Source organism: Mannheimia granulomatis, from assembly GCF_011455695.1.
Lineage (GTDB): Bacteria > Pseudomonadota > Gammaproteobacteria > Enterobacterales > Pasteurellaceae > Mannheimia > Mannheimia granulomatis_A.
In genome coordinates, this window is record NZ_CP015030.1 from 1,499,458 (window position 1) to 1,557,128 (window position 57,671).

51 protein-coding genes, 8 tRNA genes, 1 other RNA gene and 1 pseudogene (2 of these 61 only partly in view) are annotated in these 57,671 nt (G+C 39.9%); 22 read left to right on the forward strand and 39 right to left on the reverse strand.

From position 1 onward, the window contains the following. The 7 genes from A4G16_RS07150 to A4G16_RS07180 all read right to left on the reverse strand — a co-directional run. Positions 1–219, reverse strand: partial view of a cytochrome-c peroxidase gene (locus A4G16_RS07150; RefSeq protein WP_165889310.1) — the 5' end (the start) only. It extends 1,188 nt beyond the left edge of the window; the window shows 219 of its 1,407 coding nt (coding positions 1–219); it begins with the start codon at positions 217–219; the stop codon falls past the left edge of the window. 186 nt (positions 220–405) lie between these two features. After that, a complete protein-coding gene (locus A4G16_RS07155; RefSeq protein WP_165889311.1) occupies positions 406–1,563 on the reverse strand; it encodes an MFS transporter in 1,158 nt (385 codons plus the stop codon). 73 nt (positions 1,564–1,636) lie between these two features. Then, positions 1,637–3,151: a sodium/proline symporter PutP gene (gene putP / locus A4G16_RS07160; protein WP_165889312.1), complete on the reverse strand. Its 1,515-nt coding sequence runs from the start codon at positions 3,149–3,151 to the stop codon at positions 1,637–1,639. Between the two features lie 126 nt (positions 3,152–3,277). Next, positions 3,278–4,066: an IclR family transcriptional regulator gene (locus tag A4G16_RS07165; protein ID WP_165889313.1), complete on the reverse strand. Its 789-nt coding sequence runs from the start codon at positions 4,064–4,066 to the stop codon at positions 3,278–3,280. After that, positions 4,063–4,641, reverse strand: coding sequence for a 5-formyltetrahydrofolate cyclo-ligase (locus A4G16_RS07170; RefSeq protein ID WP_165889314.1), 579 nt, complete (start codon positions 4,639–4,641; stop codon positions 4,063–4,065). Before A4G16_RS07170 ends, A4G16_RS07165 begins: the two co-directional genes overlap by 4 nt. 1 nt (position 4,642) lies before the next feature. Further along, positions 4,643–4,837: non-coding RNA, 6S RNA (gene ssrS / locus A4G16_RS07175), on the reverse strand. Between the two features lie 104 nt (positions 4,838–4,941). Beyond that, entirely contained in the window at positions 4,942–5,232 is a 291-nt protein-coding gene (locus A4G16_RS07180) for a cell division protein ZapA (protein ID WP_027074047.1), read from the reverse strand. Between the two features lie 79 nt (positions 5,233–5,311). On the opposite strand from A4G16_RS07180, the gene A4G16_RS07185 reads away from it, so the two are divergent. The 4 genes from A4G16_RS07185 to A4G16_RS07200 all read left to right on the forward strand — a co-directional run bounded on the left by A4G16_RS07185 (position 5,312) and on the right by A4G16_RS07200 (position 8,124). Next, on the forward strand, positions 5,312–5,869 hold the full coding sequence (locus tag A4G16_RS07185) for a UPF0149 family protein (RefSeq protein WP_165889315.1): 558 nt from the start codon (positions 5,312–5,314) through the stop codon (positions 5,867–5,869). Positions 5,870–5,974: 105 nt separating this feature from the next. Then, a complete protein-coding gene (hemE, locus tag A4G16_RS07190; protein WP_165889316.1) occupies positions 5,975–7,039 on the forward strand; it encodes a uroporphyrinogen decarboxylase in 1,065 nt (354 codons plus the stop codon). Between the two features lie 85 nt (positions 7,040–7,124). Beyond that, complete coding sequence (locus A4G16_RS07195; RefSeq protein ID WP_165889317.1) at positions 7,125–7,715, forward strand: YjaG family protein; 591 nt, start codon at positions 7,125–7,127, stop codon at positions 7,713–7,715. Between the two features lie 118 nt (positions 7,716–7,833). Beyond that, positions 7,834–8,124 (forward strand): HU family DNA-binding protein, encoded by a 291-nt coding sequence (locus A4G16_RS07200; RefSeq protein WP_226318009.1) that lies wholly within the window; start codon positions 7,834–7,836, stop codon positions 8,122–8,124. 60 nt (positions 8,125–8,184) lie between these two features. Here the strand turns inward: A4G16_RS07200 and A4G16_RS07205 are convergent, their stop codons facing one another. Next, the gene (locus A4G16_RS07205; RefSeq protein ID WP_165889318.1) at positions 8,185–9,036 is read right to left on the reverse strand and encodes a thymidylate synthase; all 852 of its coding nucleotides are present in this window, start codon (positions 9,034–9,036) and stop codon (positions 8,185–8,187) included. Between the two features lie 91 nt (positions 9,037–9,127). Here A4G16_RS07205 and A4G16_RS07210 point away from each other — a divergent pair, with 91 nt between their 5' ends. The 5 genes from A4G16_RS07210 to mltF all read left to right on the forward strand — a co-directional run bounded on the left by A4G16_RS07210 (position 9,128) and on the right by mltF (position 11,829). Further along, complete coding sequence (locus tag A4G16_RS07210) at positions 9,128–9,676, forward strand: hypothetical protein (RefSeq protein ID WP_165889919.1); 549 nt, start codon at positions 9,128–9,130, stop codon at positions 9,674–9,676. A gap of 210 nt (positions 9,677–9,886) precedes the next feature. Next, positions 9,887–9,981: transfer RNA gene (locus tag A4G16_RS07215), tRNA-Ser, on the forward strand. Positions 9,982–9,994: 13 nt separating this feature from the next. Continuing rightward, positions 9,995–10,071: transfer RNA gene (locus tag A4G16_RS07220), tRNA-Arg, on the forward strand. Positions 10,072–10,136: 65 nt separating this feature from the next. Continuing rightward, a tRNA-Arg gene (locus tag A4G16_RS07225) sits at positions 10,137–10,213 on the forward strand. A gap of 119 nt (positions 10,214–10,332) precedes the next feature. After that, positions 10,333–11,829, forward strand: coding sequence for a membrane-bound lytic murein transglycosylase MltF (gene mltF, locus A4G16_RS07230; RefSeq protein WP_165889319.1), 1,497 nt, complete (start codon positions 10,333–10,335; stop codon positions 11,827–11,829). Positions 11,830–11,967: 138 nt separating this feature from the next. On the opposite strand, the gene A4G16_RS07235 is transcribed toward mltF, so the two are convergent. The 4 genes from A4G16_RS07235 to A4G16_RS07250 form a co-directional block, all read right to left on the reverse strand. After that, positions 11,968–12,043 (reverse strand) — tRNA-Val (locus A4G16_RS07235). 49 nt (positions 12,044–12,092) lie between these two features. Then, positions 12,093–12,168, reverse strand: a tRNA-Val gene (locus A4G16_RS07240). 50 nt (positions 12,169–12,218) lie between these two features. Next, a tRNA-Val gene (locus A4G16_RS07245) sits at positions 12,219–12,294 on the reverse strand. 53 nt (positions 12,295–12,347) lie between these two features. Further along, positions 12,348–12,423 (reverse strand) — tRNA-Val (locus A4G16_RS07250). Between the two features lie 174 nt (positions 12,424–12,597). On the opposite strand from A4G16_RS07250, the gene gltX reads away from it, so the two are divergent. Both gltX and A4G16_RS07260 read left to right on the forward strand, forming a co-directional pair. After that, complete coding sequence (gltX, locus tag A4G16_RS07255) at positions 12,598–14,037, forward strand: glutamate--tRNA ligase (protein WP_165889320.1); 1,440 nt, start codon at positions 12,598–12,600, stop codon at positions 14,035–14,037. Positions 14,038–14,116: 79 nt separating this feature from the next. After that, positions 14,117–14,192: transfer RNA gene (locus tag A4G16_RS07260), tRNA-Ala, on the forward strand. 52 nt (positions 14,193–14,244) lie between these two features. Here the strand turns inward: A4G16_RS07260 and recN are convergent. The 19 genes from recN to rnr form a co-directional block, all read right to left on the reverse strand. Next, on the reverse strand, positions 14,245–15,924 hold the full coding sequence (recN, locus tag A4G16_RS07265) for a DNA repair protein RecN (RefSeq protein WP_165889321.1): 1,680 nt from the start codon (positions 15,922–15,924) through the stop codon (positions 14,245–14,247). 160 nt (positions 15,925–16,084) lie between these two features. After that, positions 16,085–17,005, reverse strand: coding sequence for a UDP-3-O-acyl-N-acetylglucosamine deacetylase (lpxC, locus tag A4G16_RS07270; RefSeq protein ID WP_042801520.1), 921 nt, complete (start codon positions 17,003–17,005; stop codon positions 16,085–16,087). A 31-nt stretch (positions 17,006–17,036) separates the two neighbouring features. Continuing rightward, positions 17,037–18,269: a cell division protein FtsZ gene (gene ftsZ, locus A4G16_RS07275; protein WP_165889322.1), complete on the reverse strand. Its 1,233-nt coding sequence runs from the start codon at positions 18,267–18,269 to the stop codon at positions 17,037–17,039. 30 nt (positions 18,270–18,299) lie between these two features. Continuing rightward, positions 18,300–19,571: a cell division protein FtsA gene (gene ftsA, locus A4G16_RS07280; RefSeq protein ID WP_165889323.1), complete on the reverse strand. Its 1,272-nt coding sequence runs from the start codon at positions 19,569–19,571 to the stop codon at positions 18,300–18,302. A 21-nt stretch (positions 19,572–19,592) separates the two neighbouring features. Continuing rightward, positions 19,593–20,384, reverse strand: coding sequence for a cell division protein FtsQ/DivIB (locus tag A4G16_RS07285; protein ID WP_165889324.1), 792 nt, complete (start codon positions 20,382–20,384; stop codon positions 19,593–19,595). Further along, entirely contained in the window at positions 20,384–21,295 is a 912-nt protein-coding gene (locus A4G16_RS07290; protein ID WP_165889325.1) for a D-alanine--D-alanine ligase, read from the reverse strand. Before A4G16_RS07290 ends, A4G16_RS07285 begins: the two co-directional genes overlap by 1 nt. 14 nt (positions 21,296–21,309) lie before the next feature. Then, positions 21,310–22,737, reverse strand: coding sequence for a UDP-N-acetylmuramate--L-alanine ligase (gene murC / locus A4G16_RS07295; RefSeq protein ID WP_165889326.1), 1,428 nt, complete (start codon positions 22,735–22,737; stop codon positions 21,310–21,312). 82 nt (positions 22,738–22,819) lie between these two features. Continuing rightward, the gene (murG, locus tag A4G16_RS07300) at positions 22,820–23,875 is read right to left on the reverse strand and encodes an undecaprenyldiphospho-muramoylpentapeptide beta-N-acetylglucosaminyltransferase (RefSeq protein ID WP_165889327.1); all 1,056 of its coding nucleotides are present in this window, start codon (positions 23,873–23,875) and stop codon (positions 22,820–22,822) included. 124 nt (positions 23,876–23,999) lie between these two features. Beyond that, positions 24,000–25,178 carry a putative lipid II flippase FtsW gene (gene ftsW / locus A4G16_RS07305; protein ID WP_027074031.1) on the reverse strand — a complete coding sequence of 393 codons (1,179 nt, stop codon included), beginning with the start codon at positions 25,176–25,178 and terminating at the stop codon, positions 24,000–24,002. A gap of 8 nt (positions 25,179–25,186) precedes the next feature. After that, positions 25,187–26,494, reverse strand: coding sequence for a UDP-N-acetylmuramoyl-L-alanine--D-glutamate ligase (gene murD / locus A4G16_RS07310; RefSeq protein WP_165889328.1), 1,308 nt, complete (start codon positions 26,492–26,494; stop codon positions 25,187–25,189). Between the two features lie 63 nt (positions 26,495–26,557). Further along, on the reverse strand, positions 26,558–27,640 hold the full coding sequence (gene mraY / locus A4G16_RS07315; RefSeq protein ID WP_165889329.1) for a phospho-N-acetylmuramoyl-pentapeptide-transferase: 1,083 nt from the start codon (positions 27,638–27,640) through the stop codon (positions 26,558–26,560). A 22-nt stretch (positions 27,641–27,662) separates the two neighbouring features. Further along, entirely contained in the window at positions 27,663–29,057 is a 1,395-nt protein-coding gene (gene murF / locus A4G16_RS07320) for a UDP-N-acetylmuramoyl-tripeptide--D-alanyl-D-alanine ligase (protein WP_165889330.1), read from the reverse strand. Between the two features lie 84 nt (positions 29,058–29,141). After that, complete coding sequence (murE, locus tag A4G16_RS07325) at positions 29,142–30,638, reverse strand: UDP-N-acetylmuramoyl-L-alanyl-D-glutamate--2,6-diaminopimelate ligase (protein ID WP_165889331.1); 1,497 nt, start codon at positions 30,636–30,638, stop codon at positions 29,142–29,144. 8 nt (positions 30,639–30,646) lie between these two features. Next, the gene (locus A4G16_RS07330; RefSeq protein ID WP_165889332.1) at positions 30,647–32,707 is read right to left on the reverse strand and encodes a penicillin-binding transpeptidase domain-containing protein; all 2,061 of its coding nucleotides are present in this window, start codon (positions 32,705–32,707) and stop codon (positions 30,647–30,649) included. A 2-nt stretch (positions 32,708–32,709) separates the two neighbouring features. Then, complete coding sequence (gene ftsL / locus A4G16_RS07335) at positions 32,710–33,021, reverse strand: cell division protein FtsL (RefSeq protein WP_027074025.1); 312 nt, start codon at positions 33,019–33,021, stop codon at positions 32,710–32,712. A gap of 15 nt (positions 33,022–33,036) precedes the next feature. Continuing rightward, complete coding sequence (gene rsmH / locus A4G16_RS07340; protein ID WP_165889333.1) at positions 33,037–33,975, reverse strand: 16S rRNA (cytosine(1402)-N(4))-methyltransferase RsmH; 939 nt, start codon at positions 33,973–33,975, stop codon at positions 33,037–33,039. A 19-nt stretch (positions 33,976–33,994) separates the two neighbouring features. Beyond that, positions 33,995–34,453 (reverse strand): division/cell wall cluster transcriptional repressor MraZ, encoded by a 459-nt coding sequence (mraZ, locus tag A4G16_RS07345; RefSeq protein ID WP_165889334.1) that lies wholly within the window; start codon positions 34,451–34,453, stop codon positions 33,995–33,997. Positions 34,454–34,700: 247 nt separating this feature from the next. Beyond that, on the reverse strand, positions 34,701–34,970 hold the full coding sequence (locus A4G16_RS07350; protein ID WP_165889335.1) for a hypothetical protein: 270 nt from the start codon (positions 34,968–34,970) through the stop codon (positions 34,701–34,703). Beyond that, a complete protein-coding gene (rnr, locus tag A4G16_RS07355) occupies positions 34,971–37,370 on the reverse strand; it encodes a ribonuclease R (RefSeq protein WP_165889336.1) in 2,400 nt (799 codons plus the stop codon). A gap of 143 nt (positions 37,371–37,513) precedes the next feature. Here rnr and A4G16_RS07360 point away from each other — a divergent pair, with 143 nt between their 5' ends. After that, on the forward strand, positions 37,514–37,834 hold the full coding sequence (locus tag A4G16_RS07360; protein ID WP_165889337.1) for a zinc ribbon domain-containing protein YjdM: 321 nt from the start codon (positions 37,514–37,516) through the stop codon (positions 37,832–37,834). 67 nt (positions 37,835–37,901) lie between these two features. After that, on the forward strand, positions 37,902–38,402 hold the full coding sequence (locus tag A4G16_RS07365) for a hypothetical protein (protein WP_165889338.1): 501 nt from the start codon (positions 37,902–37,904) through the stop codon (positions 38,400–38,402). A 65-nt stretch (positions 38,403–38,467) separates the two neighbouring features. Here A4G16_RS07365 and znuA read toward each other — a convergent pair whose 3' ends face one another. Then, positions 38,468–39,427, reverse strand: a complete 960-nt coding sequence (znuA, locus tag A4G16_RS07370) for a zinc ABC transporter substrate-binding protein ZnuA (RefSeq protein ID WP_165889339.1) — start codon at positions 39,425–39,427, stop codon at positions 38,468–38,470. A 154-nt stretch (positions 39,428–39,581) separates the two neighbouring features. Between znuA and ubiD the strand changes: the two genes are divergently transcribed. The 5 genes from ubiD to A4G16_RS07395 all read left to right on the forward strand — a co-directional run bounded on the left by ubiD (position 39,582) and on the right by A4G16_RS07395 (position 46,156). Beyond that, positions 39,582–41,045 carry a 4-hydroxy-3-polyprenylbenzoate decarboxylase gene (gene ubiD / locus A4G16_RS07375; RefSeq protein ID WP_165889340.1) on the forward strand — a complete coding sequence of 488 codons (1,464 nt, stop codon included), beginning with the start codon at positions 39,582–39,584 and terminating at the stop codon, positions 41,043–41,045. Positions 41,046–41,182: 137 nt separating this feature from the next. Then, positions 41,183–41,707, forward strand: a complete 525-nt coding sequence (locus A4G16_RS07380; protein ID WP_165889341.1) for an isoprenylcysteine carboxyl methyltransferase family protein — start codon at positions 41,183–41,185, stop codon at positions 41,705–41,707. A gap of 554 nt (positions 41,708–42,261) precedes the next feature. Then, on the forward strand, positions 42,262–45,204 hold the full coding sequence (rne, locus tag A4G16_RS07385) for a ribonuclease E (RefSeq protein ID WP_207951335.1): 2,943 nt from the start codon (positions 42,262–42,264) through the stop codon (positions 45,202–45,204). 146 nt (positions 45,205–45,350) lie between these two features. Next, positions 45,351–45,686: a hypothetical protein gene (locus A4G16_RS07390; RefSeq protein WP_165889342.1), complete on the forward strand. Its 336-nt coding sequence runs from the start codon at positions 45,351–45,353 to the stop codon at positions 45,684–45,686. A gap of 128 nt (positions 45,687–45,814) precedes the next feature. Then, positions 45,815–46,156 carry a hypothetical protein gene (locus A4G16_RS07395; RefSeq protein ID WP_165889343.1) on the forward strand — a complete coding sequence of 114 codons (342 nt, stop codon included), beginning with the start codon at positions 45,815–45,817 and terminating at the stop codon, positions 46,154–46,156. Between the two features lie 108 nt (positions 46,157–46,264). On the opposite strand, the gene lysM is transcribed toward A4G16_RS07395, so the two are convergent. Continuing rightward, positions 46,265–46,708: a peptidoglycan-binding protein LysM gene (lysM, locus tag A4G16_RS07400; protein WP_042801548.1), complete on the reverse strand. Its 444-nt coding sequence runs from the start codon at positions 46,706–46,708 to the stop codon at positions 46,265–46,267. Between the two features lie 244 nt (positions 46,709–46,952). Between lysM and A4G16_RS07405 the strand changes: the two genes are divergently transcribed. From A4G16_RS07405 to A4G16_RS07420, 4 genes are all read left to right on the forward strand, one after another. Further along, positions 46,953–47,390 (forward strand): DNA polymerase III subunit chi, encoded by a 438-nt coding sequence (locus A4G16_RS07405; RefSeq protein ID WP_165889344.1) that lies wholly within the window; start codon positions 46,953–46,955, stop codon positions 47,388–47,390. Beyond that, positions 47,384–47,830: a GNAT family N-acetyltransferase gene (locus tag A4G16_RS07410; RefSeq protein ID WP_165889345.1), complete on the forward strand. Its 447-nt coding sequence runs from the start codon at positions 47,384–47,386 to the stop codon at positions 47,828–47,830. Before A4G16_RS07405 ends, A4G16_RS07410 begins: the two co-directional genes overlap by 7 nt. A gap of 257 nt (positions 47,831–48,087) precedes the next feature. Beyond that, positions 48,088–48,660 (forward strand): hypothetical protein, encoded by a 573-nt coding sequence (locus A4G16_RS07415; protein WP_165889346.1) that lies wholly within the window; start codon positions 48,088–48,090, stop codon positions 48,658–48,660. 84 nt (positions 48,661–48,744) lie between these two features. Further along, positions 48,745–51,609, forward strand: coding sequence for a valine--tRNA ligase (locus A4G16_RS07420; protein ID WP_165889347.1), 2,865 nt, complete (start codon positions 48,745–48,747; stop codon positions 51,607–51,609). 169 nt (positions 51,610–51,778) lie between these two features. Here the strand turns inward: A4G16_RS07420 and gnd are convergent, their stop codons facing one another. From gnd to nudE, 6 genes and pseudogenes are all read right to left on the reverse strand, one after another. After that, complete coding sequence (gnd, locus tag A4G16_RS07425) at positions 51,779–53,233, reverse strand: decarboxylating NADP(+)-dependent phosphogluconate dehydrogenase (protein WP_165889348.1); 1,455 nt, start codon at positions 53,231–53,233, stop codon at positions 51,779–51,781. A 91-nt stretch (positions 53,234–53,324) separates the two neighbouring features. Beyond that, positions 53,325–54,014 (reverse strand): annotated as a pseudogene (locus A4G16_RS07430) (aspartate/glutamate racemase family protein). A 14-nt stretch (positions 54,015–54,028) separates the two neighbouring features. Continuing rightward, entirely contained in the window at positions 54,029–54,727 is a 699-nt protein-coding gene (gene pgl / locus A4G16_RS07435) for a 6-phosphogluconolactonase (protein WP_165889349.1), read from the reverse strand. A gap of 79 nt (positions 54,728–54,806) precedes the next feature. Next, positions 54,807–56,294: a glucose-6-phosphate dehydrogenase gene (gene zwf / locus A4G16_RS07440; protein WP_165889350.1), complete on the reverse strand. Its 1,488-nt coding sequence runs from the start codon at positions 56,292–56,294 to the stop codon at positions 54,807–54,809. A 76-nt stretch (positions 56,295–56,370) separates the two neighbouring features. Continuing rightward, complete coding sequence (gene cysQ, locus A4G16_RS07445; RefSeq protein WP_165889351.1) at positions 56,371–57,174, reverse strand: 3'(2'),5'-bisphosphate nucleotidase CysQ; 804 nt, start codon at positions 57,172–57,174, stop codon at positions 56,371–56,373. A 23-nt stretch (positions 57,175–57,197) separates the two neighbouring features. Beyond that, positions 57,198–57,671, reverse strand: the 3' portion of a protein-coding gene (gene nudE / locus A4G16_RS07450; RefSeq protein ID WP_165889352.1) for an ADP compounds hydrolase NudE. 66 nt of this gene lie beyond the right edge of the window; the window shows 474 of its 540 coding nt (coding positions 67–540); its start codon lies beyond the right edge, outside the window — the gene reads right to left on this strand; the stop codon is at positions 57,198–57,200.

A 57,671-nucleotide genomic window follows, 5' to 3' on the forward strand; every position in this document is an offset into this window, starting at 1 on the left:
AGGCAATTTAGCATAAGCCGGCAATTCTGCATTTGGTGTATGACAGTACTGACAACCGTTTTTATACATTACCTGCATAACTGCTTTATGTGATTCCGGCAGTTCCGTTGCAGCTAAAAGCTTTTCTGAATTGGATTTATCAAAGTAAGCAGCATACCCCACTAAAGAAAAATAGCCGATTGCTGCAACCGCAATGCTTGAAAGAAGGAGTTTTTTCATAATAACCACCCTTAATAATTAAAACTAGGTATAAGGGTGTTCATTATTAACAAAAAGTGAATATGATAGTTTGAGCAAGATCAATAGATCTGATTTATTTAAACTATGATAATAAGAGGTAAAACTTAGCTTAAAATATAAATAAAGGTAAAAATCTGCAAAATTTTCAGAAAATATAACCGCTTGTTATTTCTCAATTTTTCTTAACAGATTCCAATAAGCATAAACCATCACCCCAAACATTATAAGTAAATAAACCGGCAGCAGTTGAATGCCAATCACACTTGCAATTAGCCCAAACAGCGGGGGTAAAGCTAACACGCCGATATAAGCACTCGCCATTTGAATGCCGATGACCGATTGTGATATTTCTTTCCCGAAAAAATCCGGAGTAGAATGGATAAAGCAAGGGTAAATCGGTGCACAACCTAGCCCGATAATAATCAAGCTGATCAAAGTTATATATTTACCAAGAGGTAAAAAGAGAATGACGATACCGACTAAAATCAGGCTAAAGCCAAGTTTGATCATTTGATGGTTTTTGAGTTTGAACGTAAGAAAACCGCTCACAGCCCTGCCCACGGTAATGCCGATAAAAAACAAGCTACCAAAAGCAGCGGCTTGTTCGACCGCAGCATCTTTTGCCAACACAAAATAACTACTCGCCCATAAGCCGGCAGTTTGTTCCACGCCACAGTAGCCAATAAAGGCTAACACGCCATACTTCACTCCGGGGATTTTTATCACTTCTCGCAGCGGTAACGGAGCAGCAGATGGTTCTGAATATGCCGCCTGTTGACGATCTTTCCAAAGCGGCAGCGATAAAAATAACACTATCGTCAAACTTAATTGGAACAACGAAATGTAAAAATAGCCCGAATCCCAACCTTTGCCATGCAGTAAGGCAATACCCAAAATATGCGGTCCAAGTGATGCACCTACTCCCCACATACAATGTAGCCAGCTCATATGGCGGCTAGCATAATTAAGCGCGACATAATGATTTAACGCTGCATCCACCGCACCGGCCCCAAAGCCATAAGGAATCGCCCAAAGACAAAGCATCCCAAAAGAGCTACTGATAGAAAATCCCCATAAACCTAAGGCAGTTAAAGCTACACTAATCACCATCAACTTGCCTGTCCCCAAGTGATAGGTCAGTTTTTGCGACATCAGACTCGAAGAGATCGTGCCAATTGACATAATCACAGACAGCATGCCTGCATAAGAAAGCGGTACCGAAAGCTGTTGATGCATAGAAGGCCAAGCCGCCCCTAAAATCGCATCAGGCAAGCCAAGGCTGATGAAAGAGAGGTAAATGATTGCTAAAAGAAGATTTGCCATAGGTTTAACAAGCGGTTAATTTTCTCGAATTTTTTGCAAATAAAAAGTGGCTTATTGTAAGCCACTTTTTATATTATTTTACTTCATCCAAATATGCTTTATTCGCACGGTCGAAAGTATCTAAAATTGCTTGATTCGGTTGTGGTGTTAAGAGAGAAACCACCACAATCATCACCATTGCACTGATAAAGCCCGGAATCATTGAGTAAATTTCAGGAAGATTAAATTGAGCGGTAATATCCCCCCAGAAATGCACGATTAACGCTCCTGTGAGCATACCTGCCACAGCTCCAAAGCCATTCATACGTCTCCAGAAGAGAGAAAGTAATACCACAGGCCCGAATGCTGAACCGAAACCTGCCCACGCGTTACGTACTAAACCAAATACTTTGCTTTCAGGGTCTTGGGCAATGTAAATAGCAAGCGCTGCAACTGCAAGTACCATCAAACGGCTTAACCAAACTAATTCTTTATCGGTCGCTTTAGGGCGTAAAATACCTTTATATAAATCTTCGGTGATCGCACTTGAGCAAATCAGCAATTGTGCAGAAAGGGTACTCATTACCGCAGCTAAAATAGCTGATAATAAAATACCTGCCACCCAAGGATTGAATAATAATTTCGCTAACTCAATAAAAACTTGCTCCGGATTTTGACTAACGGTGCCCACTTTTTCAGGATTACCAAAGAAATAAGCCATACCAAAATAGCCAATGCCTATCGCCCCCACTAAACAGATAATCATCCAAGTCATACTAATGCGACGGGCATTCTCTAGTGATCTCACACTTTCTGCCGCCATAAAGCGTACGACAATATGTGGCTGACCAAAATAACCTAAGCCCCATGCCATTAAGCTGATAATGCCTAACACACTGGCACCGGTAAAGATATCATTATAATCTTTTTGTGCCATTTCACCTGCTTGGCTGATTAATGCCTGCATTTCATCAAAACCGCCAAGGTTATACATTACAAATAGCGGTGTTAAAATTAAAGCAAACAGCATTAATGAAGCTTGGATAGTATCTGTCCAACTTACTGCAAGGAAACCACCGATAAAAGTATAGAGAATGGTAGCAATAGCACCGTACCAAATCGCTTGATGATAAGGTAAACCAAACAGGTTCTCAAACACTCTAGCACCAGCAACTACGCCTGAGGCACAGTAAATTGCAAAAAACAGTAAAAAAATGACCGCTGATAAAATTTTAATTAAGCGGGTTTTATCGCCAAAACGGTTGTGAAAATACTCAGGTAAAGTTAAAGCATCACCACTGTGTTCGGTGTGTGAACGTAAACGTCCTGCTACCAATTTCCAGTTCAAATAGGCACCGATAGTCAAACCGATTGCAATCCACCCTTCAATCAAACCGCCGGCATAAACTGCCCCCGGCAGCCCCATTAACAGCCATCCAGACATATCCGAAGCACCTGCAGAAAGTGCAGTAACAAAGCTACCTAGACGGCGACCACCTAAAATATAGTCTGAAAGATTATTAGTTACACGATAGGCAATAAAACCAATTGCAATCATGCCTAAAATATAGACAACAAACATTATTGTTGTTGGATCAAAAACAAACATTGATGATTCCTTAGATTTTGTTGATATTTTATAAAGGGAAGAAGATTACCTGAAATAATCAAAATGGCAACACTTAACCTGTGTTTTTTATCGAAATGTGGGGAATAGTTACCTATTCCCGCAAAATTATCGCCCACCCAATTCAGCAGAAATATTATCGGCCGTTTCTTGAATTGCCGGCAGTAAATTATCCAGCCCAAGCTGATTTAAACGAGCGGTAGAAAGTGAAACAGACACTGCATAATGCACTTTTTGTTGATGATCAAAAATCGGACAAGCAATACAAGATACACCCAATTCATTTTCCTCTGCATCCATCGCAAACCCCTTTTCCCGAATAGCGGCAAGCTCTTTTTTCATTCCTTCAATAGTCGTAATCGTATTGACAGTAAGGGGCTGGATGACGGCCGATTTTTCTTGCCAATATTGAGGAATATACTCTGCCGACCCATAAGTTAAAAACAGTTTTCCCATTGCAGAACAATAGAGCTGCACTCGCTGTCCAATATAGGCTCGTGTTCGCATCAGTCCTGTAGTTGCTTCAAGTTTATTTATTAGAATTGCCTCGTCTTTCTCACGCATAGAAAAATTGACGGTTTCCCCTAATTTGAGATTTAGAGCCTCTAAATGTGGAGCTGCAATATGCAAAATATTAATCGAACTTAAGGCTCTTTGCCCAATTGCCAAACATTTTGTCGTTAGGCGATAACTTCCCATAGTTGGCGCCGGGCGAACATAACCTTCTTGCTGCAAGCCTTGTAATAATCGGTGAACAGTGCTCTTATTCAGCCCGGATAATTCCGCTAAATGCGCCAGCGGACAGCCATTAGGGAACTTAGCCAGAAGTTCTAACAGGGTTAAGCCTCGAATTAAACTTTGATTCCCTGTTGATTCCTTTTCTTTTTTTTCTTTCATGTTGATACTCCCAAAATTATATGGTCTAGCGGCACATCCCAACTCTCAATAGGTAATTGTTCAACTTGCTGGCATTGGTGTGCCAGACCTACACTAATCACATTCTTGGTTTGTGCAAGGGTTCTATCGTAAAAACCGCCCCCCATACCAAGGCGGTTTCCAGCTTTGTCACAAGCAACTAAAGGGGTGAAAATCATCTCCAATTCAGGCAATGGCAGCACATTTCTTACATCTAAAACAGGTTCTTGAATACCCAAGCGGTTAATTTTTAACGAAGTTTTGCAATTGTAATTTAAAAATAATAATTGACCGCTTGTAAAAGGATGCAATACAGGAAGATACAGTTTTTTTCCTTGAACAAGAAGCTGTTCCATTAAAGGTTGGGGAGAAATTTCGCCATTAAAGGGCAAATAAAATGCAATATGCGAGGCTTGGTACGATTCAATAAGTGAAATGGCTTGAGGAATAATAGATTGCGCAGCTTGCAACTGCTGTTTTGAAGTTAACGCTTGGCGTTTAAGCCGCATAGATTGCCGTAATTGACGACGAAGATCGGTAACAGTTGATAAATTCATATAAAGACCCGAGATGCCGCTACCAGTAATGGTCCTTGAACCAGTCGGTTCAAGGGAGTCAAACTTAACTGCTTTTAGGCTTCTTACTCTAGGCTTTTGGCTCAAGGTAAGCTTGCTCACCAGCATTAGATGTCCGACTCAAAGTTTCAAATTATCGGCTCAGGGACGTAACTTGTAACGCACACCCCAGGCAAGATTTATAGTAACGGAATTTAATACATTTTCCTAGTGTTCAATAAAATAAAATTTCAAATTCTAGACTTTTTAGCCTTATTCCTAATCAATTAGATGAAAAATCAACTAGTTGGATTGAAATTTTCCGAGTGAGTTATCTAATTGTTCAATACAAGCAACCAATACATTTTTATTCTCCGCATTTTGACGCTGCGCTTGCTCTAATTCATAATTCAGATTAAGTGCAACTATCGCCAGCACTTTTTCAAGTTGAATAATACCGGACTGCTCTTTTAATGTCGCTACACGCTCTTCCAAACGCTGAGCAGAAGCCAGTAAATTTTCTTGTTGGTCTGGAGGGCATTGCAAGCGTAAAACCTGTCCAAAAATCTGTAATTCGATATTATTTGCCGACATAAATACGAAATCCTCACTTAAGGTCTAAAATTTTTGCTATATTATGCCATTCTTTAGCAAAATCACAAATAACACAATTATGGCTATTAACACCTCTAACGAATTTAAACAACTTATTACTCAATTACAGATTGAATATACACCCGCTGAATTTCATGGTTTTTTATGTGGATTAATTGCAGGCGGTATTCAAGATGATTCTTGGAAAACACTTACCTATCAATTTACCAATGATGGCCATGCTTTTTCGGTCGCTCCATTACAAACCTTAAGCGAATTTTATCAACAATTAACCGAGAGTTTTACTGAAGCGAACCCGTTATTTTCCCTTTGGTTACCAGAAAATGAAGAGGATGGCTTTGCACTTGCTGATGGCATTTCTGAATGGACAAACAACTTCTTACTAGGCTTGGGCGTATCTCAACCTAGATTGCAACAAGAAACAGAAGAAGTTGGCGAAGCTATTGATGATTTAGATGAAATCGCAAAATTAGGTTACAATGACGATGATAATAACGAAGAACTGCTCGAAGCAGGCGAAGAAGTGTTAGAATACTTACGTGTGTTAGCACTATTCTTACATAGCCATTTTGCATTAGGTGTGGCAGCTTCAGAGGAAAAACCACAATTACACTAAATCTACACTAGATGGGGGAATCACTATTCCCCATACCAATTAAATTAGATGCAAAATTTTCAAGAAAAATAACCGCTTGCATAATCAAAATTAAAGGAAAAAACGATGTCACAATTAAAAAATGATCGCTATTTAAAAGCCCTATTGCGTGAACCTGTGGATATGACACCCGTTTGGATGATGCGTCAAGCAGGACGTTATCTACCGGAATATAAAGCTACTCGTGCCGTTGCCGGTGATTTCATGTCTTTATGCCGTAATGCAGAGTTAGCTTGCGAAGTGACGTTACAGCCCTTACGCCGTTATGATTTAGATGCGGCTATTTTATTTTCCGATATCTTAACTATTCCCGATGCAATGGGCTTAGGCTTAACATTTGGTGCCGGTGAAGGGCCTAAATTTGCACACCCTGTATCAAGCCTATCTGATGTAAAAAACTTGCCGATTCCTGATCCGGAAGGCGAATTACAATATGTCATGAACGCTGTTCGCACCATTCGCCGAGAGCTAAAAGGTGAAGTGCCATTAATCGGTTTTTCCGGTAGCCCTTGGACACTAGCGACTTATATGGTTGAAGGCGGTTCAAGCAAAGCCTTTACTAAAATCAAAAAAATGATGTATGCCGACCCACAAATTCTACATAAATTACTGGATAAATTAGCTGATAGCGTAATTTTATACCTTAACGCTCAAATCAAAGCCGGAGCCCAAGCCGTGATGGTGTTTGATACTTGGGGCGGTGTATTGGCTCACAAAGATTATGAAGAATTTTCACTACGCTATATGCACAAAATCGTGGATGGATTAATTCGTGAAAATGAAGGGCGTAAAGTACCGGTTACCCTCTTCACTAAAGGTGGTGGTTTGTGGCTGGAAAAAATGGCAGAAACAGGTTGTGATGCCTTAGGCTTAGATTGGACAGTCGATATTGCTGACGCCCGTCGCCGTGTGGGTAACAAAGTAGCTTTACAAGGTAATATGGATCCAGGTGTACTTTATGCAAACCCAAAACGCATTGAACAAGAAGTGAAAAATATTCTTGCCGGCTTCGGTAACGGTAGTGGTCACGTCTTTAATCTCGGACATGGCATTCACCTTGATGTGCCGGTAGAAAGCCCGAAAGTATTTGTGGATGCTATCCATAACTTCTCTAAGCCGTATCATAAATAATCTTACAAGCGGTCGAAAATCAGCAATTTTTTGCACATGTAAAAATCTAGATGTTTTTGACCGCTTGCACTTATAAGGAAACAATATGCGAAATCCGATTCATAAACGTATGGAACGCTTTGAACCTTGGCAAAACCTTACCTTTATGGCATGCCTTTGTGAAAGGATGTACCCTAATTATCAACTTTTTTGCGAAGTAACCGAGCAAGGCGATAAAGCAAAAATTTTCCAAAATATTTTGAATTTGGTATGGGAATATCTAACTGTAAAAGGGGTTAAAATCAACTTTGATAATCAACTGGAAAAATTAGAAGAGATTATTCCGGATGTAAACGATTATGAGTTTTTCGGTGTTTTACCTGCACAAGAAGCCTGTGAAGCACTTTCTGAATTACTCCACAGTATTATTGCCGGTTCAACATTAGAGCAAGCTATACGAATCAGCCAAATTTCTCTTGGAACAGTAGCCAGCTATTTGGAAATGCAGCAAGAAAAAGAACTCAATGATCAAGAATTGAAAAATGCTTCTGAAATCCAAGAAGAGCTAGATGTGCAATGGCAAATCTACCGTTTATTGAATGAGTGTGAAAAACGTGATCTCGATCTCATTTTTGGCTTAAAGGATGAAATTCGTGCAAGTGGCATTAGCAATATCGGGTTAAATATTAACCAATAACATAAATATTTACAAAATCTTGCTTAATAACTCTTTGAGAAATCTCAACTTTGAATTAAGCTATGGTAAGGTTTAAAAGAACTTATCAGACGTTTTACGTCATTTATTAAAAACACATATCTTAGAGGATAAAACTATGAACAAAACTGAGTTAATCGATGCTATCGCAGCAGGTGCAAACTTAACGAAGAAAGATGCTAAAGCTGCATTAGAAGCAACTCTTGATGCAATTTCTGCAAGCTTAAAAGCAGGTGATGCTGTTCAATTAATCGGCTTCGGTACTTTTAAAGTAAATGAGCGTAAAGCACGTACTGGTCGCAACCCAAAAACTGGTGAAGAGATCAAAATTGCTGCAGCAAAAGTACCTGCATTCGTTTCAGGTAAAGCATTAAAAGACTTAGTAAAATAATTCTTTTAAAGAATATGAAAAAGAAAAGCCTAGATAAATTATCTAGGCTTTTTTCTTTAGTTAAACAGAGAATGGATACTGAATAGCAGGATGATATTCGTAACCTTCCACTTTAAAATCCGCTAAAGTTACCCAAGTTTCTAAATCTTCCAGCGATTTAATATCAGGATTAATAATTAATTTCGGAGCAACCAGAGGTTCACGCTTTAATTGCACATCACGCATTAGCTCTAATTGGTCTTCATAAATATGGGCATTAACAATTTTATGATAGGCTTTTCCTGCTTTATTACCGGTAATCTGTGCCATTAGTGCTAAAAAGGTATAACATTGTATCATATTCCAATTTAAACCAAGTGGCACATCAGCTGAACGTTGTGTGCTGTTTAAATATAACGTACCATCAAGTAATGAAAAATGGTGGCTATGCAAACAAGGGCGTAAACATCCCATATGAAAAGCACCGGGGTGGTAGAAAGTATAAATTTCACCACGATTATCAATGCCGTTTTTCAAATCATCTACAATTTGACGAAGTAAATCCACTGAGCCACCATCTGGCTTTGGAAAATTACGCCCTACCGCACCATAAACCAGCCCCATATCATCTTCACCTTTACGGTATGGGTTTGCTAACCAAGCCGTATTTTCATTGGCATTCGCGTCCCAAGATTTGGTCCCCAGATTACGAAAATCTGCCGCATTATCATAGCCTCGAATATAGCCTAAAAGCTCTGCAATGGCGGCCTTCCAATAACTGCGACGAGTAGTCACCAACGGAAATTCCCCGTTCTCGACATCATAAACTAAATCAGCATTAATCACAGTCAAACAACGCTTTCCTGTTCGCTCATTAGCGACCCATTTTCCCTCATGCACAATACGATTGCACAAATCTAAATACTGCTTCATCTTCACCCCCTAAAAAATTTTAAGTAATTTTGCCATTTATTCGGTAAAATAGCTAAAACTTTATGAGCCACTACAATAAGGAGTTATGGATATGAAACATTTTATTAAATCCATTTTAGTCTTCACTACATTATCTGTTTTAGTTGCTTGTTCATCAAAGAACAGCAGCTGGACTCGTTTAAATGACAATGAAGTTGATCAAAAATCCTATGCAATTGCCTATGGTGCTACCGCTCAAACTTATGCAGACAGAGTAAATAAAAGTTATGACATTAATGCTTTTATGAATGGAGTAAATGATTGGTATACAAAAAAAGTTACCTTACCTGTTGAGCAAATCCGAGCGATGACAATGAACCGTATGCTGGATCATAATATTTACGCTTACTATAGTGGTGTGCTTTATGCCGCTGATTTACAAAGCAACTTTAATCATTTAGACCCTAACTGCTGGGGGCTTGTACAACCTACAAGTATCACTCAAGGTATTCACGATGCTATGTTAGACTTACAAAAAAACAAAGTTCGTGGTGATGAATATATTAAAAATGGCGTTGAGCAGATTTTACACCTTTGCGTAAAAACCATTGCAGAAGATGAACATAAAACTAAAGATAAAAAAACTAAGCGTAAAAAATAAAACTTAGTGCTACAAGCGGTAAAATTTTTGAAAAATTTTACCGCTTTATTTATAACCTTATGAAATGTTTGATCTTTATTCATCAAAATCTTAAAAAAACAACGTTTTGCTTATTCCATAGGCAAACAATCTGTATTTTGCAATTTTACGGAAAAAGAATTTGACATCTTTTCAAATTCTAGTAATATGACGCCCACAGACACAGTGAGTGGTGAGATGGCCGAGCAGGCTGAAGGCGCTCCCCTGCTAAGGGAGTATGGGGTTCAAAAGCTCCATCGAGGGTTCGAATCCCTCTCTCACCGCCATTTACTTTATCACGCACCCGTAGCTCAGCTGGATAGAGTACTCGGCTACGAACCGAGCGGTCAGAGGTTCGAATCCTCTCGGGTGCGCCATTTTATTGATTACTCTAAAATAAAATGGCTGCGGATAAATTAAATCATCTCACAAATTCAAATACGCACCCGTAGCTCAGCTGGATAGAGTACTCGGCTACGAACCGAGCGGTCAGAGGTTCGAATCCTCTCGGGTGCGCCATTTCACTCAAGTTCAATCTTTCCTAACTCTTTTATTATCAGTTTTTTTAAACTATTGTTTTCGCTCCTATATAATTTCAGTTAGACTTATCACGAAGTCGACATGATGAGGATATTAAATTGAAAGGATTAATTGCCAGTCTCTTTATAGCAGTTACATTGCTACTTTGGGCTTGGGATATGGTTTCGCCTTGGCAGAAAATCGTCCATTCGGAAGCAAATCACTATACACAAATTCAGCAGAGTAGAAATCTAAAAGTTGGGATGATCAACCACCCTCTCTCTTATTTTGTCGGACCTGAAGGCACAAGCGGCATCGAATACGATTTAGCCAGCGCATTTGCTCAATATTTAAATGTTAAATTAGAAATTAAAACTTATGATAGTAGTGAAAAACTGTTTGATGCCTTAAGAAATAATGATATTGATATTGCTGCTGCCGGTTTACCGTATCATGCTGAATTAACAGAAGAGTTCCAAATTGGACCTTCTTATTATTCTGCATCTTGGCAAGTGGCTTATAAAAAAGGAACATCGAGACCTTATAGACTATCAGATTTACAACAGGATATAATCATTCCTAGCGGTTCTGCTGTTATCCCTATACTAAATCAGCTTAAACAGGAAAACCCTGAGTTAAAATGGCAAATTTCGGATAAATTCACACAAGAGGAATTATTGCTAAAAGTGGCTCAAGGGAAAATTCCCTATACTATTGCAATGTCAGTAGATATTTCTTCAGCCCAACATATTAATCCAAACATAGCAGTCGGTTTTGACCTAACTGATGAAAATCCGATTTTATGGTATTTAGCAAGAAGCTCTTATAGCGAGCTACAATCCGCATTATTGGATTTTATGTCAGACTCTATTGAAACAGGCTTAGTCTCAAGAATTGAAGAAAAATATTTTAACCACCTAGCCAAGTTTGATTATGTTGATATTCAAAGCTATTTGAATGCAATAAAAACCGTTCTACCTAAATATGAACCACTCTTCCAAGCATATAAGGGTGAATTAGAATGGCAAATGTTAGCAGCGATCGCTTATCAAGAGTCCCATTGGGATCCAAATGCCACCTCTCCAACAGGAGTTCGAGGAATTATGATGCTCACTAAAGATACTGCGGAACGAATGAAAATTTCAGATAGGACTAATCCTGCCCAAAGTATCAAAGCAGGCTCTGAATATTTACATATGCTAATGAAACAAATGCCGGAATCAATTCCGGAAGCAGATAGAATTTGGTATAGTTTAGCTGCATATAATATGGGATTAGGGCATTTGCTTGATCTGCGCCGTTTAACAAAGCAATTAGGTGGCAATCCTGATAACTGGTTAGATGTGAAAAAGAACCTCCCACTTCTGGCAGAAAAACGCTATTATACTCATTTAAAATATGGCTATGCACGTGGATATGAAGCCTTACAATATGTAGAAAATATCAGACGCTATTACAGCAGTATTATCAACTACCAACGTGTAGAAGAACAAAAAATACAAGAAAATATTACTAATGAGCAAACAAAACAGGAGAATTCTTCCAATGAGAAAATTGAAGAAAAAGAAATCCCTATCTACGAGGAAACTAAGACTACGCCAAATCAAACAAATTAAGGAGCGAAAACGGCTTATCTCATCACGCCGAAAATCCTTTATGCAAATGCAGCAAAATGCTTGTTAACGAAACGCCCTTTCTAGCAAATAGCCTGAAAGGGATTTTTTTATTTAGTCTACTTGTAATATTGAAGAAAGTGGTGGGCGATACCGGTCTCGAACCAGTGACCCCCTCCTTGTAAGGGAGGTGCTCTCCCAACTGAGCTAATCGCCCTTCAGATACGAATAAATTCGCAATTGAAGTTTATGATTTTAGTCTTAAGTGGTGGGCGATACCGGTCTCGAACCAGTGACCCCCTCCTTGTAAGGGAGGTGCTCTCCCAACTGAGCTAATCGCCCACTTGAGACTTAAATCAAAGGGATTTGAAAACGAAACACTTAAGTTGAAGTGGTGGGCGATACCGGTCTCGAACCAGTGACCCCCTCCTTGTAAGGGAGGTGCTCTCCCAACTGAGCTAATCGCCCGTTTTCAAAAATTGGATTGTATTCAACGTACGGAACATTTCAAAATATTGAAATGGTGGGCGATACCGGTCTCGAACCAGTGACCCCCTCCTTGTAAGGGAGGTGCTCTCCCAACTGAGCTAATCGCCCGACGTTGTGGAAGTGAATTATAGAGATTTTTGCTCTTTCGTCAAACGCTTTTTGCTCTTTTTACCCTGTTTGCTGATTTTTTACCCCAGAAAGTCAATTTTTTACTATTATTCATTCTCAAGAGTAGTAAAATAGACGAGTTTTCCTTAAAAAATAATGATTAGGCAATATAAGATGAAAATTGAAACCCTTTTCCCTTTAGATCCAAATGTTAAAGTACGTACTCGCTTTGCACCAAGCCCAACAGGCTACTTACATGTAGGTGGTGCTCGTACTGCTCTTTATTCTTGGCTTTATGCAAAGCATAACCACGGTGAATTCGTATTACGTATTGAAGATACCGATTTAGAACGCTCAACTCCTGAAGCAACCGCTGCCATTCTAGAAGGTATGGAATGGCTAAACTTAGCTTGGGAACACGGTCCTTATTTCCAAACAAAACGTTTTGAACGTTATAACCAAGTTATCGACCAAATGATTGAGGCTGGCACAGCTTATCGTTGCTACTGTTCAAAAGAACGTTTAGAAGAATTACGTAACACGCAAGAAGCAAATAAAGAAAAGCCTCGTTATGATCGACATTGTTTAGATAACCAAGCATACTCAGAAAATGAGCCACACGTGGTACGCTTTAAAAACCCACAAGAAGGTTCTGTAATTTTTGACGATGCGGTACGTGGGCGTATTGAAATCAGCAATAGTGAATTAGATGACTTAATTATCCGCCGTACAGATGGTTCACCAACTTACAACTTCTGCGTTGTAGTAGATGACTGGGATATGGGCATTACTCACGTTGTACGTGGTGAAGATCATATTAATAATACCCCTCGGCAAATCAATATTTTAAAAGCGTTAGGTGCTCCGGTACCGACTTATGCACACGTATCAATGATTAATGGTGACGATGGACAGAAATTATCTAAACGCCATGGTGCAGTAAGTGTGATGCAATATCGTGACGATGGCTATTTACCAGAAGCCTTAATTAACTACTTAGTACGTTTAGGCTGGGGCCACGGCGACCAAGAAATTTTCTCTCGACAAGAAATGATTGAGCTATTTGATATTCACTCTGTGAGTCGTTCAGCAAGCGCATTCAATACTGAAAAACTACAATGGCTCAACCATCACTACATTCGCTCACTTGAGCCAAGCTATGTAGCAAAACATTTAGAATGGCATATGAACCAGCAAGGTATTGATTTTAGCAAAGGTCCAGCCCTTGCCGAGATCATTCCTGTTTTAGGTGAACGTTGCAAAACATTGAAAGAGATTGCTGAAGCTAGTGCTTATTTCTATCAAGATTTCGAATCTTACGAAGAAAAAGCTGCTGCTAAAAATTTCAAAGCTGAAGCTATTACTCCACTTGCAAAATTATTGGAAAAATTAACCGCTTGTAACGACTGGACAGTTGAGAATATCCATGAAGCAATGAACCAAACAGCCTCAGAGCTGGAAATTGGTATGGGTAAAGTAGGTATGCCATTCCGTTTAGCTGTTACAGGCACTGGGCAATCTCCCTCCATGGATATTACCGCCAAATTGGTTGGAAAGGAGAGAACATTAGCTCGTCTTAAGAAAGCAATTAGCTTCATTCAATCAAACAGCTAGTTTTTAACCAATCGGAAATCACATTCATTAAAGCGATTGACATATTAGGGCGGAAAGCATATCATTCCGTCCATATCAAGGGGGTATAGCTCAGTTGGGAGAGCGCTTGCATGGCATGCAAGAGGTCATCGGTTCGATCCCGTTTACCTCCACCAAATTCATAAATCGTATCAATATTTATTGATACGATTTTTTTATACATTATTTCTAAGAATTAGCTGCTAAATCTAACATTTCTTGTGCATTAGCTAACACTGTTTCGGTAATTTGACTTCCACCCAATAACCTCGCTAGGGCTTGAACACGCTCTTTTTCTGAAAGTAACGTCATTTGAGTTTCCGTTTGATTATTTTCAACATATTTATGTACGTTAAAATGGTGATTTCCATAACTTGCCACCTGTGGTAAATGGGTAACACATAATACTTGGCATTTTTCCCCTAATTTACGTAATAACTTACCTACCGTTGTAGCAGCTGCACCACTAATTCCGACATCAACTTCGTCAAAAATAATGGCAGGCGTAGAGAGCTTATTGGCAGTGAGAACTTGTACCGCTAAAGAGATACGGGAAAGCTCTCCGCCAGAAGCTATTTTAGCTAATGGTTGAGGTTGCTGACCTAAATTACTTTGCAAGTTAAATTCTACAAAGTCAGCCCCATTGGAGGATAATTTTTTAATATCATGCTGTATATGAATAAAAAACTCACCATTCTCCATTGCTAACTGTTTAATCTGTTTAGTTACTTGCTGAGCTAATTTATTTGCTGCTTCAGTACGCTTTTGATAAATCACTTCAGCTAATTCCAAACACTCTTGATAAGCTTGTTTTTCATCTTGAATCAATTGCTCTTCATTGTCTTCAAAATCAATTAATGTCTGTAATTCCTCTTTCAATTTAACGTGGTGTCGCCATAATTCATTAGCTTGAATATGGTGCTTACGAGAAAGTGAGAGTGCTTGAGAAATGCGATTATCTAGTTCATTTAACAATATAGGATCTTGCTCAATCCTTCCGGCTAATTGAGCAATTTCCGAACTTGCCTCCTGTACTTGAATCAGTGCCTCATTAAGCATTTCCTGAGCACTTTGATAGTTACTATCTACCTCAACCAAATGCTCTAAATCACGTAACGCCTTATAGACAAGATCCTGTGCATTTATATCATTGTTACTTAATAAATTTAGTACCTCATCTGAAAGTTCCGTCAATTCTTCTGAAGAAGACAATATATTATGTTTTTCTTCCAACTCCTCAAATTCGTTTTCTTTAATAGCAAATTCATCTAATTCTTCTACTTGATATTGTAGCAATTGTTTACGAGCTTCATTTTCTTGGCATTGTTGCTGGAAACTTCGCACCTGTTTATTCAAACTCTTCCATTTGCTATATTGCTCCGCCATTTTTAGCAATAAAGGCTGTAAACTCGCATAGTTATCAACAATTTCAAGCTGATACTCATTTTTTAAAAGTAATTGAGGTGCATGTTGCCCATTCAAATGGATAAGATATTGCCCTAATTCTCTTAGTTGGGAAATGGGTAAAGGACGATTATTTACAAAGGCTTTAGAACGACCATCTATATTAATCATACGACGCACAATACACTCATTAGGCGTATCTTCATCAAGTAATTCATGTTCTTCAAGCCACTTATGTGCAGGGCTATCTTGCTGCATAGTGAAAGTAGCGGTAATATCGGCTTTTTCTGCCCCATGTCGAATCATGCCAGCTTCAGAGCGATAGCCAATACATAAACCTAAAGCATCAATTGCTATTGATTTACCCGCACCGGTTTCCCCAGTAATCACAGACATTCCATCATTAAGCTCTAAAATAAGATTTCGTACAATCGCAAAATTATTAATCGTAAGTTGATTGAGCATGAGAAGCCCCATCTAAAAATAACTGTATACAAATATAGTACAACTGTTTTTTTAAACAGTAAAGAGATGAAAGTAAAAAACTGAAAATTTATACAATAAATTAAAAAAGGGAGTAAAAAAAGCGAGCATATTATTTTGCTCGCTTTAAATAGAAAGAAATTTAGATAAAGACTTCTTGTTGAACTTGATAGCCTTGTGGCACTTGCTCCTTATCTTCGAAAGTAACAAATTCCCAAGCATTTTGATTAGCCAATACTGCACGTAATAACTTGTTATTTACGCCATGACCTGATTTATAAGCACTAAATTCGCCAAGAATATTATAACCACACATATATAAATCTCCGATTGAATCAAGCATTTTATGGCGAACAAGCTCATCTTTAAAACGTAAACCATCTTCATTTAAGATACGATATTCATCTAGTACTATTGCATTATCTAAGCTTCCACCTAGAGCTAAGCCAATAGACTGAAGATACTCAACATCTTTCATAAATGTAAAAGTTCTCGCGCGGCTTAATTGATGAATGAAATTTTCAGCAGAAAAATTCATTGAGTAGGAACACACATCTTTTGAAATTAGAGGGTGTTCAAAATCAATAGTAAAGTTTAATTTAAACCCATTATTATATGGTTTTAACTCTGCCCATTTTTCTCCTTCATCAACACGCACTGTTTCTTTGATGCGGATAAATTTTTTAGGAGCATCTTGTTCTTCAATACCTACATCTAAAAATAAATAGATAAAAGGACTTGAACTGCCATCCATAATTGGAATTTCAGGTGCATCTACTTCCACAATGACATTATCTAAGCCTAATGCTGACATAGCTGCATTTAAATGCTCTACCGTTGAGATACGTACACCATCATCATTAATCATACATGTGCATAGCTGTGTATCGCGAATAGAATCTGCACTTGCAGGGAAATAAACTGCAGGCTCTAAATCGGTACGAGCATAAATAATACCTGTATTAGCAGGCGCAGGGCGTAACGTTAAAGTTACTTTCTTGCCACTGTGTAAGCCAATCCCAGTTACTTTTGCTACTTGTTTTAATGTTCTTTGTTTAATCATATTTTGCCCTTACTTTCCAAAATTTTGGAAGTTATTGACTATTTCTCATAAAACCCGGAATGGAATTAGGGTTAAAAATCTGTGCTGTATCTACCGATTGAGGTTTTGGTGCAACAGGTTGCTGTACTTGTTGTGTCTGACCACCAAATTGATTTGGCTGCCCATAACCCGGTTGAGTAAATGTTGGTTGCTGTGGCTGCTGTAAAGATTGAGCAACTTGAGGTTGATGTCCATGAGGTGGATATACAGGTGGAGCCTTTGGCATATGCAATGCTTCCTCAGGTTGACCAATACCAGTTGCAACAAGTGTTACACTTACTTTTCCATCCATTTCCGGATAGTAGTTACAGCCGAATACAATTGCAGCATCTTCTGTTGCAAAACCATAAATTAGGTCCATCATAGCATAAACTTCTTCTAATAAGAAATCTGTACCTGCACTGATGTTAATTAGCATACCACTTGCACCAGAAATATCCACATTTTCAAGTAATGGGCTTGAAATTGCATCATTCATTGCCTTTTCAGCACGGCCTTCACCTACTTCACCTTCAGCAAAGCCAGTACCAATCATAGCATGACCCTTACCAGACATTACTGTACGAACATCCGCAAAGTCTACGTTAATATCTGCCCCGGTTGAACCGCCCGAGCTGGTAATCATATTAGTAATACCTAGCACACAGTTACTTAATACGTCATTTGCTGCCGCAAAAGCATCTACAGCTGTCGTTTGTTTACCAAGACCACGTAACTTATCATTAGGTATGATAATTAGAGAGTCAACATACTGAGAAAGTTCCTTAATACCTTGATCAGCAAAACGCATACGACGAGGCCCTTCAAAGCGGAAAGGTTTAGTTACAACCCCCACAGTCAATGAGCCTTGCTCTTTTGCAATTTGAGCCACTACAGGAGCTGCACCTGTTCCTGTACCACCTCCCATACCTACAGCAATAAAGGTCATATTTGCACCTTTTAATGCATTCGCAATGGCCTCGCGATCTTCTTCTGCAGCCTGTTTGCCTACCATCGGATCAGCGCCTGCACCTAAGCCTTTAGTGGTACTTGCACCAATTTGAATAGTTTGACGTGTCGTTCTTTTTCTTAAAACTTGAGCATCCGTATTAACATCAAAGAATTCAACACCTTTAATATCATCGGCAGAACGAGACATTCTATCTACAGCATTACCGCCGCCACCGCCAACACCCACTACCTTAATGATAGCATCTTGCGTTTGTTCAATAATAGGTTCAAACATTTTTATCTCCCTGCGTGTTATATAACACTATTAAAATTTTGATTTGAAGAAATCAATAACTTTTTTGGTACCTCGACCAAAAGCGCCTAAAATATCTTCATTAGAATCTGTAATTGTGCTTTGTTCAGTATAATTATAGTGGCTATACTGTAAAAGCCCTAATGCTGTTGCATACTGAGGTTTATTCACATAATCGGTTAAACCTGTAATATTTAATGGATAGCCTACTCGTACTTGCGAACCAAAAATAGATTTAGCACATTCTACAAGATCTTCAATTTGTGAGCCACCACCTGTAATAACTATTCCGGCAATTAATTCTTGTTTTATGCCTTTTTGGAAGAGTTCATGACGTAATTGGCTCAATTCATTTTCGACTACTTCCAATAAATCACTATAGCACTTCGATGTTACTTCTGATACTTGAGCTCGGGTAAACGTACGAGCCATACGTCCGCCTAATCCCACTACCTCAATTTTTTTATCTGCATTATGCGTTGGTGGCGAAATAGCACTGCCATAGCTTACTTTAAGGCTCTCCGCTTCAGGGCGAGATGTTGTAAATACTCTAGCTAAATAATCTGTTATCGTATTGCCAGCAAATGGAATCACTTTACTAAATCTTAGTGCACCATCTGTATAAACCAGAACATCCATGGTACCGCCACCAATATCAATTAAGCATACGCCTAATTCTTTTTCATCTTCAGTTAATACAGAATAGCTAGATGCAAGTCCTGAAAACACGACTTGATCAACTTTTAACTTCGCACGCTCTACGGCATTTTTTAAATTTTTAAGCCAAGCTTGATGACAAGCAATTAAATGAGCTTGTACTTGTAAACGCATACCGGATAAACCAATCGGATTTTTAGTTGCCGGTAATCTATCAACATGATATTCCTGAGGAATCATATGCAAAGTTTCCAGCCCATCTTGCAATTTAATTGCTTTTGCCATATCAACAGCACTTTCGATGTTATCTTGAGTAACAATCCCACTTGATAATGTTGACGAGCCAATTTCGTTTAAGCCAATGATATGCTGACCCGAGATAGCTAAAGTTACGCCCATAATCTGACAATCAGCAATAGATTCCGCTTGTTCAATTGCACGTTGAATCGAATTTACTGCGGCATCTAAATCAATAACACCACCACCATCTATGCCTTTAGACGGGCACACACCTGCCCCCATAACATTAATAACACCGTCGGGTAATACCTCACCAACAACTGCGACTACCTTTGATGTTCCAATATCAAGGCCAACAATAATTTTTGATTCTGCTGCTTTTGTCATACTATTGTATACTTACTATGTTTAATTTTTTATAGGGCTGAAACCAACTGCTGCACCATGTGGGTAACGTAAATCAACATAAGCTAATCGATTCCCTTCAGGTACATTAATTTCAGGAAAAATCGTCACAAAACGATCTATTTTCGAAGTCCACTCTCCCCTTCCCAACCTTAACTCAACTTGATTGGTAAGTCTAATTGTCCATGAACCTCGACTATCGACAGAAACTGATGTTAAATCTAACTTACGAGCATTTAAATCTGTACGAATTTTATTCCAAGCATCCAGTACATTTTTACCTTCTGTATCTGGTCCATAAAGCAAAGGCAACCCATTTTGCTCTAGTCTCTCTTTAGGTAGAGAGAACACGACTCCCTGTTCCGATACAAAATTAATATCATTCCAAACAGCAACAGGCTTATGCTCAACTAACGTAATGCTTAAACGATCAGGGTAAAGCTTACGAACAACCACATCTTTGACCCAAGGCATAGATAAAAGTTTATCTTTGACCTCTTGAATATCTTGTCCAAAATATCCTTTTAGAGCCGGTTCTCTTGATAAAGTTTCCCGAATATCTGCATTCGTTGTAAATTCTGTTTTATGAGTCAAAGCATAAGCTCGAATCGGAGTTTTATCCCAACTCTCAAGAATGCTCTGCCACTTACTATAAATACCAAATATAAATAGTATACATAATAACACAATTAACGGCTTAATGAATACTAGCCATCTACGTGAAGAAACTGAAGTTTTTGGATTAATAACATTCAAACGCACATTTGTGCTGTTTTTCTTGCGGAAAATCCCCATTAAGCACTTAACTCCAATACTCGCTCAACTAATTTCTCAAATGAAATACCAACAGTTGCAGCCGATTTAGGGAAAATGCTGTGACTTGTCATTCCCGGATTAGTATTAACTTCTACCAAGCGGAAATTACCTTTCGCATCCTCCATCACATCAATACGGCTCCAACCACGACAGCCTACTACATCGTAAGCGGCTTTAACTAATTTCGCCACTTCTGCCTGACGTTCATCATTTAAAGCAGGTACAACATATTGTGTGTTATCCGATACATATTTCGCATGGTAGTCATAAAATTCACCATCCGGAATAACCTGCACTGCCGGCAAGACTTGACCATCCAACACCGGTACAGAATATTCATTACCAGCTAAAAACTCCTCAACTAAAACAATTGAGTCAAATTTTAAAGCTTCAATAATAGCAGGCTCTAACTCCTCTTTGGTTTTAACTTTGAAAACACCAACACTTGAGCCTTCACATGATGGCTTAACAAATACCGGCAAACCTAATTTTGCAATAATTCCGTCAAAATCGACCGCTTGTCCACGCTGAACAACAACCATATCTGCGGTTGGCAAGCCTACGGCATTCCATAATAATTTAGTACGGAATTTATCTAAGGTTACCGCTGATGCCATCACACCACACCCCGTGTAAGGGATGCCCATTTGTTCTAAAGCACCTTGCAATACACCATTTTCTCCAATACCACCATGTAGAATATTAAATACACGCTGAATCCCTTTTTCTTTTAATTTTTCAATCGGAAATTCTTTAGTATCAATACCTTCTACATTATAGCCTAGACTTTTTAACGCCTCTGTTACCGCAGCGCCCGAATTAAGAGAAACCTCACGCTCTTGTGATACACCACCAAACAATACCGCAATTTTTTCGTTTTTAATGCTCATTTATTTTATCCTTTTTAATCTTTCCAGCTTTCCGCCAGACCACGAGAAATTCGGCTTACACTTCCTGCACCTTGAGCTAAAATCAAATCACCGTCTTGAATAATTTGATCTAACACGTCACCTAATTGTTCAGTGTCAGAGACCAAAATTGGATCGACCTTACCTAAATTTCGGATAGAACGAGCCAAAGATTTACTATCCGCACCAACAATAGGAGACTCACCTGCAGCGTACACATCTAATAAAATCAAAGCATCCACTTTAGAGAGAACCTGTACAAACTCATCAAATAAATCACGGGTTCGAGAATAACGATGTGGCTGGAAAATCATCACTACACGTTTGCCTTCCCAACCTTGGCGAGCAGCTTGAATGGTAACATCCACTTCTGTTGGATGATGACCATAATCATCCACTAACATAATTTTGCCGTTAGGGCGAATAAATGAACCTAATTGGTCAAAGCGACGACCTGCACCTTGGAAATCTGCAAGTGCTGCAAGAATCGCCTCATTTTCAATCCCTTCTTCTTTTGCCACAGCGAGCGCTGCTGTAGCGTTTAATGCGTTATGCTTACCAGGTACATTTAACAGCACATCAATCCGCTCACCCGTTGGACAAACCACGGTGTAATGCCCTTGGAAACCTGTTTGCTGATAATCTTCAATACGGTAATCAGCCTTTTCACTAAAACCATAAGTGATAACTTGGCGACCAACACGCGGAGCAATTTCCATCACTGTTGCATCATCTGCACACATCACTGCTAATCCATAGAAAGGTAAGTTACGTAAAAAATTCACGTAGGTATCTTTCATTTTCTCAAAGTCACCACCATAGGTATCCATGTGATCAGGTTCAATATTAGTTACGACCGATACCATAGGCTGCAAATGCAAAAATGAAGCATCACTTTCATCCGCTTCTGCAATTAAATAACGACTTGCGCCTAAATGAGCATTTTTCCCAGCCGATTTTACCAAACCACCATTTACAAAAGTTGGATCTAACTTCGCTTCCGTATAAATCATTGAGATCATAGCCGTAGTGGTGGTTTTACCATGCGTACCCGAAATCGCAATACCATGACGGAAACGCATAATTTCAGCCAACATTTCTGCACGACGAATCACAGGAATACGGGCCTCACGGGCAGCCATAATTTCAGGATTGGTTTCATCAATCGCCGTTGACACCACAACCACACTAGCACCAGCTACGTTTTCGGCTTGATGCCCGATGAAAACTTTTGCTCCTGCCGCCGATAAACGTTGGGTTACCACACCATCAGCAATATCTGATCCCGAAATAGCATAACCTTCGTTTAATAATACTTCGGCAATACCACTCATGCCTGCACCACCAATCCCGATAAAGTGAATTTGGCTCACACGACGCATTTCAGGGACTAATTTTTTAATTTTGTCTTGGAAATTTTTCATCTTCTATCCTGTTATCTGTTTGCAAGCGGTTAAAAATTTCAATTATTTTGCAAATTTTACGTAAAATTTAACCGCTTGTAGATCAATTCGCTTCTTGAATAATTACCTCAGCCACACGTTGTGCTGCTGTTGGGGTTGCTTTGGAGCGGGCTTTGATCGCCATTTCCAATAATTTTTGACGCTCAGCAATTAATGGCTCTAATACTTTTAGTAGCGACTGTGGATTAAAATCCGCTTGCTCGATAATGACTGCAGCTCCATCTTCTGCCAAATAATAAGCATTTAAAAATTGTTGGCGATCTTTATGTTGAAACGGCACAAAAATTGCTGGCAAACCTACCGCTGCAATTTCACACACAGTTAAAGCTCCCGAACGACAAATCACAATATCCGCCCATTCATAGGCCGCTTTCATATCATCAATAAATTCAGACGCAATGCCATTGCCGGTTTGTTGGTAAACTTCTGCTATACCATCTAAATTCCCTTTACCGACTTGATGGCTAATGAACACATTACTTCCTAGCACCTTAGCAATTTCTGGCACGGTCTGATTAATTACTCTTGCCCCTTGGCTACCGCCCATCACTAAAATATTGACTGGATACCCTCTTTCAGCAAAACGCTCTTGTGGTGTAGGCAAGTTTGATAAATCTTCACGCACAGGATTACCAACCACTTCGACATTTTTAAAAGCCGTCGGGAAAGCTTGTAACACTCGGCGAGCTACTTTTGCCAGCCACACATTGGTTAAACCTGCTACCGCATTTTGCTCGTGTAAAATCACGGGGACACCACATAATTTAGCGGCGATACCGCCTGGGCCCGAGACATAGCCCCCCATTCCTAAAACTGCATCAGGTTTATAATTTTGAATAATTTTGCGTGCCTGCATAACCGCTTTAAAAATAGCAAAAGGGGCTTTTAATAATGCACCCAAACCTTTACCTCTCAGCCCTGAAATTTCAATAAAATCAATCTCAATGCCATGTTTTGGCACAAGGGTGGCTTCCATACGATCTTTTGTACCTAACCAGCGAATTTGCCAACCCTGTTTTTGTAGCTCTCGAGCTACTGCAATTGCCGGAAAAACATGCCCACCGGTGCCACCAGCCATCACTAATAATTTTTTAGTCATACTGAACTCTTTGATTATAAAAACGCTATATTCTACCCGATTTTTACTCACTATGCTTGTGCTTTCAAAGCAAGTAGAAGATCACTATTTTTGCAAAATAAAATAAAAATCTGACCGCTTGTAACTAAGAGGCTTTAATTTTCGCATGCCCGATCCTAACTGTTCGGTTTTCGTGATCAATTCTTAACAACACGGCAATAGCAACGGACATAATCACTAAACTTGAACCACCGTAACTTACAAGAGGGAAAGTCAAGCCCTTAGTAGGTAATAAGCCGGATGCCACCCCTAAATTTACAAAGCCTTGTAAGAAGATCCAAATCGCAATTCCAAATGCCATATAACCTTTAAAACGCTCTTCTAGAATAAGCGATTCTTTACTGATTTTTAATGCCCGAACCGTCAATAACACCAATAAAAGCACAATGCACATAATACCGAAGAAGCCGAATTCTTCGCCAACAACCGCCATTACAAAGTCGGTATGGGCTTCAGGTAAGTATTCTAATTTTTGCACCGAATTGCCTAGCCCTTGCCCCCAAAATTCACCTTGCCCAAATGCCATTTGAGAATTAGATAATTGAAAGCCATCACCATAAGCATCCGCAAAAGGATCCATAAAGGAGGTTACACGTTTTAGACGGTATTCTGAGGTTAAAATCAATACGGCAAATAAAACTGCACCAACGACGCCTAAAAACATAAATTGCATTATTTTCGCACCAACAATAAAAAGCATTGAGAATGTGAGCACGAATAATACAAAGGTACTACCTAAGTCTGGCTGTAAAATCAGCAAGAAACCAAATATAAACAAAATTACTGCCGGTCGCCAGAAACTGGCTTTTTCGGTACGGATTTCATCATATTTACGTACATAAAAGCTGGCGAAATAACAAATGACCGCAAGCTTTGCCAGTTCCGCCGGCTGGAAATTCAAGATCCCAAGCGGAATCCAACGCACAGCACCATTAATAGAACGACCAAAAATCAATACCGCAATCAAAAAGCTGATTGCTACGAAAAATAAAACAACGTTATATCGTTCCCACTTCTCAGACGGAATTTGTACAAAAATATAACAAAAGATAATAGAGGCAATAATATATAAGCCATCACGAATCGCAAAATAAAAGGGATCGTTATTCAATCTTGTACTAACAGGAATAGAGGCAGATGTTACCATCACAAAACCAATTATCAACAAACCTAAAAATAGCCAGATCAGTGTTCTATCATAAAGTGAATTAACCGGCGTTAACCTTACCCATTTATCCCATTCTGTTTTAACTTTTTCTAACATTACACCTATTATCCTTGTGGCTCTTGTTTTTGTGCGAGTGCCATAAACACATCACCACGATGTTCAAAATTCTTAAATTGATCCAAACTTGCACAGGCAGGTGAAAGCAACACCATATCACCTCTTTTCAATTTCGCTCGGATTGCTTCAACAGCTTGCTCCATTGTTTCAACTAAAACACTCTGCTCACTTAATTCCGCTAAATCTGCACCGTCTTGACCGAAACAGTAGCAAACAATATTCGGTTTATTAATCAGCGGTCTTAATTCTGAGAAATCAGCGGCTTTCCCATCTCCACCCAATAATAAATAAAGCGTACCTGCCACATTTAAACCGTTTAATGCTGCAACTGTGCTACCAACATTGGTTGCTTTAGAATCATTCACCCAACGTACGCCGTCCTGAGTTGGAACTGCTTGGAAACGATGTGGTAAACCTCCATAAACTTGGAGTGCTTTCACAATTCCTTCACGTGGTACATTCGCAGCCTCCGCCAATGCCATCGCCGCTAAAGCATTCATTTCATTATGACGCCCGCTGATGAGCATTTGAGAGGTATTCATCACCGCAATATCACCCGCATAAAGCAAACCGTTGCTCATTGTGTATTCTGCATTCTGCTGTGCAAAACGTATCAAATTTTCTACCGCTTGATCAGGATAAGTTTGCGGATCTTCACCATTCACAATAATATATTTAGCATTGTCATAAATACGTAATTTTGCCGCACGATAATCTGCAATCGAATTATAGCGATCCATATGATCTTCGCTGATATTTAAAATCGTTGCTGCTTGAGCTTTTAGCGAATAAGTAGTTTCTAATTGGAAACTGGATAGTTCTAAAACAAAAAGCTCATAATCTTCTTCTAACAAACTCAGCACAGGCACACCAATGTTACCACCCATTCCGACCTTAATACCGGCTTGTTTTGCCATCTCAGTAGTCAAGGTTGTTACCGTGCTTTTACCGTTTGAACCAGTTATAGCAATAATTGGCGCTTTTGCTTCACGACAGAAGAGTTCCACATCACCCACAACTTCAATCCCGGCTTGAATTGCCTGCTGAATTTCAGGTGTCGCCAATGCAAGCCCTGGACTTATGACAATTAAATCCGATTTAAGCAACCACTCACTATTTAAACTGCCTGTATGTAAAGGAATATTTTTATCTAAGCGCTCTGCACCTGCCGGTTTTTCTCGCGTATCAATCACTTGCACATTCGCTTTTTTACGCATAAAGAAATCAACACAAGATAGGCCTGTTGTGCCTAATCCGATAATAGTAACTGTTTTATCTTGGTATTGGTTTTGCATACTTTTTTCTCTAAATCTAAAAAACAGTATAAGGTGCATTAATAAAAATGCACCTTATGTACTTTAACGTAATTTAAGCGTCACTAAGCCCACTAACACAAGCATTAACGTAATAATCCAGAAACGGACGATAACCCGTGGCTCAGGCCAGCCTTTTAATTCAAAGTGGTGGTGAATCGGAGCCATGCGGAAAATACGCTTTTGACGCAATTTATAAGAGCCAACTTGTAAAATAACCGAGAGAGCCTCAACAACAAAAACACCGCCCATTACAACTAACAATAATTCTTGGCGAACAAGTACGGCAATCACACCTAATGCACCACCTAATGAAAGAGAACCTACATCGCCCATAAATACTTGCGCCGGATAAGTGTTGTACCATAAAAAGCCTAAACCCGCTCCCACAATAGCAGTACATAGAATCACAAGCTCGCCAGCATTTGGAATAAATGGAATATGCAAATATTGTGCAAAGTTAAAGTTACCCGTTGCCCACGCAATTAAAGCAAAGGCTGAAGCCACCATAATGGTTGGTACAATCGCTAAGCCATCTAAACCATCGGTTAAATTCACTGCGTTACTGGTGCCAACAATCACAAAGTAAGCTAGGACAATATAAAACAGCCCTAATTGCGGCATAACATCTTTAAAGAACGGCACAACTAATTGAGTCGCTGCGGTATCTTTCCCAACAGCATACATCCCAAATACAGCGACTAAGGCAATAGCGGATAACCAAAAATATTTCCAACGGGCAATTAAGCCATCCGTGTTTTTACGCGCGATTTTACGATAATCATCAATAAATCCCACGGCACCATAACCAAATAACACAAATAAGGTGAACCAAACATAAGGATTAGTTAAATTTGCCCATAATAATGTACTGACACCGATAGCAATCAAAATCATAATACCGCCCATAGTTGGGGTACCACGTTTTTTAAAATGGCTTTCCGGTCCGTCATTACGCACCTCTTGGCCAAATTTCAAAATTTGCAAACGGCGAATTACCTTCGGCCCAATCCAAAGCCCAATTCCCATTGCCGTTAATAACGCCATAATGGCACGGAAAGTAATATAAGATACAACATTAAATGCTGTATTATATTGAACAAGATATTCAGCAAGCCAAACTAACATTGTTTAGTCCTTAAAATAATAATTAGAAATTTACGTTAAATTGTTTACACAGTTCGGAAATCAATGTTTCCATTTTTTGGCTCCTAGAGCCTTTGGCTAGTAATACAAGCGGTTGTTTTTGCTCAATTTTTTGCAAAATAATCGGCGTTAGAAATTCAACCATTTTTTGTTTATCAGTGAAATGATTTTCTGCCTTATTACTAATTACCGCGCTCTCTTTGCCAAAGCTAACGATTAAATCTAAATTTGCCTGAGCAGCAAAATCCGCTACCTCTTGATGGCAGGCTTCGCTTTCTGCCCCTAATTCTGCCATATCCCCTACTGCAAAAACTCGATAAGCAGGATAATTTTGTAATACTGAAACTGCTGATTTCATTGAATCTACATTGGCATTGTAAGTATCATCAATGAACAAGCAATCCTCATTAATCTGCACCGGATACAAACGCCCTTTTACCATGGAGCGCTGCTCAAGCCCTGCTTTAACCGCCTCAAGTGTTGCCCCCACCGACATTGCAAGTGCAGTTGCCGCCAACGCATTGCTGATATTATGGCTGCCTAAATAGGGCAACTGAATGTCAGTTTCACCTTGTGGCGTATGTAACGTAAAACGTGAGCCATTTAATTGCAGCTCAACATTATCCGCCCAGTAATCTGCAGCAGAATCGGAATCTGAACCGACATAAGAGAAAGAGTTTAATTCGTGAGGGCTAATTTCCTGCTGCCACTGTGGATAGTAGAAGGCTAAGTTTACAATCGCCTTACCACCTTCTTTCAAACCGCGGTAAATCTCACCTTTGGCTTTTGCCACACCTTCTAGCGAACCAAACCCCTCTAAATGAGCGGCGGCAACATTATTTACCAAGCAAGCATCAGGTTGTGCAATCGAGGTTGTGTAAGCAATTTCGCCAATGTGATTCGCCCCCAGCTCAATCACCGCATATTTATGCTGTTCGGTTAAGCGAAGCAAGGTCATAGGCACACCTAACTCATTGTTTAAGTTACCGAAAGTATAGAGAACTTCATCTTCACAAGCGGTCATTTTTTGCAAAATTTTTGCAGTCATCTCTTTCACAGTTGTTTTACCGGAAGAACCTGTCATCGCGACCGTTTTCGGATTTAGTTTCGCCTTTAACCACTTTGCTAATTCACCCAATGCTAAACGGGTATCCGCCACAATAATTTGCGGTACGTTAATCTCACATTCCCGCTCAACCACTACTGCCACACAGCCTTGTTCAACAGCATTGGCAAGATAATTATGGGCATCAAAATTTTCACCCTTTAATGCAAAAAATAAGCCGTTTTTGACCGCTTGACGGGTATCTGTGCTAGTGGTTTCCACCACTGTTTCGCCATTTCCGACAAGTCGAGCATTTAAGATTTCAGCAATTTGCTGGGTTGTTAGTTTTATCATTGATTTATCTTTTTCTTTATAAAATTAATTAAGAGCATTTTATCTCTGTCACTTTTCTTTGCTTATGCAAAGAAAGTAATAAAATCATCCTAGATATTTCCTCGCTGTTTCCTGATCCGAAAAATGCAACTTCTCCGCCCCAATTATTTGATAATCTTCGTGGCCTTTACCTGTAATTAAAATCACGTCACTAGCTTTAGCTTGTTCGATTGCCGTTTTAATCGCTTCTTCACGATTGTGGATAACTTGCACAGCAGCTGGATTTTCGAAACCTTTAACAATATCTGCCATAATATTTTGGTTGTTTTCTGTACGAGGGTTATCGTCCGTAGCAATCACTTTATCCGCAAGTTTTTCTGCAATTGTTGCCATTAATGGGCGTTTGCCCGCATCTCTGTCTCCGCCACAGCCGAAAATGCAGTAAAGTTCGCCTTTGCAATGCAAACGTGCAGCCTGTAGGGCTTTTTCTAAGGCATCAGGCGTATGGGCATAGTCCACAATCACCATCGGTTTGTTTGGTGCGGTAATACATTCCATTCTGCCGGCTACACCCACTAAATTTGGGGCGGTTTTTACTAATTCATTAATATTAAAGCCAAGCGCCAGCAAGCCGGCAAAAGCAGTGAGTAGATTACTCACATTGAACGCCCCGATTAAGCGACTGCTAAGTTCACCATTTCCCCAACTTGAAGCAAATTTAATGCTTGCCCCTTGGAGGGTAAATTTTACCTCTGTGGCTTTCACAAAACGGTGGTTACTTAAAAAATCCGGCTGAGAGCTAACAGCAACCGCATTTGGTAATTTGTTTAGCCATTTTGCACCGATTTCATCATCAGCATTGATTACTTGAGCTTGGGTTTTCAGCTCACTGAATAAACGAAATTTGGCTTCGGCGTATTCTTCCATTGTGTTGTGGTAATCGAGATGATCGCGACTTAAGTTTGTGAATATTGCCAAATCAAATTCTAAAGCTTCCGCTCTAAATTGAGCTAGTCCGTGTGAACTGACTTCCATCGCACAGAAATCTGCCCCTTGTTCTACAAAATCAGCTAAATTGCGTTGGATTTCAATCGCAGAGCCTGTGGTATTTACTGCCTCTTGTACTTTGCCATATAAACCGTTGCCGATGGTTCCCATCACTGCAGATTTTCCACCTAATAAATTCCGCCATTGTGCTAGTAATTGAGCCGTAGTCGTTTTTCCGTTAGTGCCAGTAATGCCCGATAAGATTAGTTTTTGTGATGGATTGTCGTAAAACGCTCCGGCAATCTCAGACAGTAATTTGGGAAGATGTGGTACCGAAACTACCTTACAACAAGCGGTACGATCTAGGTTAAATTTTGCAAATGCAGGATCTAACTCAACTTCAAATTGATCATCATCCGCTTCTGCCAACACAAGGCTTGCACCTTGCTCAATCGCTTTATTAATAAATTGTCTGCCATCAACTTGGTGACCTTTTAATGCCACAAAGAGATCGCCTTGTTTGATTTGGCGGCTATCCAAGGTCATTTCATTTAGCTCGGTTAATTCTTCAACCCAAGCATCTAGCTCTGTCAGAAAAGGAAGTAAACGTTTCATAGTGTGCCTTAATTAACTCTGCGTTCTAATTTTATTTCACGTACTGCACTTTGTGTGTCTTCAGTTAAATTATCCGGCTTGATATTACGTTGTTTCAGCGTATAACCCATAATGCGGGAGAAAAGTGGGGCGGAAACAAAACCACCGTAATAGTTACCGGCTTTTGGTTCATTCACTAATACTACTAACGCAAAACGCGGATCACTTGCCGGGGCTAAACCGGCGGTATAAGCGATATATTTTTCTACATATTTGCCGTTTTCTAATTTACGGGCTGTACCGGTTTTAATCGCAACACGGTAGCCGTCTACTGCCGCACGCTGCCCACCTTCGCCTTTAGCTGCCACACTTTCCATCATATGTACAACATCTCGGGTGATTTTTTCCGGCAATACACGCTCACCGATCACTGGCGGATCCACTTTAGTAATCGACAGCGGACGATAAATACCGAAACTGCCTAAGGTTGCATAAGCTCGTGCAAGTTGTAATGGCGTTACATTTAAGCCATATCCATAAGAGAGCGTTGCCCGTTCAATATCTGCCCAGCGTTTGCGATCACCATTAGACCCTCGCTGCTCGCCTAGCCCTAATCCGGTATCTTTACCAAAGCCGATTTTGGTGTAAGTATCTACTAAAGCAGTCGATGGCATACGTAATGCTAAGCGGCTCACCCCAATATTACTGGATTTCTGCAAAATTCCGGTAAGCGTTAAGCTATCTCTTGGAGCAACGTCTTTAATGGTATGTCCATTTACCACAAACGGACGAGTGCTGATAACTTCATCACGATAAGTTACCCCTTGCTGTAATGCAGTTAAAACAGTAAAAGGTTTTACTGTTGATCCTGGTTCAAAAGTATCGGTAATTGCGCGGTTACGCATTAGCTCAGGCTTGAAGCTGTCTCTCTTATTCGGGTTGAAAGATGGTGCATTTGCCATCGCCAGAATCTCACCGGTCTGTACATCTACCAACACGGCTGTACCCGACTCTGCATTATTTTCCTGAACCGCTTTTTTAATCTCACCGTAAACCATTGATTGCAATTCTTCATCAATGCTAAGCATCACATCTTGCGGATCGTATTGTTTTTCCGAACGAATATTTTCAACAATATTACCTTTAGCATCTTTACGAATAATTTGCTTACCGTTTTTACCGATAAGCAGTGAATCAAAGCTACGCTCTAAACCTTCAGAGCCATGCATATCATCTTTATCAGTAAAACCGATAAGTTGGGAAGACTCTTCCGCTAATGGATAAAAACGGCGAGATTCCACTTTCACTACCAATGCACTAATATCAAGTTCTTTTGCATATTCGCTAATCGCTTCCGATTCGTGGCGGGAAAGATAAACAAATCGCTGACGGTTTTTTGCATAAAGTTCGGTCATTACATCATTGTATGCACGTCCGATTTCTTTACTTAATGCCTGAAATTTTTTGCGTTCTAATTCGGCATTTTCATTATCCAAACGCAAAAAAACAGAATTCGGATTATTTCGTACTTTTTCAAGTAAGGTGTTGTAATCCAATCCTGTTACTTGAGAAAGCTGTGTCCAATAGCCCTCACTTTTAGTATTTAGCGTAGAGCGAGGGTCAAAATCCACTTTCTCTTTGGAAACATTTTTCTTTTCAATAAATTTATTAACGCTTGCCTCAATCTTGCTTTTAGATGTTTCCATCTCAATTGCCAAGGCTCGCCAACTTTCGTTTGATCGGCGTAGCTTAGTGTCAAAATATTCTCTTGGATCTAAAGTTAATGAATACATTGGCACACTGATAGAGAGGAAGCGTCCGTTGCGATCTAAAATTCTACCACGAGTAAATTGTAGTTCTTTAGTCCGCAGTGAGCGGTTATTTGCTTCTTTAATTAATCTTTCCGAATCAACAAGTTGAATATAAGCTGCTTGGCCTAACAAGCCGGCAACCATGACAACCATCAAAAAAGCAACAACCGCAAAACGTTTTGGTAAAAAACTCGGTAATTTTTTACTGTCTGCTTTTGGAGATTCTGCTTTATTAATAGGCGTTTCTTTTTTACGCTTTAATTTGACTGATGTAACCATTTTTATTCAACTAAAATTATTTCTTGCTCTTTTTTAATCGGTTGTAAACCAAAGGACTTCGCTGCAGCATCTACCCTTGCCCTTCCACTGCGACTGTTTTCTTCCAGCAACAAATTCGTATACTGACTTTCTAATCGCTGATTAGCTTGTATAAGCTGCCCTTGCTCACTAACTAATAAACGGGTTTGGTGTGTTACCCAAATTGTAGCAACCGCTGAAATAACCACGCCTATCAATAGTAAAATCGCGACCTTGTTATGACTAAAAATGTCATCAATAATAATTTGATGTAAAGGATAACGTTCGTTTGACATAGCGATTCCTATAAATTAACGCTTTTCGGCAATACGTAATACTGCACTACGCGAGCGAGCATTTGCTTCAATTTCAGCTTCACTCGGCATAATTGCTTTACCGATGGTTTTTAGTGGAATATTTTTATTCAGCTCAGATTCTAAAATCGGTAATCCTCTCGGTACTTCCATTCCTTTACTATGCTTACGCATAAACTGCTTGACCATACGGTCTTCAAGAGAATGGAAACTGATAATCGACAAACGGCCTTCCGGTGCCAATACACTTAAAGCTGCATTTAAGGCTTTCTCCAACTCATCTAATTCACTATTAATAAAAATTCGAATTGCTTGGAATGAACGAGTCGCAGGGTGTTTATGTTTATCTTTAAACGGCACTGCATCGCTAATAATTTGCGCTAATTGTAAAGTACGGGAAATTTTTTCATTTGCAGATTTATTGTAAGAAACGACCGCTTGTGCAATACGTTTAGCAAAACGCTCTTCACCAAATTCTTTCAGCACCCATGCTAAATCATCCACTGAAACTTGTGCCAGCCACTCTGCAGCAGATAAACCTTTGGTAGTATCCATGCGCATATCCAAAGGCCCATCACGCATAAAGCTAAAACCGCGTTCAGCTTCATCAAGCTGTGGGGAAGATACACCTAAATCTAATAATATTCCGTCAATTTTGCCTATTAATCCCATCTCCTCACAGATTTCAGGAATAGCAGAAAAAGCCGTATGTTTGATTTGAAAACGAACGTCGCTGATAGTGTTCGCCTCTGCAATAGCACGAGGATCACGGTCTGTTGCAATTAAACGACCATAGTCACCTAACTTAGAAAGAATTAAACGAGAATGACCTCCTCGCCCGAAAGTGCCGTCAATATAAATACCGTTTGGCTTAATTGCTAAACCTTCAACAGCTTCGTGCAAAAGAACGGTAATATGTTTTGGAGAATCACTCATCTGCGGTTCCGATTATTTGTTATAGAGAAAGATTTTTCAGTGCATCGCAATCCAACATTTCTGCTGAACTACCAAAAGCAAGATCCTCGGCAATTTGAGCCTGCCATTGTTTATCTTGCCAAATTTCAAATTTATTTAACTGCCCAACTAGCATAATTTGCTGTTCAAGTTGAGCATGCTGACGTAACGCCGGGCTTAATAACACACGCCCTGCAGAATCCATTTCACATTCGGTTGCAAAGCCTTGCATCACACGTTGGATTCTTCGCTGAACGGGGTCAAAATTCGACAATGCCAATAATTTTTGCTCAACCGTTTCCCATTCATGTAATGGATAAAGCAACAAACATGGTTGGCGAATATCTACGGTACAAACCAAAATGCCGTGATGCTTTTCTAACAATTCGGCACGATAACGTGTCGGAATTGCGATCCGCCCTTTACTATCAATGCTGATTGAACTAACACCACGAAACATTTTTGATCTTTACCTTATTTAGAAGAGATGAAATTAGGAAAAAGTTCCACAATACTCCACTTTTTCCCACTTAATTGATGAATTTTATAGATTAGTTGTACATCTATCAAGGAGTTTTAGTTTCTTTACAAAATGAAAGCCCATCTTTTCAGATAGGCTTTTGCGATTTTTAACTGTTTTTGCAAATTTTTACTAAAAATAAACCGCTTGAATCATTGAATATACAAGCGGCTACTTCCATTTAGTTCTATTTACGTTCTAGCACGAACTTTCCCCCTGCAATCACGCCATAAACGATCCAATAAAGTAGAATTGAACCAAAAAATAGCGTAGTGGTGTGAGGCAACCAATAATAGATCCCTAACACTTCAACTGTACGGCATTCTAGGCGTTGCGTATCGGTTAACTGAGTTAAATTACCGCAATCATAAGGGAGATAAGTGAACACAAAATAACTGATTACCGCCATCAATAATGCAAATAAAATGCTAAACAGAATCTGTTTTTTGTAGTTCATTTATTCCTCTGATTTTTTAGTTTTAGCCGAGCTTTTCTTTTTAGCTACTTTCGGTTTACTAGCGGTTGTTTTTCTACTTTTTCTTACCGATTTTGCCGGCTTTTTCTCTGCTTTTTGGGCTTTTTTCACCGTTTTAGGTTCTTTGAAAATAGGCTTTGTCGCCTCTAACTTAGCCTTTTTCCTTGCTGTTTTACCACTTTTTTTGTGCTCGGTAAGCAGTTCAAAATCAATTTTTTTCTCATCGAGATTGACATTAATCACCTTCACACGCACCGCATCGCCTAAACGATACATCACCCCGCTACCACCAACTAAACGTTGACGGTCAGCATCATAGTGATAATAATCATTATCCAAGGTTGAAATATGCACCAAGCCATCAATTAGTAGCTCGTTGAGCTTCACAAACAAACCAAAGCCGGTTACGCTTGAAATCACACCATCAAATTCTGCACCAAGATGATCTTGCATAAATTCGCATTTTAACCAATCTGCGACCTCTCTTGTCGCCTCATCCGCACGGCGTTCGGTAGCGGAACATTTATCACCAAACTGGTCGATATCATCGAGCTTGTAGTGATAACCGCCACCATCAGTGTAATGCCTTTTATTGCCTTTACCCTTTTCAATTAAATATTTAATTGCTCGATGCAACAATAAATCAGGGTAGCGGCGAATCGGTGAGGTAAAATGAGCATATTCGCTTAATGCTAAACCGAAGTGCCCTATATTATCCGCTGCATAAACAGCCTGTTTCAGCGAACGTAACAACATGGTTTGAATAAGTTCTTTGTCTGCCCGCTTCGCAATTTGCTCAAGCAGAATACCGTAATCTTTCGGACTCGGTTCTAAACCCACATCCCAAGTCAAACCACATTCACGCACAAAGGATTTAAAGCTCATCACTTTTTCTTCACTTGGCTTGTCGTGAATGCGGTATAGTGCCGGTTCGTTGGCTTGCTCGACAAAACGAGCCGCAGCAATGTTTGCCAGAATCATACACTCTTCAATTAGCTTGTGAGCATCGTTACGAATAAGCGGCTCAATGCGTTCAATCCGACCTTGCGGATTAAAAATAAATTGATTTTCAATGGTTTCAAACTCAATTGCCCCACGTTTATGACGTGCTTTCATGAGAATTTTGAACATAGCATAAAGCTCTTCAATATGAGGCACTAGCGGAGCATAACGTTCACGTAAGGCTTCATCTCCCTCTAACATTTTCCATACTTTTGTATAGGTGAGGCGAGCGTGTGAATTCATTACTGCTTCATAAAATTGGTAGCTTGTTAGCTCACCTTTTGCAGAAAGCGTCATCTCTGCTACTAAACATAAACGATCTACTTGTGGATTAAGTGAACATAAGCCGTTTGAAAGCACTTCTGGCAACATTGGGATTACTCGATTTGGGAAATAAACTGAATTTCCTCGATTTAGAGCTTCAAGATCTAATGCCGTTTTTGGGCGAACATAGTAACTTACATCAGCAATCGCCACCCATAAACGCCAGCCATCCCCCTCTTTGCGAGCAAACACCGCATCATCAAAATCCCGGGCATCTTCACCATCAATGGTAATAAGTGGTAATGCACGCAAATCAACTCGACCTTGTTTTGCCTCTTCCGGCACTTCTTCACTGGTAAATTGGCGAATCTGTTTTTCTACGCCATCCGGCCAAGCGTGAGGAATATCATGGTTGCGTAAAGCAATTTCAATTTCCATCCCCGGAGCCAAATTATCCCCTAAGATTTCGGTAATAGCACCGACCGGGCGGCTGAAACTGGCTTTCCGTTCTTGTAGTTCAACCACAACAACTTGTCCCATTCTTGCTCCCATACGATATTCATCGGGAATCAAAATATCTTGATTGATACGGCTGTCATCCGGCACGACAAAACCAATCCCGCTTTCAAGGAAAAAGCGGCCGACTATCTGTTTCTTACGTGCTTCAAGCACTCGTACAATTCGTACTTCTTTACGCCCACGGCGATCGGTCCCATTTGGTTGGGCTAATACAAAGTCACCGTGCATTACACGAACCATTTGAGCATTAGGAATAAACCAATCTTCACTTTTAATGGATTTTTCACTACCTTCTACCTGTAAAAATCCATAGCCATCACGATGGCCTATCACCGTTCCTTTAATTAAATCCATTTTTTCCGGCAAGGCATAACGCTTACCTTTAGTAAAAACCAATTCACCGTCATTTTCCATCGCACGTAAACGGCGACGAATACCTTCCGCTCGCTCTTCATCATAAATATGAAATGCTTCTAGCAACTCATCGCGGCTCATTGGAGCGTTATATTCACGGATGGTCTCTAAAATAAATTCTCGGCTTGGCACCGGATTTTCATATTTTTCTAATTCTTTTTGATAATTTGGATCGACTATCATAGCATCCTCCTTTATTGGTAATATCTTGCCCTATTCTAACTGACTTTCAGATAAAGTGGTAAAAAATCACTCAAATTTGACCGCTTACCATTTTTCCAGATTTCGTTATATAATTAGTTTTTTATTTTATTTGAGGAAAAATAATGACTTACCCAACTTGCCCTGAATGTAAAAGCGAAAATACTTATCATGATTCAATTCAATTTGTTTGCCCTGATTGTGCTTATGAATGGACGGGTGAAGAAAATCTACAAGAAGAAGATGTCTTAATTGTTAAAGACAGCAATGGTAATTTATTATCCGACGGCGATGATGTGTTATTAATCAAAGACCTAAAATTAAAAGGCTCTTCTGAGGTACTGAAAAAAGGCACTAAATTCAAAGGGATACGCTTAGTCAATGGCGATCATAATGTCGATTGCGGCAAAATTATGCTTAAATCTGAATTTCTGAAAAAGGCATAAAATCTGAATATATAATTGGTCTAAATTAGGCTGCTTTTGCAAATATTATTCAAAAAGGAAACGTGCTATGTTATTTAAAAACACACTTTTGGCTTTATCTGTCTTTTCATTATTCACCTTTAATGCACAAGCTGCAGAAAAAACGCAAGCTGCGAATACTACAAAAGCAGCAACACAGCAAAAGGTGGCAGAAGATCCAAATTTAAAATCCTTTAATCAAAATGTCAGTATCAATTTAACTCAACGAGGCATTGCAACTCAAAATAATCAAAATATTGTAGTACTCATCTACGAAGTCACTAACAAAGGTAAAAATAGAATCAAAAATCTCAACTGGTCATCTGCTTTTACTGTAAACAATCAAGTTTTCTTTATCCAAGAAATCAAAACTAAACTGGATAAAGATATTGCATCAGGTAAAAAAGAAAGTATTACTGTTACTCTACCACTAGATAATTTACCTGAGCCGGCAAAACAAATTTTCTCTACAAATGAAGTGTCGGTTGGTCATTTAACTGTAGCAAAACAGATTGATTTTACTAATGGAAAAAAAATCGTTGTAAAATAATCAGTTACAAAAATAGCCCCATTTAACTAACAATATTAAATGGGGCTATTTTTATCTATAGGATCTTATTTTGTTTTTCCTAAACATAGGCTAAATTCATTTGCCAGCAATTGTAAAAACTCTGGATAAGCCGTTGCACTTAACTTAATATTTGCACCCAGCGGATCTAACTGCCCTACATTCACTTTCGTTTCTTTAGCCAAAGTTTTAATCACTTTCGGCGTAAATTGCGGTTCTGCAAATAAACATTCTGCTTCATGTTTTACAAGATTTTTCTTAATTGCAGCCAATGTTTTTGCTCCCGGAGCGACCGTTGGGTTAATAGTAAATGAACCCAGTGAATTTAAACCATAATCACGCTCAAAATAGCCATAAGCATCATGGAAAGTGTAATAGCCTCTGCCTTTTAGTGGTTCCAGTTGTTTCGCAATTTCTGCTTTTTTAGTGGTTAAACTTGCCTTAAATTTTGCTAAATTCTCCGCAATTTTTGCTTTTTGCTCTGGTAATTGCTCACTCAAACGTGCTGCAATTTGTTCAGCAGCCAGTTCGCTTGCCTCAGCTGAAAGCCAAATGTGCCAATCTTCATCATGGCTGTGACCGTGATGCTCATGACCTTCATGCTTATGGTCGTGCTTATGTTCATGTTTATGTGCATGCTCATGCTTGTGAGCATCATCTTTACTTGCTTTTTTGCTTGCTTTATCGACAATAGCCTCAATAGCCTCTACATCTTCTAATGTCAGCACTTTCTCTTTAGGCAATTTTTCAATGCTTTTTTCCAAAAAGCCTTCCAAACCATCTCCGATCCAAACCACTAACTGGGCAGATTGCAATTGAGACATATCTGAAGGCTTTAAGCTGTAATCATGTGGCGAAGCCGACGCAGGGAGTAATACTTTAGTTTCCGTTACTCCATCGGTAATAGCATTAGCAATAAAACCTAACGGCTTAATACTGGTTAATACATCCGCTTGAGCAACACCTGCTCCTAAAACGGCTAATCCGATTAATGTTTTTTTGAACATAATGTTTTCCCCTATTTCCTATTTTTCACGAATAATTTAAACCTAGATATTCTAACAAAATCATATAAATTTTCTATAATTTTTTTATGGGTATTTTTCACCTGCGTTTTTCTATATACTTGCATTTGCAAAAAAACTAACAAATTTGACCGCTATGAAATATAAAAATTTACGAGAATTTCTTGATTTTCTTGAAAATCAAGGGGAATTGGTTCGCATAAAGCACGAGATCGATCCTTATTTAGAAATGACCGAAATTGCCGACCGCACCTTACGAAAAGGCGGACCGGCATTGCTGTTTGAAAACCCAAAAGGCAGTAATATTCCTGTTCTTTGCAATTTATTCGGTACTCCCAAACGGGTCGCAATGGGAATGGGGCAAGAAGATACCAAAGCCTTGCGCGAGCTTGGTAAATTACTTGCTTTTTTAAAAGAACCCGAGCCACCAAAAGGTTTTAAAGATTTAATCGGTCAGATCCCTCAATGGAAACAAGTGCTGAATATGCCAGCAAAAATATTGAGTAAAGCAGAGTGCCAACACATTATAATTTCAGGTGAAGATGTAGATTTAACTCAACTTCCCATTATGCACTGCTGGAAAGGCGATGTTGCTCCTCTTGTAACTTGGGGGCTAACCGTTACCCAAGGACCATATAAAAAACGCCAGAATTTAGGTATTTACCGCCAACAGCTCATGGGTAAAAACAAATTAATTATGCGTTGGCTTTCTCACCGTGGCGGTGCTTTAGATTTCCAAGAGTGGAAAGCAGAAAATCCGGATAAGCCATTTCCAGTTTCTGTGGTGTTAGGGGCTGATCCAGCTACAATTTTAGCAGCAGTGACTCCTATTCCAGATACATTATCTGAATATGCCTTTGCCGGTTTATTACGCGGGCAAAAAACGGAAGTGGTGAAATCTATCTCCAATGAATTAGAAGTGCCGGCAAGTGCAGAAATTGTCCTTGAGGGCTATATCGACCTTGAAGAAACCGCATTGGAAGGACCTTATGGCGATCACACCGGCTACTATAATGAGCAAGAATATTTTCCTGTGTTTACCGTAACTCATATTACAATGCGAAAAGATGCGATTTACCATTCTACCTACACCGGCAGACCACCTGATGAACCAGCAGTGTTGGGAGAAGCATTAAATGAAGTCTTTATCCCGATTTTACAAAAGCAATTCCCGGAAATTGTGGATTTCTACTTACCACCTGAGGGTTGTTCTTATCGTTTGGCTGTAGTCACCATCAAAAAACAATACGCAGGTCATGCTAAACGGGTAATGATGGGAGTTTGGTCATTCTTACGCCAATTTATGTACACTAAGTTTGTAATTGTGTGTGATAATGATGTAAACGCAAGAGATTGGAAAGATGTCATTTGGGCAATTACCACCCGTTGCGATCCTACACGAGACACAACCTTGATTGAAAATACCCCGATTGATTATCTTGATTTTGCCTCACCAGTTGCAGGGTTGGGCTCAAAAATGGGGATTGATGCAACGAATAAATGGCCGGGAGAAACCACTAGAGAATGGGGTACTCCAATTAAAAAAGATCCTAAAGTGGTCAAACGCGTTGATGAAATTTGGGACCAGCTTGGTCTATAATATCGATTAACCACAGAATTACGAACTCCCCAATCTATACAAGCGGTTGAATTTATTAGAAATTTTACAACTTTTGTCTTTTGGGGCCTTATATATTCTGTGGTTAATTATTTTTATAATATTTAAAAGGAGAACTTATGTTATCGGTTAATTTAACCTTTATAATCTTTTTTATTGTCCGCTTATATAGCCTTAGTATTTCAATTAAAAATGAAAAAAGGCTAATTAAAAATGGAGCTGTACAATATGGCAAAAAAATTTCAATATTACTTTCAGCTCTACATGTTTTGTTTTATTTTTCAGCAATCTTTGAGGCAAATTATTTTGGGCATACTTGGGATTCATTTAGCTTTTTAGGTATGCTAGTCATGTTATTGGCTTACCTCGCACTATTTTGGGTAATTTCTCAGTTAAAAGAAATCTGGACGGTAAAACTTTATATCCTACCTAATCACAAAATCAATACATCAATGCTCTTTCGGACAATTAAACATCCTAACTATTTTTTAAATATTTTGCCGGAATTAATTGGTTTAGTATTTCTTTGCCATGCTTGGAATACGTTAATTTACATTTTTCCTCTTTATTTGTTGGTTTTATGTACTCGAATTTATCAAGAAGAAAAAGTAATGAAACCGTTATTTAATCAAATAAATAACTAAGTTAACTACATTTTGCTATTTTGTTAGTTATCCCCTAACTCTTGTATAACGCGGCCAAAAGCTGCGTTATATGTACTTACCTTTCTCCACCAATAATCAGCATCTGATTTTAACAAGCTTTAAATTCAGCAAAAAATTCTCTTAAAATCCAGAACTTAATTACTGTAGCAGCTATGGAGTTCTCCTATGATTTTCACTACAAACAAAGTGCATAAAGCTATTTTTGACTCCAATGAAATTACTTCTCAACCGACCAATAATTACCTTGCCTTTTCGAGCGTTAAAATGCGATAATACCTCGTTATTTTTGCCTTCAAAAAGCAACAGAACAATTGCAAAAAATTGGGTAAAAACAACCGCTTGTAAAAGGAATAAACAAGCCCTAAGTGATTGATTTTGCAGTTTCTTTGAGACAAGAAGAAATGAACGTAAGACAACTATCAACACTTCATCAGGAATCTAGACAGTCGTGAGATAGACACAAAATAATTCCTGAAAAAATGGGTCGGAATGACCATGTAGAACAAAACGAAACAAAATAATGAGAAAACACAATGAAAAGAATGTTAATCAATGCAACTCAAAAAGAAGAGTTGCGTGTTGCTCTTGTTGATGGGCAACGCTTATTTGACTTGGATATTGAAAGCCCGGGTCACGAACAAAAAAAATCAAACATCTACAAAGGTAAAATTACCCGCGTTGAACCCAGCCTTGAGGCAGCATTCGTAGATTACGGTGCAGAACGCCACGGCTTCCTACCATTAAAAGAAATTTCCCGCGAATACTTCCCGTCAGACTATGTGTTTAACGGTCGCCCAAATATCAAAGATATTATCCAAGAAGGTCAGGAAGTCATTGTTCAAGTCAGCAAAGAAGAGCGAGGTAACAAAGGAGCAGCCTTAACCACCTTTATCTCTCTTGCCGGCAGCTATTTAGTATTAATGCCAAACAACCCTCGTGCCGGTGGCATTTCCCGCCGAATTGAAGGCGATGAGCGTTTAGAGTTAAAAGAGGCTCTAGACTGCTTGGAAGTGCCTGAAGATGTAGGCTTAATAGTACGTACCGCTGGTGTCGGTAAATCGCCTGAAGAGTTGCAGTGGGACTTAAAAGTCTTATTACATCACTGGGAAGCGATCAAAAAAGCGGCAGAATCTCGTCCTGCACCGTTCTTAATTCATCAAGAAAGCGATGTGATTGTGCGAGCAATCCGCGATTACCTACGCCGTGATATTGGTGAAATCTTAATTGACAACAAAAAAGTGTTTGAGAAAGCGAAAAACCATATTCGTTTGGTTCGCCCTGATTTCATCAACCGTGTACGTTTATACGAAGGTGAAGTACCGCTATTCAGCCACTACCAAATTGAATCACAAATTGAATCAGCATTCCAACGTGAAGTACGTTTACCGTCAGGCGGTTCAATCGTTATCGATGTAACTGAGGCATTAACCTCAATCGACATCAACTCATCACGCTCAACCCGTGGCTGCGATATTGAAGAAACGGCATTAAATACCAACTTAGAAGCAGCAGATGAAATCGCCCGTCAATTACGTTTACGCGACTTAGGTGGCCTAATCGTAATCGACTTTATTGATATGACCCCGGTTCGTCACCAACGTGAAGTAGAAAACCGCATCCGTGAAGCAACACGCCAGGACCGTGCAAGAATCCAATTTGCTCGCATTTCTCGTTTCGGTTTATTAGAAATGAGCCGCCAGCGTTTAAGTCCATCACTCAGTGAAGCTTCATCGCACATCTGCCCTCGCTGCCAAGGCACAGGTAAAGTACGTGATAACGAATCTATCGCCTTATCAATCTTGCGTCTATTGGAAGAAGAAGCTATTAAAGAAAACACCGCTCAGGTTCACACCATTGTGCCGGTGCAAATTGCAAGCTACTTATTAAATGAAAAACGTAAAGCCATCTCCAGCATTGAGAAACGTCACGATGTACAAATTGTGGTTGTACCGGCTGAAAGTATGGAAACGCCACATTTTAGCGTTTATCGCTTGCGTGAAAATGAAGTAACACCAACCTTAAGCTATGATTTAACTAAGCATTATGAGGCGCGAGAAGAAGACGATCATCCTCATTATCACAACCACAGTAATGATGATGTATTAGTCACTCGTAATGAACCTGTTATTACGGTCGAATCTGTATTACAAAGCTCTGAACTAAACCTTCAGCCGTCACCAATGCCAGCCAAACCGGCTAAACCATCACTATTTAGCCGTCTCGTTGCTGCAATTAAAGGTTGGTTTGCAACTGAAGAAAAAGTAGAAGAAAAACCAAAACCGAAATCACGGAACCAACGCGATCGTCGCCAACGCCGTGAACGTTCTAGCCGTAATACAAAAGCAGAAAATCAAGAACGTAAACAGCAACAAGCTCAAGTGGCACAGCAAGAAGAAAAAGCAAGCCGCCCTGAGAAAAAACAACGCCGAGCGGTGATTGAAGAAGTAGCCGGGGTTACTGAACAAGAAACACGAACTCACTCTCGCGAAAATCAAACTGAACGTCGTCAACGACGTGATTTACGCAAAAAAGTTCGTGTAGAAACCTCAGACGTTGCTGTAACAGAAAATGTGAATACTGCCGAAACTACTGTAAAAGCAGCTGAAGTTGAAAATGTGCAAAATATTTCACAAATTCAACCGCTTGTGGCTGAACCGGTAGCGGAAAATAACACGGAAACACGTGAAAATAACCGCCAACGCCGTTTACCTCGTCATCTGCGCGTAGGCAATCAGCGTCGTCGTGAAAATCAACGTGCTACACCTTCACCAATGCCATTAACCTCAGCAGTTGCATCTCCAGAACTTGCTAGCGGTAAAGTTTGGGTAGCACTGGCGACATCAGCAAAAGTGGAAGAGAAAGTACAATTCCTATCTGTTGATGAAATGCTTGAGCAGCAAGAAAATAGAGTCACTACAGAAATAGAACAGCCAGAGCATAAAATCTCAGCTAAACCATCTACTTCTGTTGCTCCATTAGGCGGTTTTGTTGCACAAGCAACCGAACGCGACTTAGTGAAGGAAAAGTTGGGACAAGCAAAAACAAAAACGGAAGAAGTTGCACAACCAGCACCTGAAATCCAAAAATCAGATGTGAAAGAACATATTGCTCCATTTGGCAGTGTTGTTTCTCAACATTCTGAACGTGATTTAGTCAAAGAGAAGAATGAACGCGTAGGTAAATTCCAATCAAAAGCGACTGCTGCACCGGCAATAGTTGCGGAAAACCAAACGATCGAAACACCACGTTCTAATTACGAAAGTAGTTATACTTTCGATGGAAAACTTGGCACATTCTCTCGTGTTAAACATACTCAATCAACCATGACGGTTGCGGCTGCTCCGGCAGAAAGCCCAGAAAGCTTTGCTATTACTCAATGGCAAAATTCAAAATATTACTTCTACGGAAAAGGCTTTGGAGGCTATAGCAGTGCAGTGAGCCAAGTAGAGTCTGCACCTCGATCTACTAATACTTAAGTATAGTAGAAGCCCCTAGCTTATAATGCCTATTGTTGATTAAACAATAGGCATTTTTTATTAAACCGATGAACTATTTCTAGGAAATTTTGACTAATAAATTGCACTTATTAAGTGTAATTATTTGATTATTTAAGGAACTCGGAATGAAAAAATCAATTTTAGCATTATTAATGTTGGGAACAACGATCACCCTTGCAGCCTGCGATCAAGCAACAACAGACAAAGCAGCTGAAATTAAAAATGACGTTGTGGAAAAAGCCAGTGAAATTAAAGCTGCTGCAGCAACAAAATTAGAAGAAGTTAAAACAGCTACTTCTGAAGCAGCTCAAACTACCGCTGAAAAAGCAACTGAAATTAAAAATGAAGTAGCAGAAAAAGCAGCCGAAGCAAAAGAAGCTATAACGGAAAAAGCAAATGAAGTCAAAGCAGCTACGGAAGCCAAAGTTGAAGAAGTAAAACAAGCGGTAGAAAATAAATAATTTTTTACCAAATGCAAAAGTCCTGCTATGCAGGACTTTTATATCAATTCGAACTCACTTTAATTACTATTTTGTCTCAAATGTACGATGATTCAAGAAATCAAGAATCTATGAGTAAAGGAAATACAATGAAAACAATTCTAGTAAAAAGCTTTATAGTTGCATTATTTGCTACATCAATTTCTACTCAAGCTACTGCGTTAAACCGACAACAAAAGGATACTGTAGTTGGAGCTGTAATTGGTGGAGCAGCGGCAGCCATAGGAAATGATATGGTTTCAACTGTATCTGGAGCAGCATTAGGCGGTGTAATTGGTAGCCAATGGAATGACCATAAACGAAAAGATAGCAAAGACTATAGAAATAAAGGTGATAAAAAATCACATAAATCAAAATCCAAATGGAATAAACATAAAAAGCACTCGCCCAAAAAGCATAAACGCGCCCATCATAAGTTTGCCTACATATAAATATTACCGTAATTGATAAAGAGCCTGTATAGGCTCTAAATTTTTTATTGCTCATAGAAACTAAAAAAGCCAGGCTTTCAATAAGCCTGGCTTTTAGAAAAGGATTAATTATAAACCTTTTGGAATACGGATTTTTTGACCCGGGAAGATTTTATTTTCGTCTTTAATTACTTCTTTGTTTGCTTCCACAATCGCTTTATATTTTGCACCGTTACCGTATGCCTTAGCTGCGATCTCCCATAAAGTATCGCCTTTTTGGATAACATAAAACTCATCGTCACCCGCTAACTGTTGGCTTCTTTCAAGTTCTAATGCTTCAATATCCACTTTAGTAATACCAGCCACATTACCTGCCATCAAGACTGCTTTTTCAACAGCCGCTGCTGTTGAAGCAATACCTGAAATTTTTGCCACACCGTTTTCAACAGTCACATTCACATTTTCCACACCCGGATTATCTTCCGCTAAATGTTCAGTAACTGCTTTTGACGCATCTTCCTCTTTATTAAATAATTTACGACCAATGTCGCCTACGAAATCAAATAAGCCCATAGTAAGTTCCTCATAATAGTACAGGGGTTTTATTCTACACAATTTCCACTACGGGAAATAGTGCATTCCTAATATTAGAACAAGCAAAATTTAATTAGTTCAACCACCCGCCAACTGAAAACAGCTACAAGCGGTAATTTTTCACATATTTTTTGCAAAAAATGCCGCTTAGATTTCATATTTTACTGATTTTCAGCTAAAATCTACTGTTTAAATATATCAAGAGATTGTTTGGGAATATGCTGTGAAACAGGTGCAATTTTATCTATTAAGCCAGGCTGATTCAGCCGAGATATCTGCCGCTGAAATTCAAGCCTGCGAGTTAGCCGCTCAAGCTTGGAGATCCGGCAAACGTGTGCTAATTGCCTGTGAAACCGAACAACAAGCGATGAATATTGATGAGGCACTCTGGACAAGAGAACCGGACTCCTTTGTACCGCATAATTTATCAGGTGAAATTACTACCTACTCCACACCGGTTGAAATTTCGTGGAAAGGCAAACGCAATGCACAACATCGGGATCTATTGATTTCACTACAACACCAAATCCCCGATTTTGTCGCCAGTTTCAACCAAGTGATCGATTTTGTGCCGAGCGATGAAGCCGAAAAAGCGATTGCCCGTGAGCGTTATAAACAGTACCGCCAAATGGGTTGGCAGTTGGAAACTGTACAATGCTAAACATAATAAATTGGCAAACTAAAACCTTTGAGCAACTTTCCACCCAAGAGCTATTTGAAATCTACAAACTACGCACAGCAGTGTTCGTAGTAGAACAAAACTGTCCGTACCAAGAAGTAGATGCCAAAGACCTACAAGCGGTGCATTTCTTTGCAAAAAATGCAAACAATCTGACCGCTTACTGCCGCCTAATTCCAAGCGATGATGGCGTACATCTCGGTAGAGTGTTGGTGGCGAAAGAGGCTCGTGGTTCTGGCTTGGCAAGGGAGTTGGTGCAAAAAGCGATGGATTATTGCGGTGAGCATTTCCCTACTCAACCCATTCATGCCCAAGCTCAAAGCTACCTACAAAGGTTTTATGAGAGTTTTGGGTTCAAGGCGGTATCAGGCGTGTATTTGGAAGATGGGATACCGCATTTGGATATGGTGTACTCTGCCTAGCTCTAGCCGTGCTAGGCTTGATAATCCCAGCTCCTCCGGAGCTAGAAGTTAGAAAAGAATAAAGAGCCACAGCGTGGCTCAACTATGCTTAACCCCACACGGCTCGTGTGGGGTTACAAGCGGTTGAATTTAGGGAAAATTTTGTAAAAAATTACTCAATATATACCGCTTGTAAAAGAAAAATGATAGAGCCTGACTCTGACGAGTACTAAAAAATAAAATACTGCGTCAGAGGCAAACGCTATTAGGGGAAAAATATGAGTTTTGACGAACACATTAAGAAACGGCCAATTGTTTGGGTCTTTAATAGTTGCCTTTTAGTCGCAATAGGAATGTTTAGTCTTATGCAATATGTCAATTCAGAGCATAATGAAGCCTTAAATAAGAATATTGAATACCTTAAACCATTTAAAGATGAATACACCGAATTGAAACAAGAGCATGAAGAAATTAAGAGAGAAAATTCTATTTTAAAAGATGATAATAAACTACTCAAAAATAAACTTGAAAATATTCAATCAGAATTAGAAAAAAGTAATAGTTTATTAAAAGAATTAACTAATCAGAACCAAACTATAAATAAAGAATATAAAATCTTAGAGAATAGCTACAATCAAATAAAGAAATCTACCCAAGTAATCAAAAGTAGACCGAAAACAAAAAATGATCTTATTGAAGATCAAATTAATAAATTAGAAAGCCAAAAGAAAATTTGTGGTATTCATTGGATAGAACCCCTAGATGGAAAAGAAGAATATGTAGATCCCTGTCAAGAAGAAAATCAGAAAATTGAACAAAAAATAATTGAGCTTATTAAATTAATAAACTAGTTTCATAAGGTGGAATTTAACCCACCATTTTAATTTTAAGTAAATATGGTGGACTGAAACCACCCTACAAAAAGAGAATAAACAATGACCCAAAACTTCAAAATGGAAGACCGTTTCAACCCTTCCGCCGTAGAGCAAGCTCTCTACCAACACTGGGAATCGCAAGGCTATTTCAAACCGAGCGAAGATGTTAATACACCAAGTTACTGTATCGCTATTCCGCCGCCGAATGTGACGGGCAGCTTACATATGGGGCACGCTTTCCAGCAGACCTTGATGGACATGCTGATCCGCTTTAACCGTATGGAGGGGAACAACACTCTTTGGCAGGCGGGGACTGACCACGCAGGGATCGCAACCCAAATGGTGGTAGAGCGTAAAATCGCTGCCGAAGAAGGCAAAACCCGCCACGATTACGGCCGTGAAGCCTTTATCAACAAAATTTGGGATTGGAAAGCCTATTCGGGCGGTACAATCAGCCAGCAAATGCGTCGTTTGGGTAACTCGATTGACTGGGATCGTGAGCGTTTCACGATGGACGAAGGCTTATCTAATGCGGTGAAAGAAGTGTTTGTTCGCTTGCACGAAGAAGGCTTGATTTACCGTGGCAAACGCTTGGTAAACTGGGATCCGAAACTGCACACTGCCATTTCTGACCTTGAAGTGGAAAACAAAGAGAGCAAAGGATCGCTGTGGCATTTCCGCTATCCGCTTGCGAACGGGGCGAAAACCGCCGACGGCTTGGATTATTTGGTGGTCGCGACTACCCGCCCGGAAACGATGCTGGGTGATACCGCCGTTGCCGTTCACCCCGAAGATGAGCGTTACCAATCGCTGATTGGTAAAACTGTTGTTCTACCGCTTGCCAACCGTGAAATCCCGATTATCGCCGATGAGTATGTCGATCGTGAATTTGGTACAGGTGTAGTAAAAATTACCCCTGCACATGACTTCAACGACTACGAAGTGGGCAAACGCCACGGCTTGCCGATGGTGAATGTAATGACGCTGAATGCGGATATTCGTGCGGAAGCGGAAATTATCGGCACAGACGGCAAACCTTTGCAAAATTATGCCGCAAACATACCGCTTGATTATCAAGGCTTGGAACGTTTTGCGGCTCGTAAGAAAATCGTTGCTGACTTTGAAGCCCTTGGTTTATTAGACCAAATCAAACCTCACGACTTAAAAGTGCCGTATGGCGACCGTGGGGGCGTGCCAATTGAGCCGATGCTGACCGACCAATGGTACGTTTCTGTTAAACCTTTGGCGGAAGTGGCGACCAAAGCAGTGGAAGACGGCGAAATTCAATTCGTGCCGAAACAGTACGAGAACCTCTACTTCTCTTGGATGCGTGATATTCAAGACTGGTGTATCTCTCGCCAACTGTGGTGGGGACACCGTATTCCGGCGTGGTATGACGAGCAAGGCAATGTCTATGTGGCTCGTGATGAAGCCGAAGTACGTGCGAAACACAACTTGCCTGCGGATTTAGCGTTAAAACAAGATGAGGACGTATTAGATACATGGTTCTCATCAGGCTTATGGACATTCTCAACACTTGGCTGGCCGGAGCAAACCAAAGAACTGAAAATGTTCCACCCGACTGATGTGTTAATCACTGGCTTTGACATCATCTTCTTCTGGGTTGCTCGTATGATTATGTTCACGATGCACTTCATCAAAGATGAAAACGGCAAGCCGCAAGTGCCGTTCAAAACCGTGTATGTGACTGGTTTGATCCGTGACGAACAAGGGCAAAAAATGTCGAAATCAAAAGGCAACGTGCTTGACCCGATTGATATGATTGACGGTATTTCCCTTGACGATCTACTTGAAAAACGCACCGGCAATATGATGCAACCGCAACTTGCCGAGAAAATCGCCAAAGCGACTCGCAAAGAGTTTAGCGAAGGCATTGTGGCACACGGCACGGACGCACTGCGTTTCACTTTAACAGCCCTTGCGAGCAACGGCCGAGACATCAACTGGGATATGAAACGCCTCGAAGGCTACCGCAACTTCTGCAACAAATTGTGGAATGCAAGCCGTTATGTGCTGACTAATGACAAACTGGATTTAAGTGAAGGCGAGGTGGAATTTAGCCTTGCAGACCGTTGGATTGAGAGCCAATTCAACCGCACGGTGGAAACTTTCCGTACTGCACTCTCCCAATACCGTTTCGACTTAGTGGCAAATGCAATCTACGAGTTCACTTGGGATCAATTCTGCGACTGGTACTTGGAGCTGACCAAACCGATCTTCTTCAAAGGCACAGACGCACAACGCCGTGGTGCAAGCCGCACGTTGGTGAATGTGTTGGAAAAATTACTGCGTTTAATCCACCCAGTGATGCCGTTCATCACCGAAGAGATCTGGCAGAAAGTGAAAGGCTTTGTCGGCATTGAAGCGGATACGATTATGTTGCAAAAATTCCCGCAATTTGACCCGCTTGCAATTGATGAGGCGGCCGAAAACCAAATCAACTTCATTAAAGAAGTGATTGTGGCAGTGCGTAATATCCGTGCGGAAAGCAATATCGCCCCAAGCAAAGGTTTAGACCTGATCGCACGCAACTTCTCGGCGGATGAAGTGGCTATTCTCAATGCCAACGAAGTATTGCTCAAATCGATGGCGAAACTCGATAGCGTGAAAGTGCTGGAAAATGGCGAGAACGCACCGCTATCGGTGGCGAAATTGGTAGCAAACGGCGAGATCTTGATCCCAATGGCAGGCTTTATCAATAAAGAAGCTGAGTTATCTCGTTTAAGCAAAGAGATGGATAAACTTAAAGGTGAGGTCGCTCGTATAGAAGGCAAACTCTCCAACGAAGCCTTTGTTGCCAAAGCCCCAGAGCAAGTGATTGCCAAAGAACGGGAGAAAATGCAAGAGTATCTCAGTGGTTTAGAGAAATTGCAGGTGCAATATCAAGAAATTGAAGCACTCTAATTGAATACAAGCGGTCGGAATTTTGTAAAATTTTGCACAAACGCTTGCGTTTGAACGTCGGCTCTGCCGACGGCACGAAGTGCGAGCGTAGCGAGTAAAAATCTGACCGCTTTACTTCGAATAAATAAAAGCCACTTAATTTGAAATTAAGTGGCTTTAAATATTTTATTTAAACATCATAAGTGGTTGAAGCGGTGTTACCGCCACGGCCTGTCCAGTTAGTATGGAAGAACTCGCCGCGTGGTTTATCAGTACGCTCATAAGTATGAGCACCGAAGTAATCACGTTGAGCTTGGAGTAAGTTTGCAGGTAAGCGATCTGAAGTATAACCATCTAAGAAAGTAATAGCAGATGCCATACATGGCACAGGTAAACCGATTTCAATTGATTTTACCACTACTTTACGCCAATCTGCCAAGCAGTTTTCTAAGATATCTTTGAAGTATGGGTCAGAGCCTAAGAACACTAAATATGGGTTCGCTTCATATGCATCACGAATGTTGCCTAAGAAACGACTGCGAATAATACAACCTTCACGCCATAATAATGCCGTGCCACCGTAGTTAATATCCCAACCGAATTGTTCAGAAGCTTCACGAATCAGCATAAAGCCTTGTGCATAAGAGATAATTTTTGAAGCCAGTAATGCACGGCGAACTGCTTCCACCCACTCTTTTTTATCACCTTCAACTTTACCGATCTCTTTATTGAACAATCTTGAAGCTGCCAAACGTTGATCTTTGAAAGCAGAAACACAACGAGCAAATACCGATTCTGTAATCAAAGTTAATGGAATACCGAAATCAAGTGCGTTAATTCCCGTCCATTTACCTGTTCCTTTCTGACCTGCGGTATCAAGGATTTTTTCTACCAATGGCTCACCATCTTCATCTTTATAGGCAAGAATATCGGTGGTAATATCAACTAAATAGCTGTCTAACTCGGTATTTTTCCATTCTTTGAAGATTTCATGCATCTCATCATAGCTTAAGCCTAAACCGTCTTTTAAGAACTGATAAGCTTCACAGATTAACTGCATATCACCGTACTCAATACCATTGTGCACCATTTTTACAAAGTGACCTGCACCATCACGACCAACCCAATCACAGCAAGGTTCGCCCTGTTCGGTTTTGGCTGAAATCGCTTGGAAAATCGGTTTCACATGTGGCCACGCAGATTCATCACCACCCGGCATAATAGATGGTCCGTGGCGAGCGCCTTCTTCACCACCAGAAACACCGGAGCCAATAAAGCGAATGCCTTTTTCTGCTAAAGCTTGCACACGACGATTAGTATCCGGATAATTTGAGTTACCGCCATCAATGATGATGTCACCTTCTTCTAAATGTGGCACTAACGCCTCAATAAACTGATCCACTACCTCACCGGCACGTACCATAAGCATTACACGGCGTGGTTTTTCTAACTTAGCGGCTAAATCTTCCAGAGAATAAGCACCGATAATATTAGTACCTTTTGCCGGACCTTCTAAGAACTCATCCACCTTTGAAGTCGTGCGGTTATACGCTACAACTTTAAAGCCGTTGTCGTTCATATTCAAAATTAAGTTTTGGCCCATTACCGCTAAACCGATAACGCCGATGTCGCCTTTTACTGACATTGTTTTCTCCTGTTAGTTTTGATTCTGTGCAAGCGATTAAATTTACTCGCTTGTAAATATGATTTCGCACTTTAATTAATGCCGAAATTTATTACTCTAAAATAAAATCTACCGCCATTTGGCTATGTAATTCCGCTGTATCAAAAAATGGCAAATGGCAATCTTTCTGCTGAATTAATAAACCGATTTCAGTACAGCCTAAAATTACACCTTCTGCTCCTAATAAAGCCAAATGTTCAATAGCTTTAAGGTAAAAATCTTTCGAACTTTGCTCAATTTTTCCCAAGCATAATTCATCAAAAATAATCCGATGAATCTCTTTTTGAACCTTTTCATTAGGCACAATCGGCGTAATGCCACGTGCCATTAAGCCGTCAAGGTAAAAATTATCGCCCATCGTAAATTAAGTGCCAAGTAACGCTGCTTTGCGAATTCCCTTCTGCTTAATATTTTCAGCAACACAATCTAAAATATGTAAAAATGGGACAGCAGTATTTTCAGTTATTTGATTTGCTACCTTATGCATGGTATTGGTTGCCAACAAAATACCGTCTGCCCCCGCTTGTTCGAGCAATTGAGCTTGTTCGCTTAAAATCTCACCGGCTTTTTGCCAGTTACCTTGCTTTTGGCATTGAGCGATTTCCTCAAAATTCACACTCGACATTAAAATCTTCGCACTTGAATTTCCACCCAATGCTTGATTCACCGCACGGTTAATATTCACATAATACGAAACCGTACTTTCCGGACTCATTCCGCCTAAAATGCCAAGTGTTTTCATATTCTTTTCTTTTTCTATAAAAACTTTGCTGCATCACTATCCAAATACCACTCCGTTACCCCATTTTTGGCCTGAATTTTGGCTGCCGGGTAAGGTAAATTTTCTGCCGGTGTGGTTTGGATTTCTTTTAAAATCTCTGCTTTTGCCGCACCTGTTACCAAATAAGTAATGCGTTTAGCTTTTTCAATTAGTAAAGCAGTTTTAGAAATACGAATTTGCCCTGTTTCTGGGTGTTTAGCAATTACTGCGACGTTTTGATCCGCAAAATCGGTTTGGTTTGGGAAAAGTGAAGCTGTGTGCCCATCATTCCCCATTCCTAAAATAATCCAATCAAATTCTAGATTTGGCACACAAGCGGTCAATTCTTGCGAAAATCTTGCAAGTTCTTGTTCCACACTTTCCTCGCCACGAATGCGGTGGATATTTTCTGCTGGGATTTCGATGTGGTCGAATAACAATTTTTGTACTTCGCCATAATTGCTTTCCGAATCGGTTGGGTGAACCATACGATCATCCCCCCACCAGAAATGCAAGTTTTGCCATTGAATTTCAGTATTGAATGGAGATTGCGCTAAAGTTTTAAACAGTAATTTAGGCGTTGAACCACCCGATAATGAAATATGCACAGGGCGGTTTTGTTGGCTGTATTCCACAAATTCTTGTGCGATTTGTTCTACCGCAGCTTGGGCGGTTGGGAAAATTTTTGTATTCATTTTCATTCCGTAGGGTGAGGCTTGCCCCACCATTGCGATATTGATTGGATAATCGGCGGGGCAAGCCCCTCCTACAAATTTAAACCTTTTTCTTCATCATTCCAGACGGTTTACGCCACACTTTGCCATGTCTGGCAATGAGTTTATCAGCCTCTGTTGGCCCCCAAGTACCGGATTCATATTCATATACTCTGCCACGATTCGCTTTGTAATCTAAAATCGGCTGCACAAATCTCCAACAAGCGTGCACCGCATCAGTACGGGCAAATAAGGTTGCATCACCTTTTAACGCATCCAATAATAAACGTTCATAAGCAGTTAGAAGGCTTGAAGCTGTGCTTAAATCCGAATAACGGAAATCCATTGAAACTTCTTTTGCCTCAAAGCCGGCACCCGGTTTTTTCAAACCAAATCGCATGGAGATGCCTTCATCCGGCTGAACACGGATAACTAATTTATTTTCCGGTGCATTTTGGCTGAATACCGGGTGTGGTGTAGTTTTAAAATGGATCACAATTTCAGTCACACGAGTCGGCAAACGTTTACCAGTTCGCACATAGAACGGTACACCCGCCCAACGCCAGTTATCAATTTCACACTTCACTGCCATAAAGGTTTCAGTATTGGAATCTGCCGGCACGCCTTTTTCTTCTAGGTAGCCAACCACTTCTTCGCCATCAACCGTGCCTCTGCCGTATTGACCTAAAATCACATCGTTTTTTACATCTTCTTCCGATAACGGATGTAAGCAATGTAATACTTTCGCTACTTCATCACGCATTGAGTTTGCATTAATAATTGCAGGAGGTTCCATCGCAACCATCGCTAACACTTGCAGCAAATGGTTTTGGAACATATCACGCATTGCCCCTGAATCATCGTAGTAACCACCACGGTCTTCCACACCAATAGATTCTGCACCGGTAATTTCCACATAATCAATAAAATTGCGGTTCCAAAGTGGTTCAAATAAGCCGTTAGAGAAGCGTAAAACCAGTAAGTTTTGAACGGTTTCTTTACCTAAATAGTGATCGATACGGTAGATTTGGTGCTCTTCAAAGCATTTATGAATTTGAACGTCTAATTTTTTTGCCGTTTCAATATCATAGCCGAACGGTTTCTCCACAATAATACGCTTCCAACCAAATTCTTCAGTGGTTAAGCCATGTGCTGCTAAACATTCAGGAATCACACCATATAAGCTTGGTGGTGTTGAAAGGTAGTAAAGTGTATTACCGCAAGTTTGGTATTTATCGTGCAATTCATCTAGGCGAGGTAATAATTTAGCGTAATCCACTGCATCTGAGGTATTCACAGCTTGATAGTAAAGGTGCTCGCAAAATTCATCTAATTTTGGACCGCTTGCTTTTTCAAACTTTACCAGAGCATCACGCATTTTTTGGCGAAATAATTCATCTGTCAATTCTGAACGAGAAACACCTAATACTGAGAAATGCTCACCGAGTCTTCCGATTTTATATAAATTATAAAGGGCGGGAATTAATTTACGAAAAGTCAAATCGCCGGAGGCTCCAAAAATGACCACACAACTATTTTCAGCATTCATCTTTTATATATCCTGTATTTGTTAAAATATTGTTTAATGCTGCAAGATTATCATAAAAATTGCTAATGGGAAGCCCCTATTTGAATAAAAATATTTTATCCCATTCTTGTTTTTTATCTGCAACCATCAAAAAGTAAGGATTAATTAATGTTTCACGCTGATTATAAGTTAATGGCGAAAAATTAAAATCAAAAATAGCTCCTCCGACTTCTTTAAGCAGCACTTCCGCCACGGCGGTATCCCACTCTCCCGTATCACCAAAACGGATATAACAATCTGCCTTGCCTTCAGCAACCAGCCCAGCTTTTAAGCTGCTTGAACCATATTGCAAAAAGCGTACTCCGCTTTTTACCAATGCTTGATTTGCTTTATTCGAATGATGCTGACTACCTACCGCAACTACCAACTCATTCTGATTAAAGACAGGTTTTACAAGCGGTCGAATTTTGCCATTTTCTTGCAAAAATGCACCACCGCCTGCCATTGCGAAATAAAGCTTATCAAGAATCGGGGCATAAATAACACCCAACACAGGCTGATTTTCCTGCACTAAACCAATCACAATCGAAAACTGATCTGTTCGGTTAATAAATTGCTGCGTGCCATCTAATGGATCAATAATCCAGTATTCCTGCCATTGACGGCGTTCTGTTAAGGGAACATCACAGCTCTCTTCCGACAACACCGGCACATTCGGTGTAAGCTGCTGTAAACGCAGGGTAATAAATTGACTAATAAATAAATCTGCTTCTGTTACCGGTGTGTCATCGGCCTTAATTTTGATCTCAACCGCACGAGCATAAAATTGTTTTAAATGCTCACCGGCTTCCTTAGCAAGAGCGATAATAGTATCAAGTAATGTTTGATTTAAAGTTTGCATAATTGCCTCCGAAAGGCTTATTTTTATTTTAAATAATCTCTTAGCATAAACAATGCGGACAAATTTCTGGCTTCCGCAAAATGTACATCAGCCAATAGTTCATCAATTTTATCAAGTGGATAACGTACAATTTCTAAAGGCTCCGGTTCATCACCCTCTAATTGAGAGGGGTATAAATCTTCCGCCACAAACACGTGCATTAAGCCATACATATGGCTTGGGCCACTATAAAGTGAACGCAAAAATGCCAGTTTTCTTGCCCCGAAACCAATTTCTTCCTGCAATTCTCGATTCGCACTTTCAATCGGATCTTCACCTGAATCAACAATTCCTTTCGGAAAACTCAATTCATAACGCTCAGAGCCTACCGCATACTCTTTAATGAAAATCAGCTCATTATTTTGGATAGGTATCACTAACACAGAAGAACGGCGTTGCGGCGTTAAACGCTCATAAGTCCGCTCCTCTCCGTTTGAAAAACGCAAATCAACTGCTTG

Bases quoted from the DNA above. Each gene is read 5' to 3' on its own strand.
- A4G16_RS07155 (WP_165889311.1), bottom strand. From the start codon at position 1,563: ATGGCAAATCTTCTTTTAGCAATCATTTACCTCTCTTTCATCAGCCTT.
- putP (WP_165889312.1), bottom strand. From the start codon at position 3,151: ATGTTTGTTTTTGATCCAACAACAATAATGTTTGTTGTCTATATTTTA.
- A4G16_RS07165 (WP_165889313.1), bottom strand. From the start codon at position 4,066: ATGAAAGAAAAAAAAGAAAAGGAATCAACAGGGAATCAAAGTTTAATT.
- A4G16_RS07170 (WP_165889314.1), bottom strand. From the start codon at position 4,641: ATGAATTTATCAACTGTTACCGATCTTCGTCGTCAATTACGGCAATCT.
- A4G16_RS07180 (WP_027074047.1), bottom strand. From the start codon at position 5,232: ATGTCGGCAAATAATATCGAATTACAGATTTTTGGACAGGTTTTACGC.
- A4G16_RS07185 (WP_165889315.1), top strand. From the start codon at position 5,312: ATGGCTATTAACACCTCTAACGAATTTAAACAACTTATTACTCAATTA.
- hemE (WP_165889316.1), top strand. From the start codon at position 5,975: ATGTCACAATTAAAAAATGATCGCTATTTAAAAGCCCTATTGCGTGAA.
- A4G16_RS07195 (WP_165889317.1), top strand. From the start codon at position 7,125: ATGCGAAATCCGATTCATAAACGTATGGAACGCTTTGAACCTTGGCAA.
- A4G16_RS07205 (WP_165889318.1), bottom strand. From the start codon at position 9,036: ATGAAGCAGTATTTAGATTTGTGCAATCGTATTGTGCATGAGGGAAAA.
- A4G16_RS07210 (WP_165889919.1), top strand. From the start codon at position 9,128: ATGAAACATTTTATTAAATCCATTTTAGTCTTCACTACATTATCTGTT.
- gltX (WP_165889320.1), top strand. From the start codon at position 12,598: ATGAAAATTGAAACCCTTTTCCCTTTAGATCCAAATGTTAAAGTACGT.
- recN (WP_165889321.1), bottom strand. From the start codon at position 15,924: ATGCTCAATCAACTTACGATTAATAATTTTGCGATTGTACGAAATCTT.
- lpxC (WP_042801520.1), bottom strand. From the start codon at position 17,005: ATGATTAAACAAAGAACATTAAAACAAGTAGCAAAAGTAACTGGGATT.
- ftsZ (WP_165889322.1), bottom strand. From the start codon at position 18,269: ATGTTTGAACCTATTATTGAACAAACGCAAGATGCTATCATTAAGGTA.
- ftsA (WP_165889323.1), bottom strand. From the start codon at position 19,571: ATGACAAAAGCAGCAGAATCAAAAATTATTGTTGGCCTTGATATTGGA.
- A4G16_RS07285 (WP_165889324.1), bottom strand. From the start codon at position 20,384: ATGGGGATTTTCCGCAAGAAAAACAGCACAAATGTGCGTTTGAATGTT.
- A4G16_RS07290 (WP_165889325.1), bottom strand. From the start codon at position 21,295: ATGAGCATTAAAAACGAAAAAATTGCGGTATTGTTTGGTGGTGTATCA.
- murC (WP_165889326.1), bottom strand. From the start codon at position 22,737: ATGAAAAATTTCCAAGACAAAATTAAAAAATTAGTCCCTGAAATGCGT.
- murG (WP_165889327.1), bottom strand. From the start codon at position 23,875: ATGACTAAAAAATTATTAGTGATGGCTGGTGGCACCGGTGGGCATGTT.
- ftsW (WP_027074031.1), bottom strand. From the start codon at position 25,178: ATGTTAGAAAAAGTTAAAACAGAATGGGATAAATGGGTAAGGTTAACG.
- murD (WP_165889328.1), bottom strand. From the start codon at position 26,494: ATGCAAAACCAATACCAAGATAAAACAGTTACTATTATCGGATTAGGC.
- mraY (WP_165889329.1), bottom strand. From the start codon at position 27,640: ATGTTAGTTTGGCTTGCTGAATATCTTGTTCAATATAATACAGCATTT.
- murF (WP_165889330.1), bottom strand. From the start codon at position 29,057: ATGATAAAACTAACAACCCAGCAAATTGCTGAAATCTTAAATGCTCGA.
- murE (WP_165889331.1), bottom strand. From the start codon at position 30,638: ATGAAACGTTTACTTCCTTTTCTGACAGAGCTAGATGCTTGGGTTGAA.
- A4G16_RS07330 (WP_165889332.1), bottom strand. From the start codon at position 32,707: ATGGTTACATCAGTCAAATTAAAGCGTAAAAAAGAAACGCCTATTAAT.
- ftsL (WP_027074025.1), bottom strand. From the start codon at position 33,021: ATGTCAAACGAACGTTATCCTTTACATCAAATTATTATTGATGACATT.
- rsmH (WP_165889333.1), bottom strand. From the start codon at position 33,975: ATGAGTGATTCTCCAAAACATATTACCGTTCTTTTGCACGAAGCTGTT.
- mraZ (WP_165889334.1), bottom strand. From the start codon at position 34,453: ATGTTTCGTGGTGTTAGTTCAATCAGCATTGATAGTAAAGGGCGGATC.
- A4G16_RS07350 (WP_165889335.1), bottom strand. From the start codon at position 34,970: ATGAACTACAAAAAACAGATTCTGTTTAGCATTTTATTTGCATTATTG.
- rnr (WP_165889336.1), bottom strand. From the start codon at position 37,370: ATGATAGTCGATCCAAATTATCAAAAAGAATTAGAAAAATATGAAAAT.
- A4G16_RS07360 (WP_165889337.1), top strand. From the start codon at position 37,514: ATGACTTACCCAACTTGCCCTGAATGTAAAAGCGAAAATACTTATCAT.
- A4G16_RS07365 (WP_165889338.1), top strand. From the start codon at position 37,902: ATGTTATTTAAAAACACACTTTTGGCTTTATCTGTCTTTTCATTATTC.
- znuA (WP_165889339.1), bottom strand. From the start codon at position 39,427: ATGTTCAAAAAAACATTAATCGGATTAGCCGTTTTAGGAGCAGGTGTT.
- ubiD (WP_165889340.1), top strand. From the start codon at position 39,582: ATGAAATATAAAAATTTACGAGAATTTCTTGATTTTCTTGAAAATCAA.
- A4G16_RS07380 (WP_165889341.1), top strand. From the start codon at position 41,183: ATGTTATCGGTTAATTTAACCTTTATAATCTTTTTTATTGTCCGCTTA.
- rne (WP_207951335.1), top strand. From the start codon at position 42,262: ATGAAAAGAATGTTAATCAATGCAACTCAAAAAGAAGAGTTGCGTGTT.
- A4G16_RS07390 (WP_165889342.1), top strand. From the start codon at position 45,351: ATGAAAAAATCAATTTTAGCATTATTAATGTTGGGAACAACGATCACC.
- A4G16_RS07395 (WP_165889343.1), top strand. From the start codon at position 45,815: ATGAAAACAATTCTAGTAAAAAGCTTTATAGTTGCATTATTTGCTACA.
- lysM (WP_042801548.1), bottom strand. From the start codon at position 46,708: ATGGGCTTATTTGATTTCGTAGGCGACATTGGTCGTAAATTATTTAAT.
- A4G16_RS07410 (WP_165889345.1), top strand. From the start codon at position 47,384: ATGCTAAACATAATAAATTGGCAAACTAAAACCTTTGAGCAACTTTCC.
- A4G16_RS07415 (WP_165889346.1), top strand. From the start codon at position 48,088: ATGAGTTTTGACGAACACATTAAGAAACGGCCAATTGTTTGGGTCTTT.
- A4G16_RS07420 (WP_165889347.1), top strand. From the start codon at position 48,745: ATGACCCAAAACTTCAAAATGGAAGACCGTTTCAACCCTTCCGCCGTA.
- gnd (WP_165889348.1), bottom strand. From the start codon at position 53,233: ATGTCAGTAAAAGGCGACATCGGCGTTATCGGTTTAGCGGTAATGGGC.
- pgl (WP_165889349.1), bottom strand. From the start codon at position 54,727: ATGAATACAAAAATTTTCCCAACCGCCCAAGCTGCGGTAGAACAAATC.
- zwf (WP_165889350.1), bottom strand. From the start codon at position 56,294: ATGAATGCTGAAAATAGTTGTGTGGTCATTTTTGGAGCCTCCGGCGAT.
- cysQ (WP_165889351.1), bottom strand. From the start codon at position 57,174: ATGCAAACTTTAAATCAAACATTACTTGATACTATTATCGCTCTTGCT.